Genomic DNA, 52,114 nt, shown 5'->3' on the forward strand with positions numbered 1-52,114 from the left:
GTCAACGGGCGCGACCGCGTCCACGTACACCGCCCCGGCGTCGCTGCTCGGCAAGAAGGTCACGGTCACCGTCACGGCCCGTCGCACCGGTCACGCCGACGGCTCCGCGACGACCGCCTCGGTGAAGATCGCCACAGGCAGCGCGCCCAAGGCCACCAAGCAGCCCACGATCTCCGGCACGGCGAAGGTGGGCCGCACGCTCAAGGCCGCCCACGGCACCTGGACGCCCGCCCCGACCTCGTACGCCTACCAGTGGTACGAGAACGGCAAGGCGATCAAGGGGGCGACCAAGTCCTCGCTGACGCTCAAGTCCGCCCAGCGCGGCAAGAAGATCACCGTGAAGGTGACCGCCCGCCGCACGGGCCACGCCAACGGTTCCGCCACCAGCAAGGCGACGAAGGCGGTCGCCCGCTGACATCGGCAGTGTGATCGAAAGGGCCGGGCCCCTCACTGGGAGTGAGGAGCCCGGCCCGCTGCTTGGTCACTTCACCGTGACGGCGTCGCCGGTGGAGACGACCTTCATGGTCGTGGTCGTACCGAGGAACGCCCAGCGCCAACTGCCCGAAGCGGTGGCCTTCACCGTCGTGCGGAGGTGGCCCTTGCTGTCGGTGGTCGCCGTCTTCACGGTGCTGTACGTGCCGCCGGGCTTCTTGTACTGCAGCTTCACCACCTGCTTGGTGTACGCGTGGTACTTGAGATCCGTCCAGTTGGCCCGCGACAGCTTTCCTGTGACGGTCAGCGTGCCCCCCTTCCTGACCGGCTCGGGCGTGGCGTCCGTGGTCAGGGTCGCGGCGCGCTTCACCTTGAACAGGGCGATGCGGTCGGAGATCCAGTAGTCGCGGTCATTGGCCTGGACCGTGGCGTTGACCTGCCAGGTCCCCGCGACCGAGTTGGCGTCCCAGCCCTCGTTGCCGCTTCCGTAGAAGTCGATCCACGTCGGGTCGATCTGCATCGTCGCGGTGCACACGGACGTCGTCGTGCTGACCTTCTTGCACGTCGTGCCGAGATGGTCGACCGGCCCATGGCCATTGGTCGCGTTGAACGCGGACACATCGGCGACCCCCTTCACCCCCGAGTTGTCCTTGATCGTCATGGTGATCAGGAAACGCTTGACGTTCTTGACCCCGACGATCACATTGCTGCCACCGTTCACGACGGTCTTGGTGACCCGGATGTCACCCCGCCCCTCCGCGTGAGCGGCCGGCGCCACCACGATCCCGGTGGCCACTGCCGCCACCACAGCAGCCGCGGCCATTCTTCTGCGCATGTCCCACCCCTGTTCTCCCCGCCTCGTGGCAGGGGGAGAACAGGGTAGCGACCACCCAGACCCGCCTTACGCGTAAAGGACGTGAGGCGGTCGGCCGTCAGATCTCCGACAAGAGCACCGGCAGCTTGCGCATGTCGTCGAAGACCACGGTGTCCGGGCCCTCCAGCCAGTGCACCGGGGTCAGCCCGCCCGCGTAGCCGAGTGACCGCATTCCGGCCGAACGGGCGGCCTGTACCCCGTACTTGCTGTCCTCGACGACGACGCAGGCCGAGGGATCCACGCCCATCCGCCGGGCCGCGTGGAGGAAGAGGTCGGGGGCGGGCTTGCCGTGCGCGACCTCACTGGCGCTGAAGATGCGGCCCTCGAAGTGGGAGTGGAGTCCGGTGTGGCCGAGGGTGTGGCGCATCTTGTCGTGGCTGCCGCTCGATGCCACACAGGTGGGGAGCGTGAGGGTGGCCAGCGCCTCGTGGATGCCGTCGACCGCGACGAGTTCGGAGTCCACGGCGGCACGGTGGAGGTCCTCGAAGCGCTGCTGCCAGACGGCGGACTTGCCGGGCAGGTGGGCTTCGATCAGCGCACCGATGGACTTGTTCGACCGGCCCACGAACTTCTCGATGACCTCGTCCGCCGTCAGCGACCACCCCAGTTCGGCGCCCACTTCGACCTGGATGCGCACGGCGATGCGTTCGCTGTCGACGAGTACGCCGTCGCAGTCGAATATGACGAGTTCAGGAGGAGTGCTCATCCGGCCAGGATAAGGAAACCTGTACTTCAACGGATGCGGGGGAACAGCCCGGCGGCCCGGACGTGGTGATCCGGAGGACAGGCGGCGAGCCGGGCCGGAGCGGACCCTAGTGGGGGACGAAGCGGTCGACCAGGAGCGCGAGGCGGTCGGGAACCCGGTCGGCGGGCAGGCGTCCGGCGCGGGTGAGGGTGACCAGTCCGTGCAGCGCGGCCCAGAACGTCTCGACGAACAACCCCGGTTCATCGGGGTGTGCGTGGTCGACAAGCGGGTCCACCAGGGCCTGGAACGCCTCGCGCAATGGAGCGGGCGTGGCGTCGTCGGCGAAGGGGAGGCCGTTGTCGAGGCTGAACATCGCGTCGTACAGGGCGGGATTGCGTGCGGCGAAGTCGGTGTAGGCGCGGGCCAGTGCGGCCATCGCCTCCCGGTCGGCGGGCCCGTCCGGCACCGCGGCGCGCAGCGCGGTCGTCAGCTCGGTGAACCCCTCCAGTGCGACCGCTGCCACGATCTCGTTCTTGCCCCGGAAGTGGCTGTAGAGCACGGGCTGGCTGTACTCGATCCGCTCGGCGAGCCGGCGTGTGGTGACGGCGTCCCAGCCGTGGGCCTCGGCCAGTTCGCGGGCCGTGGAGACGATCAGCCTGTGGCGGTTGGCCCGCTCGCGTTCCTTGCGTTCGTGTACTGACATGACTCGATGCTAGCACCGCTAGACAATAGAGCGATGGCATGCCTAGCATTGCATCAGAACCTAGCGCCGCTAGGGCAGCCTTTGGAGGGGTCATGCAGGACGTACTGGCCGTCGTCACGGTCGTTGTGGTCGGGCTGATGGTGGGCGTGGAGTTCGCGGTGGCGGTGTTCGTGAACCCGATCCTCGACCGGCTTCCGAACGACGGCGGGGTCGAAGCCCGCAGCGACGGGGCGCGCGTCCTGGGCCGGGTCATGCCGTTCTGGTACATCGGCTCGGTCGTCCTCGGCGCGGTGTGGTCCACGCTGACGTGGGGCGACGCGGGCGCGTCGCTCGTCGCCGCGGGCGCAGCGCTGCTCGTGGTGAGCGTGGTGATGTCGATCCTGCTGCTCGTGCCGATCAACTCACGCGTCGCGACCTGGTCACAGGAAGGCGTGCCCGCGGACTGGAAGCAGCAGGTGGGGCGTTGGGACCGGTTCCACTACGTCCGCGTGGGCGTCATCGTGCTCGCCTTCACGCTGTTCGCGGTGGCCCTCGTCTAGGGCCTGTCCGGCGGATCCCGCCGGACAGGCCCCTGGTCCCGAGGAGGGCTCAGCGCTTGAGCGTGAAGGTGAAGTCGCCGGAGAGCTTGCCGCTCAGCCGGACTGCCGAAACGAGTTTGCCCTCCGTGATCAGTCTCTCGGCCTCGGCCCGCGAAAGACCGCAACCTTCAGCGATCAGTCGCACCGGCCGGACGGGGATCCGCGCCGCAAAGCGGACCGAGACGTCGATCACCTCGCGGTCCAGGTGATCCGACCCGCCGGTGTCGAGGCGCCAGGCGTTGTCCCAGTCGAGGGCGATGCGATTACGGCGCCGCACGACCGGATCCTGGAGCAGTTCAGCTGTCAGGCCAGGGTCGTTGTCATGCAGCCGGTCCAGCAGCTCAGGTCGTATGGAGCGCACATTCATCCGCTCCAGGACCGTGAGCTTTACAGTTTCCCCGCAAGCGGTACAGAGCGCGAGGAGCCAGGCGTCGATGAGCTTGTGGTTTGCGTTGACGCGAAATTTACCGCTCGCCCGGAAGCGCTCGGACGCGCACGCGTGGCAACGGCGGAGAACGAGCGGCAGGCGGGTGGGCACGACCACCCAGTTTTTGAGCACAGAAGTACACCGGTTTCAGTGAGAAGTCCGCAGCAAAAAGGAGCGCGGCGCACATGTGCGACGCGCGACGATTCAGCGCTCGGGAGGTCTCACAGGGTGTACAACGGCGTGTCCTTGGTCAGACGACTTGGTTCGGCAGCACGGTAATGGCGCACAGCGGCGCTGTTCCACTGGATTTCGAGCGCATCACCGCCAGGTGCTGTCCGGCGGATCACGGACGAAGCCAGAGCCGGATCGCGGCGACGGTGTGGTCTGGTTGCGCGGCGGAAACGTGTTCATGTTGCGCCTTGCTCTCGCCCGCAGCGGCGCTGACGCGGCGCTGACCGCGCTGCTGCGACGGGAAGCGGTGGTCTATGCCGGATCCGGCGCCGGCGCGGGCGTGCTCGCGCCCACCTGCGCGGACTGGACTACTGCGACGACCCGCAGGTGGTCCCCGGCACCTATGGCGAGCCGGTGGCCTGGGAAGGCCTGGGCATCCTCGACCATGCCGTGGTGCCGCACGTCGACTCTCCCGGCCACCCCGAGACGGAGGCTCTCGGTGTCGTCGCCGTCAACTACCGTGCGGATGGCACCCCGCACCTCACCCTGCGCGATGGGCAGGCTCTCGTGATCGATGGCGAGGACACGCGCATCTACTGACCGGCACCTTGCCGACAACAGGCGACACCTTGCCGACGAACGCCCCGATCACGGTGCTTCCGATGGCCGCCATCAGCAGGTCTCCTTCGTGGCCTGGGCGTGGCCCTGTGGTGGCTGGTGTGGCGACTATAGCGTTCACTCTCAATTCATTGCAACACTTTACATGGTGAAGTGTTGCGTTATGCGCAAGGTCATTGCATCAACTTTGCTGCATCTACCTGCAATGATGGGATTTTGACGCAACGCATCTGTTGCCTGATCTATGAATGCAACGTAGCTTTTCCTCTAACGGAAAGAGCGGGCCGAAGGGGCGCGCGATACCGGAGAAGGAGAGCATGATGCAGAAGTTCGACACGCCCGCAGCCGTCCAGGCCGTCCTCGACATCCCCGCCGGACGCATCCAGTTCATCGCCGCCGACCGTACCGACACCACCGTCGAGGTCCTGCCCGCCGACGCCGCCAAGAGCCGCGACGTCAAGGCCGCCGAACAGACCGAAGTCGCCTACGCCGACGGCGTCCTGCGGATCCAGGCCCCGCAAGCGAAGAACCGGATCCTTGGCAACTCCGGATCCGTCGAGGTCACCGTCCAGTTGCCCGCCGGCTCCCGTGTCGAGGCGAAGGCGGCCGCCGCCGAGTTCCGCGGCGTGGGACGGCTCGGCGACGTCGCCTTCGACGGCGGCTACGGCTCGGTCAAGCTGGATGAGGCCACCAGCGCCCGCCTCACCGGACTCGACGCCCACATCACAGTCGGCCGCCTGAACGGTCCCGGCGAGATCAGCACCCAGCGGGGCAATGTGAACATCACCGAGGCCATGTGCGGGCAGCTCACGCTGAACACCCAGCAGGGCGACATCACCGTCGGCGCGGCTCGCGGCGTCTCCGCCTCCCTGGACGCCGGCACCGGCTACGGCCGGATCGACAACGCGCTGAAGAACAGCGACGGCACGCCCGGTCTGACCATCAAGGCGACCACCTCCCAGGGTGACATCGCCGCCCGCAGCCTCTGAATCCTGCAGCCTTTGAAGGAGCTCTCCTCATGACCGACTTGGCTATCGCAGCGCACGGGTTGCGCAAGTCCTACGGTGACAAGACCGTCCTCGACGGGATCGACCTGACCGTCCCGGAAGGCACGGTCTTCTCTCTGCTCGGCCCGAACGGCGCCGGCAAGACCACCGCCGTGAAGATCCTGTCCACCCTCGTCTCCGCCGACGCCGGCGACCTGCACGTCGGCGGTCACGACTTGGCCGCCGAACCGCAGGCCGTACGTGCCGCGATCGGTGTCACGGGGCAGTTCTCCGCCGTCGACGGCTTGATCACCGGCGAGGAGAACATGCTCCTCATGGCGGACCTGCACCACCTCTCCCGCAGCGAGGGCCGCCGAGTGGCCACCGAGTTGCTGGAGCGCTTCGACCTGGTCGAGGCGGCGAAGAAGCCGGCCTCCACCTACTCCGGCGGCATGAAACGCCGCCTCGACATCGCCATGACACTGGTGGGCAGCCCGCGGATCATCTTCCTGGACGAGCCGACGACCGGCCTCGACCCGCGCTCGCGGCACAACATGTGGGGCATCATCCGCGAACTGGTCACCGATGGTGTCACCGTCTTCCTCACCACCCAGTACCTGGAAGAGGCCGACGAACTCGCGGACCGGATCGCTGTGTTGAACGACGGGAAGATCGCCGCGGAGGGCACGGCCGAGGAGCTGAAGCGGCTCATCCCCGGCGGACACGTCCGCCTGCGCTTCATCGACCCCGCCGCCTACCAGAACGCAGCCGGCACCCTCAACAAGGCGACCCGCAACGACGAGGCGCTGTCGCTGCAGATCCCCAGCGACGGCAGCCAGCGCGAACTGCGTTCCATCCTCGACCGGCTGGACTCGGCCGGCATCGAGGCCGACGAGCTGACCGTGCACACCCCCGACCTCGACGACGTCTTCTTCGCCCTCACCGCCACCACCGTGCCCACCCAGCCCAAGGAGACTGTCCGATGAGCTCCCTCTCCCTCGCCGTGCGCGACTCGTCCACGATGCTGCGCCGCAACCTCCTGCACGCCCGCCGCTATCCCTCGCTCACCCTGAACCTGCTGCTGACCCCGGTCATGCTGCTACTGCTGTTCGTCTACATCTTCGGCGACACCATGAGCGGGGGCACGGGCCGCTCCGCCTACATCGCCTACATCGTCCCGGGCATCCTGCTGATGACCATCGGATCCACCACCATCGGCACCGCCGTCTCGGTCTCCACCGACATGAACGAAGGCATCATCGCCCGCTTCCGCACCATGGCCATCCACCGCAGCTCCATCCTCTTCGGCCACGTCGTCGGCAGCGTCCTGCAGACCATCATCAGCGTGATCCTCGTCGGCGCCATCGGTGTGGCCATGGGCTTCCGCTCCACCGATGCCACCGTCCTGGAATGGCTGGCAGCCTTCGGCCTGCTCGCCTTCTTCGCCCTGGCCTTCACCTGGATCGCGGTCGGCATGGGCTTGGGCAGCCCCAACGCGGAGGCGGCCAGCAACAACGCCATGCCGCTGATCCTGCTGCCCCTCATCTCCAGCGCCTTCGTCCCCCTGAACAGCATGCCGGGCTGGTTCCAGCCGATCGCCGAGTACCAGCCCTTCACCCCCGCCATCGAAACCCTGCGCGGACTTCTCCTCGGGACCGAGATCGGCAACAACTGGTGGATCGCCCTCGCCTGGTGCCTGGCCCTGACCATCCTCGGCTACCGCTGGTCCAAGGCACAGTTCAACCGCGACCCCAAGTAACCGCCATGACAGCGCGGGCCACCCCCGCCACCCGAACCACTCCAGGGCGGCGTACACCGACACCGCGTCGGTCGTGCGCCGCCCCTTTCATGTCCACGAACGACGTGGATGCACCCCTGGCCATTGACGCCTACCTGCGCAATCGCCGAAGCCGCCTTCGGTGAACACGGCCAAGGCCAACGAGAACAGCGGCTCCTGCCGTCGGACCGGGGTGGGATGTCCGAGGCCGAGCGCCGTTCCGGTCGTCTCTCACGCGCCCGGGTCGGATCCCCCTTGAACCTGGGCGTTCAGAACAGCTTTGCCTGTGAGCCGTCGCTCAGCCTGCCGTTGGACGACGGCCGACGAGTCCGAGCAGCCGCTCCAGGTCGGGAGAGCTCGCGGAGATCTCGACCGCCGGGGCGAACGCAGCCCTTGGCCGGTCGCCGGACGGTGCTCCGGTCGGGATCAGCGCCGCGACCTCGAGTGAGTAGTGGACGAGGTCGGCGCCCGGATCGAAGGCGACACCGATGGTCTGAGCGATGTCCCAGCCGTGGACTACGCAGTCGAGCACATGCATACCGAGCGCGACCCGGCCGGGAAAGAACCCGAACTCCCTGATCTGGAGCGAATGGTCCAGGACATCCTCGGCGAACGCCTTGGTCATGGTGTCTGCCGAGTCGAGGTAGGCCTGGTAAGGATCCCCGCCCAAGTCGCCCTGGTCCCAGACCAGGAGGTCACCGGTGACGCCTGCTGCGGCGGCTGCGAAGCCGAGGTTCTCGCTCACTTGGTGGCGGAGCAGGCCGTGCAGTGTCCAGTCGGCACACGGCGTTGGAAGACGAAGATGATCCGGGCCAATCTGCGCGATAACCGCTCCCAAGGTGGCGAGGGCACGGCGGTCCAGTTCTCTGATATCCACGGCCGCGATGTTAGCCGTGCCGCCGTCCGTCATCACGCGACCGTGGTGGTCGCAGCCATCAACGAATGGCTGTGGCCGGCGGGGCCACGGCAACCCCTGCTGGCCGGCTGCGGCTCATCGGAATATCAATCCAAGCCCGCCTTCCAGCGGCGTTGACGCTCGAGCCAGTGCACGTAGCGCGGTGAGGCCTCTCGGAGATCGATGCTGAGTGGGTACGGGTCGAACTCGTCAACGAGCAGCTTGCGGAGGAATTCGACCATGCCGCAGGGGAACAGGGTGAAGTCGTCTTGGGTGTGGCGGCCGCAAACCAGGACACGCCACCGGTCAGGGTCGGGATCGGTAGTCAGCCAGCAGAGGATGTCTGGTCCAGAGGTGACGCCCCAGGCGAGGATATGGTCCGGGTTGATGTCCAGGCCTTCCTGGCCGCCCAGCATCTCCCAGGTGTAGCGGGCGTTCTCCGTCTCCTCCTCGAACGTCCCGGGATCCCACTGGATGTACTCCTTCGGCAGGGGCATGAGGATGCAGACTTCCGCGAACGAGCCGGCACCGTACACGGACATGAAGGCCATGTAGTCCCGCGGGAGCCGCGTACCCCACCGCGCTTCCGCGGCCGACCAGTCGATCTCTTCGTCAGCGCCGAGATCTGGAGGAAGGATCTCGGCCAGTGCTGTGATGCCTGTGGGGTCTTCCATGGCAATCCCTTCAATCGGATCACCGAGAGCCTACGAAAATGCACTGACAACCAGCGCAGCGGATTCAGACGTTCTTGTCGGCCGCGACCAGCACTTTCGCAACAGGCCCTGGTCGAGCACGGCGGCGACGGCTTCGATCTCTACGAGCTGGTCGTCGTAGCCGAGCACGGTGACTCCGATCAGTGTGCTGGGGACATCGTGGTCACCGAACGCGTCCCGGGCCACCTCCCAGGCAGAGGATGGGGAGCTGCCGCGGGTCCTCGGCTGCGGTCGGGCATGCGCGGATGCGGCCGACGGGACAGACAGGACCTGCAACTCAGCGAAGGCGCGAGGAGGACAGGATCGAGGCCAGGTGAGCCACGACCATGACCCACGTGATGGCCGCGATCGCCAGCACTGTCACCTGGGTCGCCTCGATGCTGCCCATGAACAGGTCGACCACGGCGACCGCGAGCAGGACGAGGGACGCCTCGATGCCGTTGGTGATCCGGTGGATCTTGAAGGCCGAGGCCAGCCGTCGCGCCGAGGCGAGCCCCGCCGAACGCGGCCGGGTCGCCTCGTCGTCGGCGAGCGGCAGACCGCGGCGGTAGCGCGCGACATCCACCAGGTCCGTGGACGCCTTCAGCAGGACGACTCCGAGCGCCGCCGCGAGCCCCACCGACACCCAGAGGTCCGAAGCGCCGCGCGCCGCCCGGAAGCCGGCCCCGATCATGAGCGCCGCATCCGCCAAGTAGGCCCCGAGTCGGTCGACGTAGATGCCCGTCGCACTGTTCTGCCCCTTCCAGCGCGCCACTTCGCCGTCCACGCAGTCGAAGAGCAGGAACAGCTGGAAGAGCACCGCCGCGAGCACGGCCCCCGTCAGGCCGGGTATGAGGAGCGCGAAGCCGGAGGCCACCCCGCACACCACCATCGTCCAGGTGAGCTGATCGGGCGTCACTCGCGTACGCACCAGCTGCCGGGTGGTCCGCAGGGAGATCCGCCGCATGTACAGGCGGCCCGCCCAGTGCTCCCCGTTACGGCTCTGAAGCTTCGCGTTCGGCTGACAGACCTCACGCAGCTCTGCCAATGCCGGAGCACTCGTCATGACGTTCCTTCACCCACCTGTCCCGTGGCCCAGCAGTGATCACCACAGGGTAGAGACCCCACTTGTTCAGGCCGACAGGAGGTGCGGTTCGTCGGCTGTGCAGTCGTGGCAGTGGCCGGGGGTGAGGGAACGGAAGGCGCGGTCGCAGCGGTCGCAGTTCTGGAGCGGGGCGGCCTGGTAGGTGGGAGTGGCCGGGGGTGGGAGGAGGGCGATGAGGCGGTGCCTCAAGAATTTGGCCGGGAATCTGAGGGGCTGGGGGAGGTCGCTGGTGAGGGCCTGGCGGACGGCAGCGGGCGTGGTGCCGCGTTCGAACCAGGTGGCGACGGCGGGGGCGAGGTGGTGGATGTCGCGCTCGGTGAGGGTGATGTGGGGTGTGCGGCGGTGGAGGTCGGTGAGGAGCGCGGTGGCGGCCTGGAGGAGCTGGGGGAGGGGGTTGGCGGGTTGGGGGAGCGGCGGGGGCGGGGGCTTGGACGCGGTGGGGGCGGGGACGTAGGGGGATGCGGGGCGCGGTGGAGGTGTGGGGGTTACGGCTGTGGTGGCCGGCGGTGCGGGTGCCTCGGGTGCCTCGGGGGTCGGTGGTGCGGGAGTGGCGACCGGGGCCAGGGCGGGGGCCGGGGCAGCGACCGGGGCTGGGTGAATGGGTTTGGGGCGTCGTCCGGGGGCCGGGACGGGGTGGGCGTCGGTGGAGCCCGGTTGGTTGTACGAGCAGGTGCGGGTGACGACGCGGCCGTTGGGGAGGCGTTCGCGGGTGCGGCGCAGGTAGCCGTGGACTTCCAGTTCGCGCAGTGCGGCGGCGATGCGGGCCTCGCTGTCCGGGAAGCGTTCGGCGAGGGGCTTGATCCCGATCTTCGTCCCGGCGGGGAGTGACTGGATGTGGGTGGCGAGGCCGATCGCGAGGAGGGAGAGCACGCGGTGCTGGGCCAGGTGGTTGCCGACGACCGTGAAGTGGCTGCTGTGGCGGGAATTGATGTGTACGACACCGGATGACGGCGTGGCGTCCCCGGGAACGGGAGACGGGGCGCGCGAGGGCGCGCTAACCTGCTGGGTATCCATCGGGAAGCCTTTACTTCCTCGGTGGTCAGGCCCTCGATCGGGATTCGCTCTCCCGGCCGGGGGCCGACGCATGTTTGCGGTTGCCGCGGCGAGCATATGCCAGCCAACCGCTGTGAAATCCAGCTCAGTTGGCAAACCTCACCCGTGTGAGTGACGGGCCTCAGGTTGAGGCCGGGGGAGGGGTTGGGTTGGGAAGTTCCTTCTTCCCAAAGGCTTTAAAGCCTTTACGTCGGGGGCCGCCGCATCGCGGTCGACCGGGTCGTGGCGCACCGGGTCGCGGCTGTCGCGATCCGGTGCGGGACCAGGTGTGCCAGGCGGATCGGGCCGCGCTCAGCCCTGGCGCGCGTACGAGACGAAGGCGGACCAGGTGGCGGGGGTGACGTCGAGGTGGGGGCCCTGGACGTTCTTGGAGTCGCGGATGTGGATGGTGGTGGGGCAGGTGGCGACCTCGACGCATTCGCCGCCCTCTCCGCTGCTGTGACTGGACTTGCGCCAGTCGTAGGCGACCTCGACGCAGGTTCCACCTTCGCCGCCGCTGTAGCTGCTCTTGAACCAGTGCAGTTGCTCGGTGTTCATAGCTCTCCCAGCATCTTCTCGATCAGCGTCAGGGACTCCGCGGGGGTGAGAGCCCGCGAGCGGATGATCCCATAGCGCTCGCTGAACACCCGGACTTCCTCTGGGTCAGTGATCAGCCGCGCATGACCGTATGTCTCCGTGTACGCCGCTTCCTGGCGGCCCTTGGGCGTGAGGAGTGTGAACGAGGCATCCAGGCTGGGGTGTTCCTCCCGGTCGGTTGTCATGACCTGAAGTTCCACAGTTCGCATGCGGCCAGCACTCAAGAGCCTCTGCAACTGTTGTCTGTGCACGGCTTGCCCGCCGATCGGACGTTCCAGGATGGCTTCCTCCAGCACATAGCTGAATGTTGGCGCGGGCCAGCGGTCGAAGATCCGCTGGCGGTCCATTCGGTCCGCCACCCGCTTCTCGATCGTCTGCTCATCCAGTAGTGGCCGTCGCTGTGTAAAGACTGCACGTGCGTAGTCCTCGGTTTGGAGAAGGCCCGGCACGGCCTGCGTGCTGTAGATGTGCAACGCAACTGCATCCGCCTCCACACGCGCGTAGTCCCGGAACCAGTCCGGGTGCCGCGTCCGTGTCCGCGACAACGCCTCCCGTACCTCGTCGACCGCCGCTCGCAGCACGCCGCCCGCGTCCAGCACTTGGTCCGCGCGCCCCAGGAAGTCCGGCTGTGGCGTCCGCACGCCCCGCTCCATCGCGGAGATCAGGTCCTCCCCGCAATGCGCAGCGAGCCCCAGATCCTTCTGGCTCAGGCCCGCGCGTTCCCGCAGCACCTTGATCTGCTTGCCCAGCGCCCTGAACAGGTGCGCCGTCCCGTCCGACTCGGCCGGTCGCTCCGGTCGTTCCTCGCGTTCCGCGTTCGTCATCTACCCCGCACCGCTCTCTGTCTGCCCGGTCACGGCCGACGCCCCGTACAGCCGACCGGGCGCGCCCGTACAGCTCCTCGGAGTCGTGGTGTCACTCCTGGTCAGCGTACGAGCGACCGGACACGCTGAGTCACATGAACGCCGAAATCACCCTTGTGGGCGCCGAGTTCGTCCAGCGGTTCAGCGCCACCCGCCGAGGCGCGCGGCTCGCCCGTCGGCTCGCTGTGCATCAACTCGACGAGTGGGGTGTGCCGTACGGGAGCGAGCTCTCGGACGATGCCGCCGTGATCGTGTCCGAGCTGGCTGCCAACGCGGTGCTGCACGGGCTCGTAGCGGGGCGGGACTTCGAACTGAGGCTCGTCGTCCTCGCGGGCACGCTCCGGATCGAGGTGTCGGACGCGCGGGGAGAGCGGGGGCCGGAGCCTCAACCGAACCGGCCCGGCGCGGAGTCGGGGTACGGCCTGCATCTGGTCGAGGCGCTGGCGACGTCGTGGGGCGTGAAGGACCGGGGCGTGGGCAAGACGGTCTGGGCCGAGTTGGCCACGACCCCGTGACGGTCAGCCGATGCGGCCGAGGTGAATCACGATAATGGTGACCTGGGCTTCTGCGGTCTCGTACAGCACTCGGTAGCGTCCGACGTGCACGCGTCGCAGCGTGGGGGAGCCGTACGGCGCAGATCCTTGTGGCAGAGGGTTGTCGGCGAGCAGGTCGATGGCATCCGTCAACTGGCGCAAGCCGTCTGGATCGTCCTTGAGGAACCGGGCAGCCTGGTCGATGGCGTGCTCGTCCCACGTGATCAGAAACGTCAACGCTGCTCCAGGCCAAGTCGTGCACGGACCTGGTCATGCGGAACGGTTTCCACGGTGCCGGCGGCCTGGCGTGCCCGGTACTGGGCGAGGGCCAGGGCATCCTCCAGTTCGGCCAGTTCCTGAGGATTGATCAGTATGGCCGCCGGCTGACCGTGGTCGGTGATCGTGATGCGTTCTCGTGCATTCGAGGCTCTGCGGACGAGCGAGCCGAAGCGGGCGCGGGCTTCAGCGATCGGCAATGTGTCACTCATGCACAGAAGTGTGCACTTGGTGCATCTTGTGTCCAGTGTGGGCGGCGGTATCGGGCCCTCGGTGCCGGCGGGCGTACCGCCATCCGTATCAGGGCGGGGGTGTTGTTGTTCCCCGCGGTGCGGTTGGTGTTGAGCTTGCCGCAGGTCAGGCACCACCCGGTCCGCACAACGTGACACCACCCCCTTCACATGTCACGTTCGTTCTCGACCACGCCCGCGCCGCGCGGCTTGGACGCCGGGCCTGGCAGGTTGCCGCCGCCTGCACCGCCGCTACGCATGCAAGCCTGAGCGCTTCCTCGCCTTCGTCGGTATCCCGGCCGCCCTCATCTGTCACCGCCGTCTCGCCACAGCCTGATCGGCGAGAGCACCGTTAGCCTCGGCCGCGTGATCTCTCCTGGTTGTCCCCTGGATCGCCTGTACGCGTTGTGGCCGAGTGCTCGCGCGTGCGCACAATCAGGAGCCGTGGGGTGACCTGTCCTACCTTGCAAGGCACTATGTGCTGTTCGTTCCCGGGCGGAGCACGTCGACGGCACTGTTCGCTCCCGACTCGGCCCGGGGCGCCTTGACGGAGTTGCGCGTGTCCTGCGTCCGGACACAGGCGCCCGTTTCGGCAGCCGTACGACCGTCATCAGAAACGCTGTCCTGAGCGAGCGGCTTGACCCGACCCGGATGCGCGAGACGGCGCGTACCACCCTCGGCGCCCGGTCGCCGTCGTCATCACGGCGGTGACCGGGCGCCCCCTTGTCAGAGTGCGAGCAACGCTCGTACGGGGATGGCGGTGTCCGACAGCGGGCGTACCGCCATCCGCATCAGGGCGAGGGCGTTGTCGTCCCCCGCGATGCGGTTGGCGCTCAGCTCGCCGCAGGTCAGGCACTCGTGGATGATCGCCCACTCCCCGTCCTGCCGGACGGACAGACTGAGCGCCGTCATCCGCCCCCGGCAGTCGGCGGCCCGGTCTCCCGGTATCCGCAGATCGACGTGGAGGCTGGTCAGGCAGTGCGGGCAGTGGTTGCGATGCCCGGTGCCCGGTGCGTTCAGCGGTACGTCGAGTCGGCAGCCCACGCAGCGGAACGCGTCGCCGTGGGCGCCGCCCGGTCCGTGCAGGACGTCCTTGCGCCGCTGCGGTCGGTGGGCCGGTCGGCGGGGTCTACGTCGTGGCACGGTGGGACCTCCGTCCTGTCCTCGGTCGTCGTCGGTGGGTCACAGGGCACCGAACGCTTCGAGAGGGAACGGCGGTTGGGCCAGCGGCCGCACGGCCATCCGCATCAGGATCAGCTGGTTGTCGTCCCCGCAGACCGGGTTCGAGGCCAGCTCGTCGCAGCGGGTGCAGCGGTGGATGACCATCCAGTCGCCGGTGCGGAGCACCGCGATCGAGATCGGGGTCATGCGTGCCCCGCAGTCGGACGGACCGCCCTCCACGTGGTCGAGGCAGTGCTGCGAGTGCAGGCAGCTGGGGCAGTGGTTGCGGCGGCTGCCGTCGGGCGCGAGCGTGGCGACGGTCAGCCCGCACCGCAGACAGGTGAAGGTGTCGGTCCTCAGATAGGCGCTGGCGCCGTTGGCGGAGGACTTGGTCGGACGGTTGTGGGGGTTGTCGGTGGACACCCGGTTTTCTCCTTGCCGAAGAGGATGAGCAATGCAGCAGGGAAGTACCGAGCGGCCCTCGGGGGCATGGGCCGGAGAGGCGTGCGTCGTCAGCCGGAGATCACGTACTGACGGGGCGAAAACGCGTACCGGTCAGGGAACGCGGGTCAGCGCGATGCCGCGGGCGTGCGCATGCACGCAGCTCCGGTCGCCCCGGCGCGGTTGGAGGCGCGACGAGGGAGGCTCGGAACCACTGGCCGGGGCATACATCAACTTCTTTCCAGGGCAAGCGCCCATCGGTCACCGACGGTCGACACCGCGGTCGGGGTCCGAGCACGGTAACAACGCCCCGAGTCCGGGGCCAGCGATTAATCGACCGGCCGTGCGCCGACACGCGTACGGGCCGGGCGCCGCATCCGTGGTGGGGTGCCCGGCCCGTACGGGTACGGAACCGCCGCAGGCGCCGGGGCTACCGGCAGCGCCGGGTCAGCGCTTGATCTCCTTGATCTTGAGCATGCGCGTGATGACCTTGTCCAGCTCGTCGTCGTCGAAGACGTTCTTCCAGTCGTCGCGGACGATCGACTCGCGGCCGTAGTCCATCGCGATGAGGCACGCGTCGGAGAACGGGTTCGAGCCCTTGAGGGTGTTGGCCAGCGCCACCTGGGTGTGGCCCAGCAGCATCGCGCGGGCCGCCTTCTCCGGGACACCCACCGTGTGGACGGTCTCGTGCAGGGCTTCGGTCAGCAGGGCGCCGACCATGCAGGCGATCGTCTCGACGAGCGTCGGCTCCAGGACCGCGAGCTGCTTGACGGTCACCCAGTGGACCTCGACGACCGGGGCGTACATCGTGGAGATGACCGCCTCGGCCAGTTCCTGGGCCTTCGGGTCGGCGGCCTCGGCGGCGGGCTCGAAGGAGGCGACGACCTCCTGCGGGGCGGCGATGCCGCCGAAGGTGTCGGCCCACTCCTCCTTCGTCGTGCGCTCCAGGAACACCGACGGGTGGCAGGGGTGCGCCACCGCGTTGTGCACGTCCGCACGGCGGGTCAGTAGACCGGCGTACGCGGCGGCCGGGTCCAGGGTCAGCAGGATGGCGCCCGGCTTCATGACCGGGACGAGCTGCTCGGAGACCTTGCCGAGGACGACGTCCGGCACGGCGAGGATCACGACGTCGGCCTGTGCGGCGGCCTCGGCGCCGTCGGTCAGCTCGCGGCCGAGCTCGCGGATCAGCTCCTGGCCCTTCGGCGAGTTCTCGGCGAAGAGGGTGGTGAAGTCGCTCTTGACCAGGTTGTTGGAGACGCGCTGGCCCATCTTGCCGGCGGCCCCGATGACGGCAACGGTGGTGGATGCGGTCGTGGTTTCGGTGGCCATTACTTGCTCCTCATAAGGGTGTTGATGCTGTGCCGGGTCCACTGGTCCTCCAGGCGGGCGGTCTCGGTGAAATCGCCCTGCCAGGGGAGCCAGTGCTCCACGATCTGGTTGATGCCCTTCTCGGACGGCCGGACCTGGTCGATCATGTGGTCGTAGTCGAGGAGGCCCTCGCCGAGAAGACAGCCGGCGAAGGTGAAGCCGACCCAGCCGTCACGGCGGGAGAACGAGAAGTCCTTGACGTGGATGTTCACCACGTAGGGGGCGGTGGCGTCGATGACGTCCGCCGGACGTTCGAGCCGGGCGACGCTGTTGCCCGGGTCGAGGACGACGCCCAGGTGCGGGCTGCCGACGCCGCGTACGACGGCCAGCAGGTCGTCGGTGGAGACCTGTTCGTACGTCTCCAGGCCGAGGGTCACGCCCGCTGCCGCGTAGGCCGGAACGGCCTCGCGGAGCAGGGCGGTCGCCTCCGGTACGGACGGCTGGTGGCCGGCCGTGTTCAGCATCGAGCGGACCAGGGTGACACCCAGACGCCGCGCGATACGGAGGTAGTCGGTCAGATGCTCCGTGTGTACGCCACGGGTGCCCAGCTCCAGCGTGATGCCGTACTCGGCCGCCGTGGCGCGTACCGCGTCCAGCTGCGCGTCGTCGAATGTCTCGATCAGCGGGTAGTCGCAGATCTGGAAGACCTCGCCGCCCAAGTCCCGGGTCTGCGCGAGCATTTCGTGGACGGTGAGCGGCTGCGGGGCCTTTTCGGAAATCCGCCAGAAGAAGGCGTACGTGCTCAGTCCGTAGGCCATCAGACCGCCCCTTCCGGGGAGTTGGCGGGGGCGGTAGCGGGGGCGTGCAGGGTCATCGCCTCGTCGAGGATCTGCTCCACCGCCGCCGGGTCGTGGGCGAAGCGGCCCAGGAACAGTCCGCCGACGCCCTTGCCCAGCTCGGTCAGAAGGCCGGGGCCCGCGCTGCCGCCGTAGATCACCCGGCTGCCGGTGAGGGCGGGCTGCGTGGCCAGCCAGGCCGTCAGGGCCTCGCAGACCGTGCGGATGTGCTCGGGGGACGCCGGTTCGGGGGCGCCGATCGCCCACTGCGGTTCGTACGCGATGACGACCGGGGCCGGGGCACTGTCGTGGGACGCCGTGGCCAGGATGCGCTGCGCCTCGGCGACCGTACGGGCGGCGGCCTCGGCCGGGGCGACCGGGTCGAGCTCGCCGACACAGAGGACCGGCGTGAGGCCGTTGCGCAGGGCGGCTGCCGTCTTGGCGGCCACCACCGTGTCGCCCTCGCCGAAGAGGCGGCGGCGCTCGGCGTGCCCGACCTCGGCGTAGCTCGCACCGATCTCCTTCAGGTGGGCTCCGCTGACCTCCCCCGTGTACGGGCCGGTGTCCTCGGCCGCGAGGTCCTGTGCCCCGGTCCGTACGTCCGTTCCGGCGAGGATGCCGGCCACCGGGACGATCGCGGGGAACGCGGGCAGCACGAACAGCTCGGCGGTACCGCTCGTCACGGCGGGGTGGCGGGCGGCCGTGTCGGCGATCCGGCGCGCCCAGTTCAGGGTCTGATGGTGGCCGAAGTACATCTTCAGGCTCACCCCGATCGTGACCCGGGGGTGGTTCTTCGAAGCGGCGGACATCAGGCTGCGGCTTCCTGCTGGTTCTCGTAGTCGTTCATCAGGGCGACCTTGGCGGCCGACGCCGACGTCTCGTCGAAGCGGTACGTCAGCCACTCGGCGGCCAGTCGGCGGGCCAGCTCCAGGCCGACGACCCGCTGGCCGAAGGTGAGGACCTGGGCGTTGTTGGAGAGGACCGCGCGCTCGACGGAGAACGAGTCATGGGCGGTGACGGCCCGGATGCCCTTGACCTTGTTGGCGGCGATGGCAACGCCGAGACCGGTGCCGCAGACCAGCAGGGCGCGGTCCGCCTCGCCGCGCGCGACCATTTCCGCGGCGGCGATGGCGACCTTCGGATACGCGGTGTGCCCGTCGGCGTCGACACCCACATCGGTGACGGTGGCGACGAGGTCGCTGGCCTCCAGGTCCTTCTTGAGTGCTTCCTTGTAGGCGTGACCGGCGTCGTCGGAACCGACGACGATGCGGAGCCTGTCGGACAGCGGCTGGTCGGACATCAGTGCTTCTCCAGAGTCGTTGCGAGAACGGGGTGGACTGCGCGGACGATCAGGGCCAGGGAGTGGGCTCCGGCGTCCGGGGTGCCGAGGCTCTTCTCGGCGTGCGGGCGGGCCCGGCCCATCCGGGGGAGCAGACCGGCGGTGGCTGCCGCGGCGGCCACCGCGGTGCTCGCGGCCGTGTCCCATGCGGCAGGCAGGGACTGCCCCTCGCCGGTGGCGGTGGTCAGGGCGGCGGCGAACGGGACGAGGACGTCGACCATCGTCTTGTCGCCGACCTCGGCCCCGCCCAGCCGCATGACGCCCGCCGACGCCTGCGCGACCCCGGCGGCGACCACGGGGGCCGTGGGCCGGTCGGTGTCGCCGAGCGCCGTGCCGAGCGCCCGCAGGACGACGCCCCACAGGGCGCCGGAGGTGCCGCCGGCCCTGTCGGCCCAGGCGTCGGCGGCCCGGGAGAGGAGGGTGCCTGCACCCGCCCCCGACTCCGCGGCGTGGACCGCGGCCTCGTACGCGCCCCTGGAGCCCCGCTGCATGCCGATGCCGTGGTCGCCGTCGCCGGCGGCCGCGTCGATCCGGCCCAGCTCGTCGGCGTGCGTGTCGACGGTGTCCTTGAGGACGCGGAGGGCGGCGAGGACGGTACGGGCCGCCTCGCGGGATTCGTGCGTCGCGGCCGGGATGGTGTCGTCGGCGGCCTGCTCCTCGATGTCCCCGGTCGTGAGCTCGGTGGTCTCGACGGCGCCCTTGCGGTACGCGGGGGCGTCCGCCGGGGCCGTCCACAGAGGTTCGAGCTCGTCGGTCAGCCAGCACAGGGTGAGCGAGACGCCCGCCATGTCGAAGCTGGTCACCAGCTCGCCGACCTCGGGGTCGACGGTCTGGACCCCGGCTTCGTGAAGCAATTGGGCGACCCGGCGGTAGACGACGAACAGCTCCTCGTACTTCACCGAGCCGAGCCCGTTGAGGATGACGGCCGCGCGCTGTCCGCGCGGGCTGTCCACACCCTCGGGGAGCTCGCCGAGCACGGTCCTCACCAGCAGCTCGGCCGCCCCGTCGGCGGTCGGGACGGACTGTTCGCCCATGCCGGGCTCACCGTGGATGCCGAGGCCGACGGCCATCCGGCCGTCGGGGACGGTGAACAGAGGGTGGTCGGCGCCCGGCAGCGTGCAGCCGGAGAACGCGACACCGAACGAGCGGGTGCGGGCATTGGCCAGCTCGGCGATACGGGTCACCTCGGCCAGGTCGTGCCCGGCCTCGGCGGCGGCCGCGGCCGCCTTGAAGACGACCAGATCACCGGCGACCCCGCGGCGCTTGTGGGCCTCGGCGGGGGAGGCGCTGGAGATGTCGTCGGTGACGCCGAGAGTGCGGGTGGGTATGCCCTCGGCGGTCAGCTGCTCGGCGGCCTGCCCGAAGTGGAGGACGTCGCCCGCGTAGTTTCCGTACGCGAGGAGGACACCGCCACCGGTCTGCGCCGCCTTCGCGACCTGCCGCACCTGGTGGGCGGAGGGCGAGGCGAAGACGTTGCCGACCGCGGCGCCGTGCGCGAGGCCCTGGCCGACCAGGCCGGAGAAGGCCGGGTAGTGGCCGGAGCCGCCGCCGATGACGACCACGACCTGGCCCGGTGCGGTGCGGGTGGCGCGGACCACGCCGCCGGGGACCCGCCGGACCCGGCGCGGGTGCGCGGCGACGAAGCCTTCGAGCGCCTCGTCGGCGAAGGCGGCAGGATCGTTGAACAGGCGGGTCATCAGTGGGCCTCCACGAGGGACCGGCCCTGGCCCGCGGCCTGGCCCTTGGACCGGTTCGCGAGCCACAGCATCAGCGCGGCGGACATGAGCATGAAGGCGCCGACCAGGAACAGCGGCAGGTAGTAGTCGCCGCTGAAGTCCTTCAGCCAGCCGGTGACGTATCCGGCGGCGAAGCCGGCCACGTTGCCCGCGGTGTTGATCAGAGCGATACCGGCCGCTGCGGCGGCGCCGGTGAGGAACTGCGAGGGCACCGACCAGAAGACCGGCAGCGCGGCGAAGATCGCACACGCGGTGACCGTGATGACCGCGACGGTGGCGGCGGGCGAGCCCATGTAGAGGGCGATCGGGATCGAGACACCGCCGACGACGGCCGGGCCCGCGATGTGCCACTTGCCGACGCCGTGCCGGGTGGCGTGACGGGACCAGAAGTAGAGGACGATCGCGGCCGGAAGGTACGGGATGGCCGTGATCAGGGCCTTGTCCATGACGCTGAACGAGGTGTCGAACTGGTCCTGGAAGCCGTTGATGATCGTCGGCAGGAAGAACGCGAGGGCGTACAGGCCGTAGATGAAGCCGAAGTAGATCAGCGCCAGGGTCCAGACGCGGCTGTTGGTGAAGGCGGCCTTCAGAGCCTCGCGGCCGTGGTTCGTCTTCTCGTCCGCGCCCGTCTTCGTGGCGTTCTCGGCGGCCAGTTCGGCGGTCAGCCACTCCTTCTCGGGGGCCGTCAGCCACTTCGCGTCGGCCGGCCGGTCGATCAGATAGAACCAGGCGATGATCCCGAGCAGGATCGCCGGGATGGACACGCCGAGGAACATCACGCGCCAGCCCTCCAGGCCGAAGAGCCCGTGCTGGTTGATGAACCAGCCGGCCAGCGGGGCGCCGATCACGGTGGTCAGCGGCTGGGCGAGGTAGAAGAGGCCGAGGACCTTCGTACGGTGCCGGGAGGGCACCCACTGGCTCAGGAAGAGGATCGCGCCGGGGAAGAAACCGGCCTCCGCGACACCGAGCAGGAACCGCAGCGTGTAGAGCTGCCCGCTGTTCTGCACCCAGGTGAACAGCAGCGCGACGATGCCCCAGGACACCATGATCCGGGCCAGCCAGCGGCGGGCGCCGAACTTGTGCAGTGCCATGTTGCTGGGCACTTCGAGAATGATGTAGCCGATGAAGAAGATGCCCGAGGCAAAGCCGAACTGTGCCGCGGAGAGCGCCAGGTCCTGGCCCATCCCGTTCGGCTCGGCGAAGGACACGGCCGTCCGGTCCAGATAGTTCACGAAGAACATCAGGGCCACGAACGGGACGAGCCGGATCGAGACCTTCTTGATCGTCGATCTCTCGATGGCCGATCTCTCGACTGAATGCGCAGTGGCGCCCATGGAGACTCCTCGATTCCCGGACCGCTTTGTCCGGCTCTATGTCACATGTCGGCAAAAGTGGGGAACGCCGGGAACGCCCATGTCCGACCCGCTGACAGTGCTCACGCTAGCCCTGAAATGAAAATTGGTCACCAATTAACCAAAGTGACGTACGTCGCTAGGACGAGCGGGTTGATCTGGCCGATGAGCGGCGCTACCGTGCTCCCGGCCCAGCTGGATGCGGCGCCGTCTGATGTACTTGGCGACGTGTCCATGCAGCCCGAAGAGCCCGATCTGACGTCACTTCTGCGCCCTGTCGTGCGGGAGTCCTCGGTCAGCGAGGTGGCCAAGCGGCTCCTCGACCACCTCTCCGAGGGCAACCTGAAGCCGGGTACGCGGCTGCCCGCCGAGCGGCAGCTCGCCGACGCGCTCGGGGTCGCGCGCTCCAGCGTGCGCGGGGCGCTCTCCGCGCTGGACGTGCTGGGCATCATCGAGATCCGGCCGGGGTCGGGTTCCTATGTGCGCGAGGGGACTTCGGAGTTCCTGCCGCGGGCGATCAACTGGGGACTGATGCTCGGTCAGCGGCGTACGCGGGACCTGGTGGAGGTCCGTACGTTCATGGAGGGCATGTCGGCGCGGCTCGCCGCGGACCGGGCCTCCGCGGAGGACGTCGAACGGCTCGCCGGCCACCTGGAACGGATGCGGGAGGCGGGAACGGACGTCAAGGCGTTCATCGACGCCGACATCGCCTTCCATCTGGAGACGGCGAACATCGCCCGCAACAGCGTGCTGAGCGACATCCTGCACTCGATCCGGGCGCTGCTCCAGGTATGGATGGAGCGGGCCGGGGACATCGAGGGCACGGTGAGCGGAACGCTTCACGAGCACGGGGCGGTGCTCGACGCGATCCGGGCCGGTGACCCGGAAGCGGCGGATGCGGCCATGGCGGAGCACATGCGGCTGGCGAGCGAGCGGTTGAACCTGTCGCTGGAGGGCCTTTCCGGTCCGTCCGGCGACTGAGGACACGGCGCGGCCGGTGGCCGCGTCACGAAGGGTGTCCGGTCACGCGTGCGACGGTTTTGTCCTCAAACGCCGCACGGGCCGGCTTCGCGGGCCTCGCCGGCCAGTGCCGGGAGCTCCGTCAGCGCGTCGACGCGCCAGTCCGCCGTCTCCACCACGTCCGGATGGTCCGCCCACCAGTGCCCGTACGCACCGCGGCGGACATGTGCCGCGCGCAGGCCGGAGGACTTGGCCGGGAACAGGTCGTCGGCCGGGTGGTCGCCCACGTACAGGGTGCGCTCCGGGGCGGCCCCCGACACCTCCAGTACACGTGCGAAGAACGCCGGGTCCGGTTTGGTCACGCCCCACTCGTCCGAGGTGACGACCAGGTCCGCGGGCAGGTCCAGGGCCCGCAGCAGCTCCCCGGCCCGTACCGTCCCGTTGCCCGCCACCACCACCCGCACCCCCAGTGCGCGCAGCTCCGCCAGGGCGGGGCGGACATCGGGGTAGAGGTCCGTCTCGTCGAGATGCTCGCCGCGTCCGGCCGCCGCACGCGCAAGGGACGCCTCCCTGACATCCATGCCGGGGCGCAGGATGCGCAGCGCGTCGGCGCTGTCGCGGCCCTGGGTGACCGCCGCGCCGACCAACGCGCTCAGCGTGTGCGGCGGAACGCCGAGCCAGTTCGCCCAGGACGCCCAGTAGCGGTCGTCGCGTACGAGTGTTTCGCCGATGTCGAAGACGATCGTTTCCATCACCGTCCCGACCCTACGGCCCCCGACCGCTCCGGCGGCCCAGGCGCCAGGGCCGAGCCTTCGCCCTTCCGTCCCACGGAGTCCCTGGTCCGGGGCGCGCGCCTCGCTCGTATGCTCGCTCCATGACCGATCCTCAGTGCGGACGTCCGACCACCAACTCCATGCGGCGTGCCCTCAAGCGGGCCCGCGACGGTGTCGCTCTCGATGTGACCGAGGCCGCGGTGCTGCTCCAGGCGCGAGGCGACGATCTGACGGATCTCGCGGCCTCGGCCGCCCGGGTGCGTGACGCCGGCCTCGAAGCCGCCGGCCGGCCCGGTGTCATCACGTACTCCCGCAAGGTCTTCATCCCGCTGACCCGGCTCTGCCGCGACAAGTGCCACTACTGCACCTTCGTCACCGTCCCCGGCAAGCTCCGGCGCGCGGGCCACGGGATGTTCCTGTCGCCCGACGAGGTGCTGGACATCGCCCGCAAGGGCGCGGCCATGGGCTGCAAGGAAGCGCTGTTCACGCTCGGCGACCGGCCCGAGGACCGCTGGCCCGAGGCGCGGGAGTGGCTGGAGGCCGAGGGGTACGACGACACCCTCGCGTACGTACGCGCCATGGCGATCCGCGTCCTGGAGGAGACCGGCCTCCTCCCGCACCTCAACCCGGGCGTGCTGACCTGGACCGACCTCCAGCGGCTCAAGCCCGTCGCCCCCTCCATGGGCATGATGCTGGAGACGACGGCCACCCGCCTGTGGTCCGAACCGGGCGGCCCGCACCACGGCTCCCCGGACAAGGAACCGGCCGTCCGCCTCCGCGTCCTCGAAGACGCGGGCCGCTCCAACGTCCCGTTCACGACCGGCATCCTGATCGGGATCGGCGAATCGTACGAGGAGCGCGCCGATTCCCTCTTCGAACTGCGCAAGACCGCCCGCGCCTACCACGGCATCCAGGAAGTCATCGTCCAGAACTTCCGCGCCAAGCCGGACACGGCGATGCGCGGGATGCCGGACGCCGAACTGGAGGAGCTGGCCGCGGCCATCGCCGTCGCCCGGCACATCCTGGGCCCGTCCGCCCGCATCCAGGCCCCGCCGAACCTCGCCGACGCCGAGTACGCGCTGCTCATCGGGGCGGGCATCGACGACTGGGGCGGTGTCTCCCCGCTCACCCCCGACCATGTGAACCCCGAACGCCCCTGGCCCCACATCGACGAACTGGCCGCCAGGACAGCCGAGTCGGGCTTTACGCTCCGCGAACGCCTCACCATCTACCCGGAGTTCATCCAGCGCGGCGAGCCCTGGCTCGACCCCCGCCTGCTCCCGCACGTCCGCGCGCTCGCCGACCCGGAGACGGGCCTCGCGAAGGAGGGCGCGATCCCCGCCGGCCTGCCCTGGCAGGAGCCCGACGAGGAGTTCGGCGCCACAGGCCGCACCGATCTGCACCGCACCATCGACACGGAGGGCCGCACCGGCGACCGCCGTGAGGACTTCGACGAGGTGTACGGGGACTGGGAGGCGCTGCGCGAAGCCGCCGCCCCCGGCATGGTCCCGTCCAGGATCGACACGGACGTCAAGGCCGCGCTCGGCCAGGCCGCCGACGACCCGACGAAGCTCACCGACGACCAGGCGCTCGCCCTCCTCCACGCGGACGGCCCGGCGCTCGACGAACTGTGCCGGATCGCGGACACCCTGCGCCGTGACGTGGTCGGTGACGACGTCACCTACATCGTCACCAGGAACATCAACTTCACCAACGTCTGCTACACCGGCTGCCGTTTCTGCGCCTTCGCCCAGCGGCGCACCGACGCCGACGCGTACACCCTCTCCCTGGACCAGGTCGCCGACCGGGCCGCGCAGGCGTGGGACGTCGGCGCGGTCGAGGTCTGCATGCAGGGCGGCATCCACCCGGATCTGCCCGGCACCGCGTACTTCGACATCGCACGGGCGGTGAAGGAACGCGTACCCGGCATGCATGTGCACGCCTTCTCCCCGATGGAGGTCGTCAACGGGGCGACCCGCACCGGCATGTCCATCCGTGACTGGCTGATCGCCGCGAAGGAGTCCGGGCTCGGTTCGATCCCCGGTACGGCGGCCGAGATCCTGGACGACGAGGTCCGCTGGGTCCTCACCAAGGGCAAGCTGCCCACGGCGACCTGGCTGGAGGTCATCAGGACCGCCCACGAGGTGGGCCTGCGCTCGTCGTCGACGATGATGTACGGCCACGTCGACCAGCCCCGCCACTGGCTCGGCCACCTGAGGACCCTGGCAAACCTCCAGCAGGAGACCGGCGGCTTCACGGAGTTCGTCACCCTCCCCTTCATCCACACCAACGCCCCGGTCTACCTGGCAGGCATCGCACGCCCCGGCCCGACCGACCGCGACAACCGTGCCGTCACCGCCATGGCCCGGCTCCTTCTCCACCCGCACATCACCAACATCCAGACCAGTTGGGTGAAGCTCGGCACGGAAGGCGCGGCCGAGATGCTGCGCTCGGGCGCCAACGACCTGGGCGGCACGCTGATGGAGGAGACCATCTCCCGGATGGCGGGGTCGAGTTACGGCTCGTACCGGTCCATTCAGGACCTGGTCGCGATCGCGGAACTGGCCGGGCGCCCGGCGAAGCCGCGTACGACGCTGTACGGGGAGGTGCCCGAGGAGCGGGTGGCGGCGGCCGCCGCGTCCGACGGACACCTTCCGGAGCTGCTTCCCGTGCTGTCGGACTGAACGTGTGCCGACGCCGGTCGGACCGTGCCGTCCCCACGGCGGCGGGGGAGGGGCCGCGGCAGCCGGAGCGGGCCCGGTCCGTGCCGCCTGCGCTGTTTCCTCCGCCCGGCGCCGGGGTGCTCAGGCGGGTTCGGTGACGCCGGCGAGGAAGCCGCGCATCAGGTCGGCCACGGCGTGCAGCCGGCTCTCCAGCAGGAAGTGGCCGCCGGACAGGAGGTGCACCCGGGCCGTCGGCAGGTCGCGGCGGAAGGCCTCCGCGCCGGCCGGGCCGAAGATCTCGTCGTTGCGCCCCCAGACGGCGAGCAGGGGTACCTGGCTGGTGCGGAAGTACTCCTGCACCGCCGGGTACTGACGTGCGTTGGAGGGGTAGTCGGCGTAGAGCCTGAGCTGGATCTCGGGGTTGCCCGGCCGGTTCACCATCGCGTGGTCGTGGTGCCAGGTGTCGGGACTGACCGTCTCGGGGTCCGCCACCCCGTGGACGTACTGCCAGCGGATCATGTCGAGGTCCAGGCTGCGGCGCAGCGGCCCGGCCAGCGACTCGTCGTCAGGGTTCCGTGCGTACGCCCACAGCGGATCCCAGAAGGAGGGGACGAAGCCCTCCTCGTAGGCGTTTCCGTTCTGGCTGACGATCGCGGTGATCCGGTCGGGGTCGCGCAGGGCGAGCCGCCAGCCCATGGGGGCTCCGTAGTCCTGGACGTACAGGGAGAACGTCCTGATGCCCAGCTCGTCGAGGAGCCGGTGCTCCATCTCGGCCAGGGAGTCGAAGGTGTAGTCGAAGGCGTCGGGAGCCGGTGCCGACGAGAACCCGAAGCCGATCATGTCGGGAGCCACGACGTGATAGCGGTCCGACAGGAGCGGGATCAGGTCGCGGAACATGAAGGAGCTGGTGGGCATGCCGTGGAGCAGGACGACGGTCGGTGCCGCCGGGTCGCCCGCCTCCCGGTAGAAGACGTCGAGTCCGTCGATCTGCGCCGTGCGGTGGTGGACGGTGGCCGGAGCACAGGAATTCACGGGGTCTCCAAGGCTGGGAGGCGTTCTGTCGGCGCGGCGCGGCGGGACGGGGGCGGAGCGCCGCGGTGGCGCGAAGGGAGATCCGACCACCCCGGCGGCCGGGCGACCCAGCGACCGGGCAGGCCCTTTCTGGTCACCGTAGGTGCGGGACCCCCGGCCCGCACCTCGGCGCCCGCACCGGGGCGACCGGCCTCCCCCGGGAGGGGCGGGCGCATGGGCCCGCCGGGGCCGCGAGGCGTACCGGCCCGACGGGAGGGACGGGCCGGTGGCGGCGCGTCTCGGAGTCGCCGTCGGCGGCTTCACCGTCCCGGCGCCGGCGGCCGCGCGGAGCGATCAGCGTCCGCACATCGTCGCGATCATCCTGATCTGTGCGGCGGGTTACGTGGGCCTGCTGACCGCGCCCGCGTCCGCGCCCGCCGTCTGGGCACTGGTGCTCGGGACCGGTCTCGGCGGCGGCCAGGCACTGGCCGGAGTCCTCTACGTGAAGCCCCCGCACCGGCCTCTGTAGAACCCATGCGGCGCGTCACATCACAACAGGGCAATCGTTGCCCGACACGGCACTACGAGTTGGTAGCTTTCGGATCCCGGCCACCGGGGAGCACAGGATCCACACCACGCTCAGCACCGCCCCGGCCGTGCCCACCCACAGTGCTGTCCGCAGCCCGGCCGCCTCCCCCAGCGCCCCGCCCGCCAGGGCTCCGAGGGGCCGGAAGCCATGGTTCAGGGTTCGGTAGGCGCCCGTCACGCGAGAGCGCAGTGCGTCGGGTATGAGCGCCATCTGGAGCGAACCGGCCGCGATGTCGACGAACATCACGCCGACGCAGGAGACGAACTCGGCGACGAGGAGCGTCCCGAGCACCACCGGCAATGCCCCGCCCGTGAGCGGCACCAGCATCAGCGGCACGGTGAAGAGGGCGAACCCCGCGACGATGGACGGCCCGACGCCGATCCTCCGGACGACCGCCCCACTGACCGCCGCCCCGATCAGCCCACCCACCGCCGCGACACTGAGCACGGCTCCGAACATGCCTGCGCTGAGGCCCAGTTGACGTGTCGCGTAAAGCACGAAGAGGGTGTGGAAGATGTAGTTGAAGAACTGCACATTGCCCGACGCCATGAACATCGCCCGCATCGAGGGCTCCCGGAACACCCAGCGCATCCCCGCCGTGAAATGTCCCTTGGCCCGCTCGACGGGCGGCGGCTCCACGGACCGGATGCGCGCGAGCTGCCCGGCCGAGACGACGTACGTGAGTGCGTCAGCGAGCAGCGCCACGGGCGCGGTCAGGATCTGCACAAGCACGCCGCCCGCACCGGGACCCGCGAGCCAGGCCATCGAGCGGCTGCCGTTGACCAGGGAATTACCCTCCACGAACTGCTCGGTCGACACCAGCGACACGAACAGTGTCGCGTTGCACACCTCGAACAGCACCGTCAGCGCACCGATCCCGAAGGCCACGCCGTACAGCTGCCAGAGCGTGAGGGCGTCCAGCGCGTACGCCACCGGGAGCGAGACCAGCAGCACGGCTCGTGCCAGATCGGTGGCGATCATGACGTCCCTGCGCCGCCCGCACCGGTCGGCCCAGGCCCCCGCCGGAAGGTTCAACAGCAGTGCGGGCAGCAGCTCGACGGCCTTCAGCCAGCCCATCTCCGCCGCGTCCGCCCCCAGGACGAGCACGGCGGCGAGCGGGATGGCGATCAGCGATATCTGGTCCCCCGCCAGTGAAATTGCCTGTCCCGTCCAGTACCGCCGGAACGCCCGGTCCCGCAGCAGCGCGGGTATCAGCGCCTGAGGCCGCTTCACGGCGCGTCCTCGGGAGCCACGTGGGCGATTCGCAGGAACTCCACGATGCGCGCGCCCTCGGGCCGCAGCGCCGGATCGTCGTTGCGCCCGTCGTACGCCCTCAGTAGTTCGCTGATCTGCTCGCGCAGCTCGACCAGTTCGCCGGCGGTCAGATACAGCTGGTGGTCGCCGAACTCCTCCGCCTCCCGCCACTCGCGCGGCAGCCGATGACGCTGTTCCATGGCACGCGTCAGGCGTTCGAAGTACAGCTCGGCCACCGTTGTGCTCAGCGCCACCGCCGCCTCGTCCACGGCCGTGTCGTCGGAGTGCGCCGGCCACGACGTGTACTTGGCGACGGCTCGCCACGGTTTCTCCCGGCCCTGCCCGCCGCCGGCCTGCTCGACCAGCCCGTACTTGGCGAGCATGCGCAGGTGGTAGGAGCAGCTGGCGACGGACTCGCCGATCAGCTCGGCGGCCCTGGTGGCCGTGGAGGGCCCCTCCCGGCGCAGCATTCCGACGAGCCGCATCCGCGTGGGGTGCGCATACGCGCGCAATGCGCGGGGGTCGCTGAGTACGGTCTCCCGCACCGGCGTATCCGGCACGCCGGTGCGCTGCTCGTGGGCCTCACGGGCTTTACATGCTTCACGTGCCTGATCGGCTCGGTCTCCAGTCACCATCTATAGGTATCTTTAGAAAGATTTCTTTGTCAAGGTTTCTTTATCAAGGCCTGCGGAAGGCGATCGCGCGCTGGACCGGGCCTCTGCGCGTCGCTCTGTCCGGCTTCGGCGGGCAGGGTGAGGATCGTCAGACGCTGACCGACGGCACCCGGCTCGGCCGGGCAGACCGGTGCGCGCGCCCTCCACGGACGACGGGGATGGCGCTGACCGCGCACACCGGCCTCCCCTGCCCGCATCGTCCAGTTGACGCTCGACGGCGTGTTCAGCGACGGAGAAGCAACGCTCCCTGCTGTCCGGAGAACGGCGAAGCCCGCGGTCGACGGGCTGACCACGGGCGGAGCGTTGAACGCCGAGCTCAGTGACCGGCGACAAACCCCACGAAGGCGGCCCAGGCGGGGGCGGTGATGACGAGTGCGGGGCCGGTGGGGGTCTTGCTGTCGCGTACGGGGACGAGGCCGGGGAAGTTGCGGGCTACCTCGACGCAGTTGTTGTCGCGCCGTCGGGCGTGCATTTTCTCGGCTGCCATCGCATACACGTTGGCCAGGACGTCCGGCCCCTGATCGAACTCCTCATCGGTCAGGGTGCAGCCCATGCGGTCACGCAGCACTTTGCGGGTAGTGGCGACACGCTCGGAGATCTGGGCCGCGGTGGGCTGTTGGGCGGCCGGCTGACCGACGAGCCGGCCCAGACTCAGCCCGCGTTCCTCGGCCAACTGGGCGAGGTGGTCGCGCGTTTCCTCAGGCACCTGAATGGTCGTAGTGGCCATGGATTCACCATAGAGCCACTACGGCTCACGGGTGGCTGCCGCTCCAGGACCCGGAAATCACCGGAGAATGCCGTTCAAAAGTGATCGCAGGATCTACTCCGTACATACGGTTCAGCCCCACAGCTCACCGTTCCCATTCGATTACAGTGCTGCGCAGTCGCACCGGGCGGGCCGACGGGGAAAGGGGCACGGTGACCACGGTGACCACGCGAACCACAGCTGTCTGGGGCCGTGCCGAGCAGCAGGACTTCCGCAGCCGGGTGCGCGGCGCGCTGCTGGGCGGGGCCATCGGGGACGCGCTCGGCGCGGGCGCCGACGGGCTCACGCTCGAAGAGATCCGGGCGGCACACGGCGCCGATGGCATCACCGACTTCGTGCCCGCGCACGGCGGGCGCGGCCGCGTCACCGCCGTCACGCAGCTCACCCTGTTCACCGTCGACGGGCTGATCCGCGCCCAGGTCCGCCGCGACACCGGCGCCTGGCATCCGCCCACCGATGTGCACCGCGCCCATCTGCGCTGGGCCGCCACCCAGCGGGACTGGGGGCCCGACGAACGCCGTAAGGACAACGGCTGGCTCGCTCTGCAGGAGTGGCTCTACGCCCGCCGCGCCCCCACCCGGGAATGCCTCACCGGCCTCGGCGACACCACCATGGGCACGCTCGACACGCCCAAGAACCCCACCGCACGGGACTCGGCGGCCCTCACCCGGTCCGCCCCGTTCGGGCTGCTCGTCGGCTGGGAGCCCCAGCTCGTCCTCCAACTGGCCGTCGAATGTGCCGCCCAGACCCACGGCCACCCCACCGCCCTGCTCTCCGCGGGCGCCCTCGCCGTCATGGTGCACGGGCTGGCCCGCGGCGAGACCCTGGACGGCTCCGTCCAGCACGCCCTGGCCCTGCTCGTCGAGCGCCCGGGGCACGAACCGGTCACCGAGGCGCTGAAACAGGCACTCGGCACCGTACGCCAGGGCATTCCGGGACCGGCCCTGATCGAGTCGCTGGGCGCCACGGACGCCGCTGAGGAAGTCCTCGCCGTCGCCGTGTACTGCGCCCTGGTCGGCGAGGACGTGCGGCACGGGCTGCGGCTGGCCGTCAACCACGGTGGACCTTCCGCGGCCACCGGAGCCCTGTGCGGGGCGCTGCTCGGCGCGCTGCACGGCGAGACCGCGCTGCCGCCGGCCTGGCTCGCCGAACTGGAGGGCCGGGCCACCCTCCTGGAACTCGCCGACGACTTCGCGATGGAAATGACGCAGGGCCCCGCCCTGCACAGCCCGGCGGCCGCCGCACCGGGCTGGCTGACCCGCTATCCGCGCGGCTGAGCCCCGAAAACAGGAGCAGGAGGGGCGAGGTACGGACACCGCCGCAACAGGAGCAGGAGGGGCGGGGTAAGGACACCGCCGCGTCCGTGCCCCGCCCCTCGTCCCTTTCCGTACAGCCGTGAGCGTCAGTCCTTCACGCCCTCCGCGACGGCGGCGTCCCCGGAACCGGCTTGTGCCTGCGCCGGAACCGTCGCTCCGGCGCCCGCGCCGCCACCGTCGCCGTCCGAGTTGATCTGTTCGATGATCGCGTCGCGCTCCGGGGTGTCCTCCGGCTTGATGAAGCCGATCAGGATGTAGAGGACCAGCGAGATCGCCAGCGGCAGCGCCACCTGGTACTGCAGCGCGACATCCGTCTTCACCGAACCGTCGAAGTTGTAGTTGGTGAAGTAGAACGCCAGCAGCCCCGCCGCCCAGCTGGTGAGCGCCGCCGTCGGACCCGACTTGCGGAACCTGCGCAGCAGACCCAGCATGAACGGAATCGCGATCGGGCCCATCAGACCGGCGACCCACTTGATCACGACGGAGATGATGTCCTTGAACGTCGGCGAGTTGATCTGGGTGGCCAGCGCCATCGACAGACCGAGGAAGCCGAGCGTGGACACCCGGGCCGCCAGCAGACCCGTGCGGCTGCTCCAGGTGCGGGCCGCCTTCGAGAGGACCGGGGCGATGTCCCGGGTGAAGACGGCTGCGATGGCGTTGGCGTCCGAGGAGCACATGGCCATCGTGTGCGAGAAGAAGCCGACGACGACCAGGCCCAGCAGGCCGTGCGGCAGCAGCTGTTCGGTCATCAGGGCGTAGCTGTCGGAGGCGTCCGGCTTCTGCGCGTGGACCAGCAGTGGGGCGCACCACATCGGGAAGAACAGGACCGTGGGCCAGACCAGCCACAGCACGGCGGAGAGCCGGGCCGAGCGCTTGGCCGAGGCGGCGGAGTCCGTGGCCATGTAGCGCTGGGCCTGGTTCCACATACCGCCGTTGTACTCGAACGTCTTGATGAAGAGGTACGCCAGCAGGAAGGTCACGGTGTACGGGCCGGCCGTCGGGTCGGTGTGGCCCTCGGGCAGCTTGTCCCAGACCGTCCACAGGGTGCTGACACCGTCGAGCTCGGCCATGGCGGTGACGAGCATCGCGACGCCGGCGAAGAGCTGGATGACGAACTGCCCCAGTTCTGTGAGCGCGTCGGCCCACAGGCCGCCCACCGTGCAGTAGACGGCGGTGATGCAGCCGGTGATGAAGATGCCCTGCGTGATCGAGATGCCCGTGAAGACGGAGAGAAGGGTGGCGATGGCCGCCCACTTGGCGCCGACGTCCACGATCTTCAGCAGCAGACCGGACCAGGCGAGCGCCTGCTGGGTCTGGATGTTGTAGCGGTTCTTCAGGTATTCGAGCGGGGACGCGACATGCAGCCGTGAGCGCAGCCGGTTGAGCCGGGGTGCGAAGAGCTGGGCCCCGATGCCGATGCCGATGGCGATCGGCAGCGACCAGGTCACGAACGACGTGACGCCGAACTGGTACGCGATACCGGCGTATCCGGTGAACATCACCGCGCTGTAGCCGGACATGTGGTGCGAGATGCCGGACAGCCACCACGGCATCTTGCCGCCGGCCGTGAAGAAGTCGCTGACGTTGTCCACACGCTTGTGGGACCAGAGTCCGATCGCGATCATCACGCCGAAGTAGCCGATGAGCACGACCCAGTCGAGACTGTTCATGTGCCCCCTCCTGGGGTCCGCCTTGTGAACGAGTTCGCACTTCGTCAGTACGGCCGCTCAGCGGGGCCCCGTGCGGGAGCGGGGACTTCGGGGATTGAACCGCCTGCCCGGTCCCCGGTCAAGGTTTTTCGCGATCAGGGATGTGAACACGGATCAGCAAGTCGAACGATTTTGCTTGTTCTTGACTCACGTGAGCGTTGTCGCGAACATGACGGCGGCCACACGATGAGCGGGCACTTCGTCAGGCTGTGCAGAGCGTCAGGAGTACCGAGGAGCGCAGAAAGACCGCACGGGATGCGGGTCCCGTGCGGCCGAGAAGGAGGAGAACTGGCCCTGTGGACCGGCCCTGTGAACCGGCCTTACGAACCGGTCTTGTGAACCGGTCCTTTGAGCTGGTCCGTTGGACCGGCCCTACCGCATCAGCTCGCCGGCATTGACCAGCAGGGACTGCCCTGTGATCGCCCGCGCCCGGTCCGAGGCCAGGAATGCGGCGGCCTCGGCCACATCGCCGTCCGTGGCAAGGTCCGGAAGCGCCATGCGCTCGGTGAGCCTGCCCAGTACCTCGGCCTCGGGTACCCCCTCGGTGTGCGCCGTGAACCGTACGTACGCCTGCACCGGCGGTCCCCACATCCAGCCGGGCAGCACCGTGTTCACCCGGATCCGGTGCGGGCCGAACTCCCGTGCCATGGAGTACATCGCCGAGGTGAGCGCCCCCTTCGAGGCCGCGTACGCCGCCTGCTGCACCTGGGACGGTGCGGCCACCGAGGACTGTGTGCCGATGACGACCACCGAGCCGCCCCGCTCCTTGAGGCCGGGCAGGCAGGCGCGGGTCATCCGTAGCGTGCCGAGCAGATTGACGTCGATGACCGACTGCCAGGTGGCGAAGTCGGCGTCCTCGATTCCGCCGAAGCAGCTGTCCCAGGCGGCGACATGGACCACCGCGTCGATCCGTCCGAACCGCTCCAGCGCCAGTGCGGCGAGCGCCTCGCACTGCGCCTCGTCCGTGATGTCGGTGGCCAGATGGGCGGTGCGCCGGCCTTCCGGGTCGATCTCCGCGGCCGACTTGGCGAGATTCGCGGCGGTACGCGCCCCGAGTACCGCGCTGCCCCCGTCCCGTACGACCGTCGCCGCGACCTGGTGCCCGAGCCCGGCGCCCACCCCGGACACGATGACGGTCTTCCCCGCGAGCAACATCGGTGGCCTCCCGGCTCTGGCAGTTCTTCTGACGGGGCGTCAGAGTAGGACGCCGCTGCGGAGTACGGAAGGGGAACGGCATGAGCGACGAGACACGGAGTGACACCTACGCCGAACTGGCCGCGCTGGGACCGTACGGAGTCCATCCCGGCCACGCGCTGATCACCATGGTCGAACCGCACCCGGGCCATGAGTACGCGTACAACCGCTGGTACGAAGACGATCACTACTACGCAGGCGCGATGGCGATGCCCTGGATGTTCGCCGGGCGGCGCTGGGTGGCCACCCGGGAGCTCCAGGAGTTGCGCTACCCGGAGAAGTCCGCGGTCGCGCAGCCGGTCGGCGCCGGCTGCTATCTGTCGACGTACTGGGTGACGGACGGGCGCTACGACGACCACATGAAGTGGACCGTCGGGATCAACAAGCGGCTGAACCGGGACGGCCGGGTCTACCAGGACCGCACCCATGTGTTCACCGCGTTCCAGGACCACGAGGCGACGGTCTACCGGGACGGCGCCGCAGGGCCCCGGGACTTCCACGCACTCGACCACCCCTATCGCGGGCTGGTCCTTCAGGTGATCGACGCCGAAGGGGAGCAGCAGCGGGCCGAGTTGCTGGAATGGCTGCGCTCACGGCATCTGCCGAAGCGGCTGGGCGGCTCCCCTGCGGCGATGGTGACCGTCTTTCGCCCCACGCCGCTACCGGGCGACCGGATGACCTATGTGAAGCAGGTCGAGGGTGTCGATACCCGGCTGACCCTGCTGTGGTTCCTCCAGGAGGACCCGCGGGACTGCTGGGCGAAGCATTTCACCGGGCTCGACGCGGCGGTCGCGGAATCCGGCCTGGGGCGGGTCGAGCTGGTGGCGCCGTTCATTCCTACCGTGCCCGGCACCGATCTCCATGTCGACCAGTTGCGCTGAGAGCCCCGGATCTCCGGGGCGGGCATTTTCCGGCCGGGTATTTCCCGGTCAAACAAACATTCTCCGGGTCAATCATTCTCCGCGTCGGGCATTCTCCGGGCCGGGCATTCTCCGGGCCGGGCATCGAGCCCTCTCGGCCAGGACGGCGGACCAGTCGAGAGGGCTACCGGCAGCACCGGAATCGATGCTGCGATGCGAACGGTGGAAGGCGCCGGTCAGGCGTCGACGGCACCCGTGCCGACGTCACGTACGAAGGCGTTCCATGCGGCGGGGACGAACGTGATCGAAGGGCCCTCGGGGGCCTTCGAGTCGCGTACGGCAATAGCTTGCGCGAGAGGGGACTTGACTTCGACGCAGGCGCCGTTGCCCCCGGAATACGAGGACTTCGTCCACTTGTCCGTAGCACCCTGACGAATGGCCATGTTCACTCCGGTTCAGAGAGTCGTGTGAAAGACACCAACAGCGTTCCGGTTGGCGTGATCGACGCTACTCGCCAAGTCTCGTGAGTGAAGGGGGCGTTCACTCGACCGGATGGTATGAATCAGCAAAGTCTTCCATTACTGGCGGGCGGCGGTGTACCTTACCGCCACCCCTCCCGTAACATCGCTTCATTTCCCGCAAACCGGACTTTGTGGGCTGTCCGGTTTTACGCGCCCGAGCGCCCGGCGTACTCCTTCACGATGTCGCTGATGAAGTGCCGGGTCTGCTCCACATTCAACGCCTGTGCCCGCAAGTGCTCGTACATGACGCTGTACCGCTGCACATCATTGGCTTTCTCCAGATACAGGTCGCTGGTGACGCCCTCGATATAGACGACACTCGAGTCCGCGGCGTCCGGGAATTCCAGAATGGCGTACTGCCCGTTGATGCCGGGGTGCGCGCCCATCTCGAACGGCAGTACCTGCACGGTCACATGCGGCAGGTGCGACAGCTCGACCAGCTGCTCCAACTGTTCGATCATCACCTGCTTGCCGCCGACCAGCCGGTGCAGCGCGGACTCGTCGATCACCGCCCACAGTCGCAGCGGATTTTCCGGGGAGGTGATCCGGTCCTGGCGGCGGGCCCGGACGCTGACGCGCTTGTCGATGTCGGCGGGCGGGGCCTCCGGCAACGCGCCGCGGATCAGCGACTCGGCGTAACTTCGGGTCTGCAACAGGCCGGGGATCACCTGGGGTTCGTACACCCGCAGCGACTCGGCATCGGTCTCCAGACCGATGTAGACGCTGTACGGGATGTCCCCGAAGGCGTGCCACCAGCCTTGCTGACGCGAGTCCTTGGCCATCTCCATGAGCGAGTCGACGATCCGGCGATCCTCGACCTCGTACACCCCGCAGAGATCGCGTACATCGCGCTGGCTGATGGAGCGGCGGCCGTTCTCCAGGCGGCTGATCTTCGACTGCGAGACCAGCAGCCGCTCCGCCACCTCCTCGGCCGTCATGCCCTTGAGTTCGCGCAGTCGGCGCAATTCCTGGCCCAACCGGCGTCGCCTGACGGTGGGATTGACGTTGGACGGCACGGAAACGGCACCTCCGGCTGTGTAGCTGTGCGTATCTACTGCTGAGCAGATTGCCACCCATGCCCCCGGCCGCGCTGGGAAATGGCGACACGCAGGCGCGCGGGGCAGCCGTGATTCCGGCTGCCCCGCGCTTGGTGCGGCTCCCGAACCGGGTCTTGGGGACGACGGCGCGGCGGTATTCGGTTGGTGCTGCGGTACGTGTGGTGCGTGTGGCGACGGGTGCGGTCCTAGTGGGCCGCGGTGTGCGCCATGCTGCCGCGGCGCGACTGCGACTGCACTTGCGGTTGCAACGGCACTCCGGCCGCCTGGTTACGGCGCGGCTGTGCGACCGCCCCGTTCTGGACGTCCATCACGGCATGCGCCACGAGTCCGCCCATCGGGTCGTGTCTGATCAGGTCCCGCAGCCGGGAGCGCGATGAACGCCCCTCGTTCCCGGGATACAGGTGCTTGCCGAGTCCGACCGCGTGGGCCAGTGCGGCGAGCGCCGCGGTCCGCGGGTCCGGCGGTACGCCGGTGCGGATCGCACTGTCCAGCCTGGATCTGATGTCCCGGCTGATTGCCGTGTCCGTCGCCTGGTAGCGAGTCGTCGGCAGCACTCCGCACATCTGGCCCGCCACGGCATGCACCATGCCGCATCGCTCCAGATGAGCGAGGTAGATCTGACGCAGCCCCAGCCGGGGCCCGCCAATCCAGTGGACCGCCCGAACCGGGCTGCCGCGTCGGCGCAGCAGTTCCAGTGCGGAGTCCAGAGTCGGATCTCCTGTCGGCCGTGGCATCACCACGGCGATACGATCCCCGTCAGGGGCTATCCGTCCTGCCAGAGCCAGCTCCACTAGCTGAGCTCCGGCGAGGCCGAGGTCGAGCGACTGCGGCTGCGCTGTGGTACCCGTGGCCGGGTCCAGAGCGAGCAGCAGAAGCTCCTCCGGAATTGTTCTGCGGCTCCTGCCCATCCATGCCTCCCCGCGTGGATGAATGACAGGGTGACCCCTCTCACATTGGTCTGTCGAGGGCGCCTGGGGGCTTTGTGCGGGAACCAGTAGGTATGTCGTTCTCGTCTAGCAGCCGGGCCGGTGGTTCACACGGGACACTGGTAGATGGTTCGGACAGCGCGGGGATGTCCCCGCGCCGCATGGAGGAGGCATCGGTGGCGGGCGAGTCCCCCGACAGGTCGAAGCAGCAGAAGTCGTCGGGGACGGCCCGGGGTGAGAGTGATCCGCGGCTTTCCGTCTTCCGCGAACCGTCCGCCGGGGCCGAAGCCGGCGGCGGGACGGACACGGCGACGGCCGTTTTCCGCACGGGGCCGGTCCCGTCGAGCGACGGCGAGAGCGTCAAGGCGGATTCGGCGACGGCCGTCTTCCGCACGCGGCCGTCCGAGAACGGCGAGGGCGGCGAGGACGCTGAGGACGGCCGGGGCCCGGAGCAGCCGGAGGCCTCTGGGGCTGCGGAAGGCTCCTCGGGCGCTGAGGGCGCAGAGGACGCCAAGGGGGCAGGAGAGGCCGCTGAGGGCCCGGAGGGGGCCTCTGAGTCCTCCGACGAGTCCTCCGAGGCTGCTGAGCCCTCGAGGAACGTGGAGAGCGCGGGGAGCGCGGAGAGCGCGGACGTCGCCGAGTCCTCGGAGGGCGCGGACGTCGAGCACGTCACCGAGCCCGCTGATGCCGCTGCGCCCGAGGAGGGCGACACACGGCTGCGTGCGGCGGTCACTGCGTGGGTGACGAAGGGCGACGACCAGAGCGACGAGGGCCCGAAGGGTGACGACGACGCGAAGGTCGCCACGTCCGAGGACGAGACTGCGCCCGACGCGGACGCGGACGCGGACGCGGACACCGACGCCGTGGCGGAGGGCGATGCGTCTGAGCCGGTCGCTCCGGCCGGCGGAGCCTCGGGCAAGGCGACTGCGTCGAATGCTGCCGAAGCCGATGCCAGTGCTGGTGGCGCAGACGAGCCGTCCGACGACGCATCCGAGGACGCGGAGGACTCCGAAGACGCCGCAGCGTCAGAAGCCGACGCTGCGAACACTGCTGACGCGGACAGCAAGGCAGGCAAGGCGGGTAAGCCGGGCAAGCCGGACACCGCTGAGGACAAGCGCGGTATCGATCAGCCGACCGCTGTCTTCAGGGCGCCCGCCGCGGCCGAGGTCGACCAGCCGACGACCGCACTGAAGATCATCCCGCCCACCTCGAAGCCGGATTCGGGCGCGGAGTCGAAGCCCGAGTCCGCCGCCGAGCGGACCAGCAAGTTCGTACCGCTGCGCGGGGACGACATACGACCGGCACCGGCACCCGCGCCCCGCAAGCCCGAGGCACCGGTAGCCGCCTCCGCCTCGACGCCCGGCCCGCCGCCCGCCGCCGCCTCCCTCTCCGGAGCCGAGCGGACCACGCAGCAGCCGATGCCGCCCAAGCCGCCGCTCGACCTGCTGGCCGAGCTGACGAACACGCCTCCGCCGCCTCAGACGCCGGTCCGCACCGCTGTCCGCCGGGTCAAGATCTGGACCCCGCTGGTCCTGTTGCTGCTGATCATCTTTGCGGTCGCGCAGATGGTGCGCCCGCTTCCGGAGCCCGCGCTCCAGATGTCGGCGAAGCCGACGTACACCTTCAAGGGCAGCAAGCCGTCCCTGCCGTGGCCCGGCGAGGGCCAGGGTTACATGGCGGCGACCGGCCTGGGCACGGTGGACTCGTTCGGCGAGCAGAAGCCCGTACCGATCGGCAGCGTGGCCAAGGCGATGACCGCGTACATCGTGCTCAAGGACCACCCGTTGAAGAGGGGCGAGAAGGGCCCTTCCATCAAGATCGACGCCAAGGCGGAGTCGGACGGCAAGCTGGACTCGGAGGGTGAGTCGACGCTCAACACCGTGAAGGCCGGGGACAAGCTCACGGAGGAGGAGGCGCTCTCCGCGATAATGATCCCCTCCGCGAACAACATCGCGAGGCTGCTGGCGCGCTGGGACGCGGGTTCCGAGAAGGCGTTCGTCGAGAAGATGAACGACACCGCCAAGTCGCTCGGCATGACAAACACCACCTACACCGATCCGTCCGGCCTCAACGCGACCACGGTGAGCTCGGCCGAGGACCAGGTGAAGCTCGGCCAGAAGCTGGTGGAGATCCCGGCGCTGATGGACATCACCAAGCGGCCGTCGTGGACCGACCCGTCGGGCAAGAACTGGCGGAACTACAACACTCTCGTTCCGTACAACGGCGCGCTCGGCATCAAGACCGGCTCCACCACCAAGGCCGGTGGCAACCTGCTCTTCGCCGCGCACAAGATGGTCGGCGACACCGACCAGCTGATCGTCGGCGCCGTGCTGGGCCAGCACAAGCCCGCCATCATCGACACCGTCAACGCGGTGAGCAAGGAAGCCATGGTCGCCACCCAGGATCTGCTGACGAGCGCCAAGGTCGTGAAGAAGGGCGATGTCGTCGGCACCGTCTCCGACGGCTTGGGCGGCAGCACCCCGGTGGTCGCGACCAAGGACGTGTCGGCGGTCGGCTGGCCCGGTCTCACGGTCAGGATCGAACTGACCGACGACGGAAAGACCATCCCGCACTCGGCGGCAGCAGGCACCCACGTCGGAACGCTCACCGTGGGTGAGGGCACCAGCCAGGTGAAGGTGGCCGTCGCGCTGCAGAGCGATCTGGCGGAGCCGACGTTCGGGTCCAAGCTGACCCGGATCAGCTGACCGGCCGGATGGCCGAAACCGCCCGGTAACGGGAAGAGGGTGCCGATCCCGGCACCCTCTTCCCGACTGCGTACGTGTTAGCGTCCCGGAGCAACTCAAGGATGCCCGGAAGGCGTCCTCACAGGCGTACGGGATACGGGGCCGGCGGAGACGGGGAGAGCCGTAGTGACCACCGCGAAGCCGAGACCCGGCCAGGAGGCGGCCGACAGCACAGGCCTGAGGGGCAGCAGCGGCAACACGCGGACAGCCGCGCCCGCCCCGGACGCCCCCGAGCCACGCACCGCCCCGTCCCGGCGGGCCCGCGCCGAGCGACTGCTTCGGCACCCGGTGACGATCGCGACGGCGGCCGCCGCGGTCACCCACGTGCTCTGGTTCTTCTTCTTCGCGAACAGCGGCGGCGACCTCGCGGCCCAGGACGCCTGGGCCGAATTCGTCGGCCGGCACCCCGGCACGGCGTACAACCTCGCCTGGTACGGGGGCATGCACCCCGTCTCGTACAGCGTCGTGTCGCCGTATTTGATGTCGGTGCTCGGCGTGCGTACGACGATGATGGTCGCCGGGACCGTGTCGGCGGCGCTGACCGCGCTGATCCTGGTCCGGGTGCGGGCCGTCCGCAATCCGCTCGCCTGCTCGCTCGCCGGGGTGTTCGCGTATCTGTGCAACGCCCTGTCCGGGCGGGTGACGTTCGGGCTCGGCATGATGTTCGCGGTGGGTGCGGTGGCCGCGGTGTTCTGCTGGCCGTACCGCTGGCGGTACAAGCGGTGGGCGAAGGCGGCCGTCGCCGCCCCGCTCGCCGGGCTCGCGACGGCGAGCAGCCCCGTGGCCGGACTGTTCCTGGGGGTGGTCGCCGCCGCGCTCTTCCTGAACAAGCGGCGCCCCGGTGCGTACGCGCTGGGCCTGGCCCCGGTCGCGGTCGTGGCCCTGTGCGCGTGGCTGTTCCCCTTCTCCGGTACGCAGCCGATGTCGATCGCGACCCTGTCGCTGCCGTTCCTCTTCGCCGTCCTCGTCTTCGTCCTCGTACCGCGCGACTGGAAGACGGTCCGTACCGCGGCCGGCGTGTACGGCGTCGGGACGCTGCTGACCTATGTGGTCGACTCGCAGATCGGCTCGAACGTGACGCGGATGGCGATGCTGTTCGCCGGTGTGGTGCTGCTCGCCGCGCTGCCGTACACGGAGCCGCGCTCCCAGCGCTGGTACGCGCTGGTTCTCGCGTTCGTCGGGCTGAACTTCTGGATCGGCTTCAAGGGCGTCGACGACATCGTCCGGACCGCCCCCGCAGCCTCCTGGACGCGTGAGCTGGCACCGCTGGTCAACGAGCTGCAAGAAGTAGGCGCGGAGCGCGGCAGGGTCGAGGTCGTGCCCGCGAGCAGCCACCGGGAGGCGTCCGCGCTCGCGCCGTACGTCAATCTGGCCCGTGGCTGGAACCGCCAGGCGGACATGGAGCGCAACCCGCTCTTCTACGACGGCACCCTGAACAGCGCCGGCTACCGCGAGTGGCTCGACCGCTGGGCGGTGCACTACGTGGTGCTGCCCAAGGGGACACCGGACTCCACCGGCGCGGTGCAGGAGGCGGAGCTGGTCGACCGGGGGCTGCCGTATCTGAAGCCGGTCTGGTCGGACGCCAACTGGCGGCTCTTCGAGGTCGACAGTCCGGTGCCGCTGGCCGATCCGCCGGCCACGGTGGACCGGGCAGAGGCGGGTGAGCTGACCATCCATGTGAAGACGCCCGGCCGGATCCTGATCCGTATCCCGTACTCGCGCTGGCTCGCCCTGGTCGACGACAAGGGCAAGAGCCTGGAGCGGCCGCAGGAGACCGAGGAGTCCAAGCAGCGCGAGGACGAGAGCAGCCCGCGGACCTTCGTCAACACCAACGGCTGTCTGAACAAGGTCGAGGAGAACGAGTACGGCGACGAGTGGACGGAACTGCTCGCGCCGCGGCCGGGCGTGTACCGGCTGGCCGCGCCCTACCAGCTGTCACCCGGCACGCCGTGCCCGGAGGAACTGCGCTGAATCCGGCCGCCGCCGCGGCCCGGCTCGTGCGAGCCGATCGGGCAGTTCGTGCGACGGCGGATTCAGTGCCGTACCCATGTCCGGCAGCCCGGACGAGGACCGGGGCAACACCTGCACCCGGCACCTGGGCGACGGCTACCGGAAGTGCGCCCTGACCGTCTTCGTGCCGAGCGGCGCCCGCGCATCACGTGGCGGCGCAGTCGAAGGTTCCCTGCCGCTGATCCGGTTCGGGGGTTCGGGGTGTTCGGGGCTTCGGCGGCTCGATGGCTCGATGGCCGGGAAACGCCCCGTGGGGCCGACCCCGCCTTCATAGTTGTCGTATGAGCCTGACCACAGACGGAGAGCCGCCCGGCCCTGTGCGGTTCTACCTCGCGTGCGATCGCAGCGGTTGCCGGGCACGGGCCGTGTTCGACCTGGTCATCGCGGAGCCGCCGCCGGACATCGAGACCGACCTGTTCGGCCATGTGCTGCACAGTGCGACCGTTGCCTCCCCGTACATCGAGGAGCTCGGATGGATTTTCATCCAGCAGGAGGGCTACTGGTGCCCGAACTGCGCCTCGCCGGGCCGCCGTCCGAGATCGAAGGACGTCACGTCGTCCTGAACCAGGGAAGCGTCCGGAACGGTTCGGCCGGGACCGAAGCTTCCCGGATCTAGCGTCGGACCATGACGGAAACGAAGCAGACACCGGACGTACTCGACGCACCCGGCGCCCCCGATATCCATGACGCCCCCGACATCCTCGAAGACGCCCCGGCGACGGACGACCGCGACCCCGCGCAGATCCTGACGGCCATGGTCGACCACGTCCTGGCCCTCGCCGCGACCTGGACCGCCTGGGACGGCCGCCCCGTCCCCGCCGACGACCGGATCTACACCCCGCACAAGGCGATCCGCCGCGTCGCCGACCACATGGTCGACCATCTCGCGGAGATGGAGGCCAGACTCGTGGGGGAGGAGACACAGCCCGACCACTGGCACGCCTCGGCGACCACCACCGAGGCGGACCTCGCCCCGTTCACCGAGGCCGACCTCGACGAGGCGCGCAGCAGGCTCACCCGGCTGGCCAGGATCTGGGCGAACCGTCTGGACGCCCTGACGCCCGACCAGCTCGACGAGTCGCCCGGAACGGGGTGGACCTTCCGCCAACTCGCCTTCCATCTGGAGGGGTCGGCGTACTACGCGGACTCCGTGGGGAACCTGGCGGCGGACCGGGCATCGGCCTCCCGGCCGGCCCGGCCCGACCGGACCCCGAAGCCATGACGCCCGTCCCCGCGGCAACCGCCCCGGCTGCCGCCTTCGCCGCCCTGCACCGCGCGGCTTCGTTGTCTCGGCACGCTTCCCGGACGACGCAACCTCTCATCCATGGCTATCCAACCTTGAACGTTCGTTGTGGATGTGAACGTATTACACTCGAACGAGCAAGCTGAGGCGACGGCCCCCGGGCGAGGAGGAGCGATGACGAACCATGGGAACAGCCCCATGGGGCACGGCAGGCCGGTGGTGCGCCGACGGATTCCCGAAGGCGCCGAGGTGCGCGTCGCGGAGCTCTACTGGGATGCCTTCGGCCGCAAGCTCGGCCCGGCCCTCAACCCACCCGAAACCGCAAGGGAGTTCATCGCGGCGCACCTCCACCACGACCGCGGCGTCGCCGCGCTCATCGACGGCGAAGTGGTCGGCGTGGCCGGATACCAGCTCGGTGGGCGCGCGCTCACCGGGGGCGGTGCCCGGGACGTGCTTTCCACGTACGGGACACTTCGCGGGCTGCCGCGACTGATGCTCCTCGCCCTGCTCTCGCGCACCCCGGCGGCACACGAGCTCGTGATGGACGGCATCGCCGTGAGCCCGGTGCACCGCGGACGCGGAATCGGGAGCCTGCTGCTGACGGAAGTGGCCGCACTTGCCGCCGGCCACGGCTGCCGGCGCATCCGGCTGGATGTCATCGACGTCAACCCGCGGGCCCGCGCCCTCTACGAACGGCACGGCTTCGCCGCGGCGCGCACCGAGCGCACGCCTTACCTGCGCGACCTGATGGGATTCTCGGCGGTGACGACCATGTACCGTCCCATCACGGTGGCGGACAGCCGGGAGGAACGATGAACGCCGGAAGAGGCAGGGCGGAGGTCCCGACCCGCCTGCTGGTGCACGCCCTCGTGCGAGAGGACGGCACGGTGGACGCGGGGGAGCTCTACGCGGTCGCCGGCATCCTCGGCATGACCGACCAGCAGGTCAGGCTGTGCATCAAACGCCTTGTTGCCGAGGGTCGGTTCACCCACGAGGGCCGTGGACGCAAAGCGGTGCTGCGGGCCGCCCGGGACGCCACGGGCTCCATCGCCCCGGACGCCGCCCATGTACGTCATGCCTACCGCCAGGACCATGGACTCGCTCCGTGGGACGGCACCTGGCACCTGTTCGCCTTCGCCGTCCCCGAGGCCAGACGAGCCGCCCGGGACGCCCTGCGCGACAGCCTCCTCCGTCTCGGTACCGCACCCGTCCAGGGCGGCTTCTACGCAGGCGCCAACCCCATCGAGCACCTCGTCGAGGCCGAGGCGCGACACCTGGACGTCCTGGACGCCGTCACCTTCCTCACCAGCAACGACCTGCGCATGGGCACCGTCGACGAGCCGGCCGACCTGGCGGCGGCTCTGTGGCCGCTGACGGAGATCGCGGACCGGTACGACCGGCTCGCCGGCCTCGCCGAGTCCTGCCTCGCCGAGATCGAGAGCGGCAAGGCGCTCTCGGATGCCGAGCGACTGACCATGGCTGTCGAGCTCGCGGCCGAGTTCACCCGTGCGATGGAGCCCGATCCGCTGCTGCCGCCCGAGTTGCTTCCCCGGCCCTGGCCCGGCAGCCGGGCCCGAGAACTCACCGCCACTTGCTGGACCCGCCTTCTGCAGGCACGGCCCGAAGGGGGCGACTCCACGTCCATGCCGCGCCTGTTCCGCCTGTACGGGGACGTGCTGCGGACACCGGCCGTCGGCTGACGCCCCGCTCGCGACTGCTCGACCCTGCCCGGTCCGAAGGTGGTCGGGATGGGAGCCCACGACGCTCGCCATGTTCCGGCCGGCCTCCGGGTGATCAGTGATGCTGGACGCCCGGCTACTCGTTGACCAGGACGGGGACGGAGACGACGGCGGCCGCCGCGGTGCCGGTGAGCTTGGTGGCGGGCGCCTTGAAGTCGATGCCCTCGCCCGCCGCGCGCGGTCCGTCGTGGTGATGGCCGCCTTCTGCGTCCTGCCCCTCTTCCTGGTACTGGAAGCTGCCGGTGCCGATGAAACGACCCTTGGAATCGTAATAGGCGGCGCTCAGCTCCAGCGCGAGCACATCGCTGACGTCGGAGGTAATGGCCAGATGCCCGCTGACGGCGGACCCGCCGGTGAGCGTGAGCCGCGTGAGCCGGACGCGGTCGGTGAACGGCCCTTCCTCGACACGTACCTCGCCCTGCTCGGGCGGCGCCGGGAGCGTCGCGGCCGGGGGCGGCGCGGAACGGGGAGGGGGCAGGGGCAGGGCGGTGACCGAGGTGGTGGCCGCGAGCGGGTCGCCCTTGCCCGGGTCGGTCCCCGCGGAGGTGCCGCAGCCCGTGAGAGCGGTCAGCGCGACAGCGCCCAGCGCGGCGGCCGTCGTGATGCGGATCGGGTGTCTCATCGGACATCCTCCTGGGATACGAACGACCCGGGGCCGGGAGGGGCGTCCCCTCCCGGCCCCGGTCGCGTGGCTGAGTGAGGGTCAGTGGCCGTGCGGTGCGGTGCCGAACAGCGAGCGGTACATCTTGCTGTAGAGCTCGGTGTTGTCCTGGCTGGCGGCGAAGGCGCTGTTACCCGGTCCGTACGCGTAGATCGGCACATCGGCGCCGGTGTGGTTACCGGACAGGTAGGTCAGCCAGAGGCTGGCGTCCTCGCTGCCGTCCTTCACACCCGCCGGGTCGTCGGGGGTACGGAAGGTGGCCGGGCCGAAGTTCTTGGCATCGCCGGCACCCGAGCCGTTGACGATGCCGGAGGAGCGGGCCGGGTCCTTGACGTTGGCCGAGGACGAGCGCGCGGGCACCGAGTTGTTGGCTGTGTTGCCCGAGTCGTTGTTGGCCGGCGGGGCCGCCGCCTCGGCGTTGGTGAAGGTGCCCTTCTCGATGATGTTGAAGCCGGCGCACTCGTGGTCCGCCGTCACGACGACGAGGGTGTGGCCGTCCTTCTTCGCGAAGTCCGTGGCGGCCTTGACCGCGTCGTCGAACGCCTTGATCTCGCCCAGGGTCTGCGACGCGTCGTTGGCGTGCGAGCGCTTGTCGATCAGCGCGCCTTCGACCTGGAGCAGGAAGCCCTTCTTGGACCGGCCGTCGAGCAGCGAGATCGACTTCTTGGTCAGCTCGGCGAGCGTCGGCTCCTTCTTCTCCGGTGCGCCGGCGGGCAGTTCGGCCTTGGACTTCTCGACCGTCAGGTTCCCGCGGTTGAACAGTCCGACGACCTTGCCGCCCTTGACCTTGTCGAGATCGGCCTTGGTCGCGACCTTCTGGCTCTCAGCGGTCTGGGCGGGCAGCGCAGGGTCGCCGAAGCTGCCGAGCACCTGGTAGCCCTGCGACCCCAGCGCCTTCTGGTCGTCCGGCGCGAAGCGTGCGAGGCCGCCGCCGAAGATCACGTCGGCGGTGCCGTTACGGGCGATCTGCTGGGCGATCGGCGTGATCAGGGTCTTGTCGGCGGGCTTGTTCTCGTACGACCCGTCGTCCTTCTTCGGCAGGCACGCCGCGTCGGAGTACACCGGGCCCTGGCAGCCGCGCAGCAGAGCGTGGCTCATCTGGGCGGCCGGGGTGGCGTCGGTGATCTCGGCGGTGGACACGTTGCCGGTCGCGAAGCCCGACTTCTTGGCCTGCTCCATCAGCGTGGGCAGCTTCTTCTCGTACGAGTCGACGCCGATGGCCGCGTTGTACGTCTTCACACCGGAGGACCACGCGGTGGCCGCGCTGGCGGAGTCGGTGACCAGCGCCGGCCGGTCACTGCCCTTCTCGACGGCGGACGTCGCCACCGCGCCATAGCTCGGCAGCCGCTCCATGTTCAGCTTGCCCTCGGCGCCGTAGTAGCGCTCGCGCCCGGCGGTGACATGGGTACGGCCCATGCCGTCGCCGAGCAGGTAGATGACGTTACGGATCTCCGGCTTCTTGCCGTTGCCGCCCTGCTGGGGCGCGGAGTTGGCGGTCGCCGCGGTGCTGGCGGCAAGTGCACCGGTCACGGCGAGAACCGCCAGGATTTTGGTTGGTCTGCTGCGCATGTGCGGACTGCTCTCCTCGGACGTTGGGCGATGCACCGGGACAGGCCGGGCCAGGCAAAGGTAGGAGCAGGACATGAACGCGGCACCAATACCGGGCGCCGTACCGATGTTGAACCCAATCCAATACTTTGAACATTGCGCAACTGGGTAACCTTTTGATGTGCGGCCCCGTGCCGGTGCACCACACGGAACCACTTTCGTGGGCACGCCTGAGCCGCTCTGATCGCCTCGGGCCAGAGGCCAAACGCGACTACGAGCCCCAGGCTGTACGCGAGGCGGGGAGGATCCCCGCGACGTAGAGCGCGGCCGGGCCTGTCGCACGTGGGCGCGCGTCGGCGGTGGCAGCGCCGAGCGGGCCGAAGGCAGGGGCGCGGGCGCAGCCGGAGCCGGGTGCCTCGAACCCGTGGAGAAGGTTGTAACTCGCCGACGGAGAGCCTTGTCCGGTCCCGGGAGACGCTTGACATTCCGGTGCCGGCCGATGGTTGTCAGTGGCCCCGCTCGCCTGACCGAAGAGGCACCGGATCCCGGGCAACCGAATCCGCCGAGACTGTGGTCTGGAGGGCGAGGGAGGGTGCTTGATGCAGGCCAAACAAGAGGCCGAGTTCCAAGAATTCGTCAGAGCGCGGTGGTCCCATCTCGTACGGACCGCGTATCTGCTCACGGGCGACGTGCACTACGCCGAAGGCCTGACTCAGACGGCGCTGGCCAAGGCGTACCGCTCATGGCGGCGCGTCTCGCGCAGCGACAGACCGGATGCGTACGTCCGGCGGATACTGGTCAACTGCAACAGCGACCGGTTCCGCAAGCGGCGGGTTACGGAGGCTCTGACCGCGGTGCCGCCGGAGGTGGCCGGGCGCGACGAGGCCGTCTCGTGGGCCGACGAGCGCAGCGCCCTGCTCACGGCGCTGGCCGGACTGCCGCCGAAGCAGCGGGCGGTGATCGTCATGCGCTACTGGGAGGACCTGTCCGAGGCCGAGGTCGCCGAGGTGCTCGGCTGCTCGCCCGGCACGGTCAAGAGCCAGGCGTCCAAGGCGCTGGCGAAGTTGCGTACGTATCCGGGGCTCGCGCAGGTCGTGGACGAACCTGTCCGCAGCCGAGTGTCGTCCGGGCGGGAAGGCAGCAGGTGAACGAGGAACAGAAGCAGCAGGAGACTGGAACCGGCGGGGACTTCGAGGAGCGGCTGCGCGAGCTGCTCGCCGAGGACGCGAACACAATCCGGCCCGCGCCGGTGCCGTATCCGGTGATCCACCGCCGGGGCGCGATCGAGCGGCGACGCCGGGTCGCGGCGACCGGGGCGGTCCTGGTGACGCTGGCGGCGATGCCCGTGGGGGCGTACGCGCTGGCCGACGGGGATGCAGGTGGGAACACGGTGGCATCGACACCGTCGGTCAGCGCCACACCGCGGACATCAGCGACGCCGACACCGACGCCGTCCGCGTCGCCGGCGCGGCCGGCCACGGAGGGCCAGCTCCTCGACGGGATCACCTTCGGGCAGGCCGTCGACGGGCTGAAGAAGTGCCTCGCGTACGACCAGTCGCACACACGCGGCCCGTCCGGCTTCCGCACGGACTTGGGTGCGGCCGAGGAGTACCGGATCATCCTGGCGATGAACAGCATCGGCGACTCCAACGCGCCCGGCGATGGCATGTACGTCGTCGCGGTGAAGGAGCAACCGAAGCAGACCCGACTGATCTGCAAGGTGAAGGACGGCGAGGCGAACGGCCTCAACACCGACGTGGGCTCCGACGATGTGCCGGGCGCCGGCCCCGTGATGGCCGATATCAACGGCGGCAAGCTCTACCAGCAGTCGATCCTCGACCGTGGCAACTGGAAGCTACCGTTCCGGTGGGGTGTCATCGGCACCGTCGAGCCGTCAGTGGCCCGGGTGACCGTCTCCTACGGCGGCGCCACCACCCAGGCCGCCCTGGATCACGGCTGGTTCGTCGCCGCTGATGTCCTGAACCAGCAGGTCACCATGGCCCCGCGCATCAAGGGCTATGACGCCGACAGCAAGCTGGTCTACGACTCCGACGAGGACAAGAACTACGAGAAGCGGCTGCCCTAGCGTCACCCGGCCAGAGCGCCAGACACGGGGCGGCGCCCCCGGATTTCGGTCAGCGGTGCGGCACGAGGGCCTTTCTGGTCGTAGGTGCGGATGTGGCAATCCACATCGAGCCAGAAGGCCCTCACCCACCTTGAGATCCCTGAGCCAAGAGCCCCGTCACCCACCTCTGTGGACAGAACATCCAGACGACTGCGCTCCGCTCGGCCAAGTCCCGCAGCGCATCGGGGAAGTCCAACCCGCTCAACCCCCAAGAGGTACAGGGTCTGCGCGGTCTGCGGCCTGCGGGCCCGCCGCCACAGCCTCGTGTGAAGTCGGTCCGTGACCGTGCACGTGGCGGAGTCGAAGTTCACCATCGGCCTTCGCCGTCACCGACTCCATCGCGCCGCGCTACCGGCTGCTCGTGCTCCACACCGGCCTCCGCGGCCGGGGCCCGTACGCGTGAGCTGATGACGCGGATGGGGCACAGCAGCTCGCGGGCCGCGCTGATCCATCAGCACATGGCCAGTGACCTTGGCCGAGTCATCGCCGACCGGCTCGGGGCCGTGACCCGGGGCGGTGGGGGAGCGGCTTCGGGCTCCTCCGAAGAGGGCGCCGAGCGGACGTAGGGGCACGCGTGTGGCACGGCGCCTGGACCAGCGAAGGGCCGGCCCAGGAGGAAACCCCTCCTGAGCCGGCCCTTCTGTCTGTGCCCCCGGCAGGATTCGAACCTGCGGCACCGCTTTAGGAGCGAGGTGGGACGAGTTGGGCGCTGACCTGTGGCTCGCCGACTCTGGCCGAGGCTGGTCGCATCCCCTGTCAGCTGTCGTAGTTCCCACTGAATCCCCGCCAGATCTGACGTGGTTGTGGCACGGTCCACCGGACGGACCTGCGCATGGGAGGCCGGCCGCACGCACTCACGCGCGTAGCCTGACGAAGAAATTGAACATGTTCATTAGTGCTGGCAGGATGACGGGCATGTGCTCGACGGCTGGTCGAACCGCAGTCATTCGTGGTGCCGCGACGGGGGGCGGATTGTGAAGACCAAGTCACCTGGCCTGGCAAGGTGCCGGACGGTGAGTCTTGTTGCCTGTCTGCTCGCATCGGTGGGATGCAATCCACACATGTACGACGAGGTACCCGCACTGCGTGACGCGAAGCGGGCGGACATTGCGGGTTCGTGGCTCTGCGTGGACCACACGGAGGTCACTCTCCGGCCTGATGGAAAGGCCGTCATCCACCTCCTGGACGGACAGGAATTCGACTTCGACGACAGGTGGCGACTGTCGGGCACGGGGACGTGGGAGTTGACCGACGAGCGCATGGGATGGAATGACGGTCAGCATGTCCGCGTGGCTCTCACCTCGCGCACGGCATCGGCCACTCGCGCGCCGGGTCCGGCTGAGCCGCGCGACGAGCTGACCGAACGTGCCCCGGCCCCTGATGCCTACACGTGGACGTTCGAGTTGCGGCGCGACAATAGGGAAGAGTTGGAGCTCTACTTCTTCTTCGGCGACCCCGACTCCCGCAGTACATACGTCCTGCGGAGAAAGCAGCCATAGCCCGCCGCCCCTGGAAGGGGGAGCGGGCACCTGGCTGGCCGCAGGACTTGAACCTGTGGCCTCATCCTTATCAGGTCGGTCTATCGGTACTTCCGGCACTGGCAACTCCGGCTCTCGTCCCGGAATCCCTGCGAACTTGATTCGCGGTCGACCGTCGTAGATCGCTGCTACTGGTGTCAGCGGCTGATGTCACGCTCGCGCTCGGGCTTGACTGTCGGCGTGCTTTGAACCGTGACCCCCTATCGGTCGATGAAAAGTGACCCCTTCCGTGATCAAGTGATCAGTCTGGCTCCATGGGAGTCAGGTGGAAGAGGTGATCGGTGTGGAGGACTGGGCTGAGATCCGGCGGCTCCACCGTGCGGAGGGAATGTCGATCAAGGGGATCGCGCAGCATCTGGGGATCGCCCGGAACACTGTGCGGCGTGCCGTGGCCAGCGACGATCCGCCGAGGTACCGGCGGGTGCCGAAGGGCTCGATCGTGGACGCGGTGGAGCCGGCGATCCGCGAGTTGCCGGCGGAGTACCCGCGGATGCCCCCGAGTACGCCGATGCCTGGCTGCGGGACCGCAAGCTGGCCGACCGGAGCAGGGAGCGGAACGAGGCAGTGGTCCGGCTGCACACCAGG

General features: G+C 69.3%; 53 protein-coding genes and 4 pseudogenes. 24 read left to right on the top strand and 33 right to left on the bottom strand.

Annotated elements, in window-relative coordinates; all coding sequences use genetic code 11:
- Positions 1 to 415: pseudogene (locus GA0115254_RS45640) on the top strand (hypothetical protein); the annotation flags it as partial.
- Between the two features lie 66 nt (positions 416 to 481).
- Here the strand turns inward: GA0115254_RS45640 and GA0115254_RS05730 are convergent.
- The 3 genes from GA0115254_RS05730 to GA0115254_RS05740 form a co-directional block, all read right to left on the bottom strand.
- Entirely contained in the window at positions 482 to 1,267 is a 786-nt protein-coding gene (locus tag GA0115254_RS05730; protein ID WP_093894190.1) for a hypothetical protein, read from the bottom strand.
- Positions 1,268 to 1,364: 97 nt separating this feature from the next.
- The gene (locus GA0115254_RS05735) at positions 1,365 to 2,012 is read right to left on the bottom strand and encodes an HAD family hydrolase (RefSeq protein ID WP_093894191.1); all 648 of its coding nucleotides are present in this window, start codon (positions 2,010 to 2,012) and stop codon (positions 1,365 to 1,367) included.
- Between the two features lie 106 nt (positions 2,013 to 2,118).
- On the bottom strand, positions 2,119 to 2,694 hold the full coding sequence (locus GA0115254_RS05740) for a TetR/AcrR family transcriptional regulator (RefSeq protein WP_093894192.1): 576 nt from the start codon (positions 2,692 to 2,694) through the stop codon (positions 2,119 to 2,121).
- A gap of 92 nt (positions 2,695 to 2,786) precedes the next feature.
- On the opposite strand from GA0115254_RS05740, the gene GA0115254_RS05745 reads away from it, so the two are divergent.
- Positions 2,787 to 3,233 (top strand): anthrone oxygenase family protein, encoded by a 447-nt coding sequence (locus GA0115254_RS05745; protein ID WP_093894193.1) that lies wholly within the window; start codon positions 2,787 to 2,789, stop codon positions 3,231 to 3,233.
- Positions 3,234 to 3,282: 49 nt separating this feature from the next.
- Here the strand turns inward: GA0115254_RS05745 and GA0115254_RS05750 are convergent, their stop codons facing one another.
- Positions 3,283 to 3,831 (bottom strand): DUF1062 domain-containing protein, encoded by a 549-nt coding sequence (locus GA0115254_RS05750; protein ID WP_093894194.1) that lies wholly within the window; start codon positions 3,829 to 3,831, stop codon positions 3,283 to 3,285.
- Positions 3,832 to 4,284: 453 nt separating this feature from the next.
- On the opposite strand from GA0115254_RS05750, the gene GA0115254_RS05755 reads away from it, so the two are divergent.
- The 4 genes from GA0115254_RS05755 to GA0115254_RS05770 all read left to right on the top strand — a co-directional run bounded on the left by GA0115254_RS05755 (position 4,285) and on the right by GA0115254_RS05770 (position 7,233).
- Entirely contained in the window at positions 4,285 to 4,470 is a 186-nt protein-coding gene (locus GA0115254_RS05755; protein WP_141720767.1) for a type 1 glutamine amidotransferase family protein, read from the top strand.
- A gap of 338 nt (positions 4,471 to 4,808) precedes the next feature.
- Positions 4,809 to 5,477, top strand: coding sequence for a DUF4097 family beta strand repeat-containing protein (locus GA0115254_RS05760; RefSeq protein ID WP_093894233.1), 669 nt, complete (start codon positions 4,809 to 4,811; stop codon positions 5,475 to 5,477).
- Between the two features lie 29 nt (positions 5,478 to 5,506).
- A complete protein-coding gene (locus GA0115254_RS05765) occupies positions 5,507 to 6,460 on the top strand; it encodes an ATP-binding cassette domain-containing protein (RefSeq protein ID WP_093894196.1) in 954 nt (317 codons plus the stop codon).
- Entirely contained in the window at positions 6,457 to 7,233 is a 777-nt protein-coding gene (locus GA0115254_RS05770; RefSeq protein ID WP_093894197.1) for an ABC transporter permease, read from the top strand. Before GA0115254_RS05765 ends, GA0115254_RS05770 begins: the two co-directional genes overlap by 4 nt.
- 316 nt (positions 7,234 to 7,549) lie before the next feature.
- Here GA0115254_RS05770 and GA0115254_RS05775 read toward each other — a convergent pair whose 3' ends face one another.
- Entirely contained in the window at positions 7,550 to 8,161 is a 612-nt protein-coding gene (locus GA0115254_RS05775; protein ID WP_256102410.1) for a TIGR03086 family metal-binding protein, read from the bottom strand.
- Here GA0115254_RS05775 and GA0115254_RS43735 point away from each other — a divergent pair.
- Complete coding sequence (locus tag GA0115254_RS43735) at positions 8,054 to 8,284, top strand: hypothetical protein (protein ID WP_141720768.1); 231 nt, start codon at positions 8,054 to 8,056, stop codon at positions 8,282 to 8,284. The genes GA0115254_RS05775 and GA0115254_RS43735 overlap by 108 nt on opposite strands.
- Here GA0115254_RS43735 and GA0115254_RS05780 read toward each other — a convergent pair.
- The 6 genes and pseudogenes from GA0115254_RS05780 to GA0115254_RS05805 all read right to left on the bottom strand — a co-directional run bounded on the left by GA0115254_RS05780 (position 8,254) and on the right by GA0115254_RS05805 (position 12,396).
- Complete coding sequence (locus tag GA0115254_RS05780; RefSeq protein ID WP_093894198.1) at positions 8,254 to 8,820, bottom strand: SMI1/KNR4 family protein; 567 nt, start codon at positions 8,818 to 8,820, stop codon at positions 8,254 to 8,256. The two genes, GA0115254_RS43735 and GA0115254_RS05780, sit on opposite strands and share 31 nt — an antisense overlap.
- A gap of 30 nt (positions 8,821 to 8,850) precedes the next feature.
- Positions 8,851 to 9,057 (bottom strand): annotated as a pseudogene (locus tag GA0115254_RS45645) (hypothetical protein); the annotation flags it as partial.
- A 79-nt stretch (positions 9,058 to 9,136) separates the two neighbouring features.
- Complete coding sequence (locus GA0115254_RS05790; protein ID WP_093894199.1) at positions 9,137 to 9,904, bottom strand: CDP-alcohol phosphatidyltransferase family protein; 768 nt, start codon at positions 9,902 to 9,904, stop codon at positions 9,137 to 9,139.
- A gap of 66 nt (positions 9,905 to 9,970) precedes the next feature.
- Positions 9,971 to 10,957: a DNA-binding protein gene (locus tag GA0115254_RS05795; RefSeq protein WP_093894200.1), complete on the bottom strand. Its 987-nt coding sequence runs from the start codon at positions 10,955 to 10,957 to the stop codon at positions 9,971 to 9,973.
- A 330-nt stretch (positions 10,958 to 11,287) separates the two neighbouring features.
- Positions 11,288 to 11,533, bottom strand: a complete 246-nt coding sequence (locus GA0115254_RS05800) for a DUF397 domain-containing protein (protein WP_093894201.1) — start codon at positions 11,531 to 11,533, stop codon at positions 11,288 to 11,290.
- Positions 11,530 to 12,396: a helix-turn-helix domain-containing protein gene (locus tag GA0115254_RS05805; RefSeq protein ID WP_093894202.1), complete on the bottom strand. Its 867-nt coding sequence runs from the start codon at positions 12,394 to 12,396 to the stop codon at positions 11,530 to 11,532. The genes GA0115254_RS05800 and GA0115254_RS05805 overlap by 4 nt, the downstream gene beginning before the upstream one ends.
- Before the next feature lie 134 nt (positions 12,397 to 12,530).
- Here GA0115254_RS05805 and GA0115254_RS05810 point away from each other — a divergent pair, with 134 nt between their 5' ends.
- A complete protein-coding gene (locus GA0115254_RS05810) occupies positions 12,531 to 12,950 on the top strand; it encodes an ATP-binding protein (RefSeq protein ID WP_093894203.1) in 420 nt (139 codons plus the stop codon).
- A gap of 3 nt (positions 12,951 to 12,953) precedes the next feature.
- Here GA0115254_RS05810 and GA0115254_RS05815 read toward each other — a convergent pair whose 3' ends face one another.
- On the bottom strand, positions 12,954 to 13,205 hold the full coding sequence (locus GA0115254_RS05815; protein ID WP_093894204.1) for a type II toxin-antitoxin system RelE family toxin: 252 nt from the start codon (positions 13,203 to 13,205) through the stop codon (positions 12,954 to 12,956).
- Entirely contained in the window at positions 13,202 to 13,456 is a 255-nt protein-coding gene (locus tag GA0115254_RS05820) for a type II toxin-antitoxin system Phd/YefM family antitoxin (protein ID WP_093894205.1), read from the bottom strand. Before GA0115254_RS05820 ends, GA0115254_RS05815 begins: the two co-directional genes overlap by 4 nt.
- Before the next feature lie 241 nt (positions 13,457 to 13,697).
- Between GA0115254_RS05820 and GA0115254_RS42925 the strand changes: the two are divergent.
- Positions 13,698 to 13,811: pseudogene (locus GA0115254_RS42925) on the top strand (IS5/IS1182 family transposase); the annotation flags it as partial.
- Positions 13,812 to 14,200: 389 nt separating this feature from the next.
- Here GA0115254_RS42925 and GA0115254_RS05825 read toward each other — a convergent pair.
- From GA0115254_RS05825 to GA0115254_RS05860, 8 genes are all read right to left on the bottom strand, one after another.
- Positions 14,201 to 14,617, bottom strand: a complete 417-nt coding sequence (locus GA0115254_RS05825) for an RNHCP domain-containing protein (protein ID WP_093894206.1) — start codon at positions 14,615 to 14,617, stop codon at positions 14,201 to 14,203.
- A gap of 39 nt (positions 14,618 to 14,656) precedes the next feature.
- A complete protein-coding gene (locus tag GA0115254_RS05830) occupies positions 14,657 to 15,058 on the bottom strand; it encodes an RNHCP domain-containing protein (protein WP_370740833.1) in 402 nt (133 codons plus the stop codon).
- 465 nt (positions 15,059 to 15,523) lie between these two features.
- The gene (locus GA0115254_RS05835; RefSeq protein WP_093894207.1) at positions 15,524 to 16,405 is read right to left on the bottom strand and encodes a phosphogluconate dehydrogenase C-terminal domain-containing protein; all 882 of its coding nucleotides are present in this window, start codon (positions 16,403 to 16,405) and stop codon (positions 15,524 to 15,526) included.
- Positions 16,405 to 17,202: a sugar phosphate isomerase/epimerase family protein gene (locus tag GA0115254_RS05840; protein WP_093894208.1), complete on the bottom strand. Its 798-nt coding sequence runs from the start codon at positions 17,200 to 17,202 to the stop codon at positions 16,405 to 16,407. The genes GA0115254_RS05835 and GA0115254_RS05840 overlap by 1 nt, the downstream gene beginning before the upstream one ends.
- The gene (locus GA0115254_RS05845; RefSeq protein WP_093894209.1) at positions 17,202 to 18,029 is read right to left on the bottom strand and encodes a triose-phosphate isomerase family protein; all 828 of its coding nucleotides are present in this window, start codon (positions 18,027 to 18,029) and stop codon (positions 17,202 to 17,204) included. The genes GA0115254_RS05840 and GA0115254_RS05845 overlap by 1 nt, the downstream gene beginning before the upstream one ends.
- A complete protein-coding gene (locus GA0115254_RS05850) occupies positions 18,029 to 18,505 on the bottom strand; it encodes a ribose-5-phosphate isomerase (protein ID WP_093894236.1) in 477 nt (158 codons plus the stop codon). Before GA0115254_RS05850 ends, GA0115254_RS05845 begins: the two co-directional genes overlap by 1 nt.
- Positions 18,506 to 18,519: 14 nt before the next feature.
- On the bottom strand, positions 18,520 to 20,256 hold the full coding sequence (locus GA0115254_RS05855; protein WP_093894210.1) for a dihydroxyacetone kinase family protein: 1,737 nt from the start codon (positions 20,254 to 20,256) through the stop codon (positions 18,520 to 18,522).
- Entirely contained in the window at positions 20,256 to 21,629 is a 1,374-nt protein-coding gene (locus GA0115254_RS05860; protein ID WP_093894211.1) for an MFS transporter, read from the bottom strand. Before GA0115254_RS05860 ends, GA0115254_RS05855 begins: the two co-directional genes overlap by 1 nt.
- A 252-nt stretch (positions 21,630 to 21,881) precedes the next feature.
- On the opposite strand from GA0115254_RS05860, the gene GA0115254_RS05865 reads away from it, so the two are divergent.
- Complete coding sequence (locus GA0115254_RS05865; RefSeq protein WP_093894237.1) at positions 21,882 to 22,628, top strand: FadR/GntR family transcriptional regulator; 747 nt, start codon at positions 21,882 to 21,884, stop codon at positions 22,626 to 22,628.
- A 65-nt stretch (positions 22,629 to 22,693) separates the two neighbouring features.
- Here GA0115254_RS05865 and GA0115254_RS05870 read toward each other — a convergent pair whose 3' ends face one another.
- Positions 22,694 to 23,359, bottom strand: coding sequence for an HAD family hydrolase (locus tag GA0115254_RS05870; RefSeq protein ID WP_093894212.1), 666 nt, complete (start codon positions 23,357 to 23,359; stop codon positions 22,694 to 22,696).
- A gap of 122 nt (positions 23,360 to 23,481) precedes the next feature.
- On the opposite strand from GA0115254_RS05870, the gene GA0115254_RS05875 reads away from it, so the two are divergent.
- Positions 23,482 to 26,064: a bifunctional FO biosynthesis protein CofGH gene (locus GA0115254_RS05875; RefSeq protein ID WP_093894213.1), complete on the top strand. Its 2,583-nt coding sequence runs from the start codon at positions 23,482 to 23,484 to the stop codon at positions 26,062 to 26,064.
- A 120-nt stretch (positions 26,065 to 26,184) separates the two neighbouring features.
- Here the strand turns inward: GA0115254_RS05875 and GA0115254_RS05880 are convergent, their stop codons facing one another.
- A complete protein-coding gene (locus tag GA0115254_RS05880) occupies positions 26,185 to 27,075 on the bottom strand; it encodes an alpha/beta fold hydrolase (protein WP_093894214.1) in 891 nt (296 codons plus the stop codon).
- Positions 27,076 to 27,340: 265 nt separating this feature from the next.
- Here GA0115254_RS05880 and GA0115254_RS05885 point away from each other — a divergent pair, with 265 nt between their 5' ends.
- A complete protein-coding gene (locus GA0115254_RS05885) occupies positions 27,341 to 27,583 on the top strand; it encodes a hypothetical protein (RefSeq protein WP_093894215.1) in 243 nt (80 codons plus the stop codon).
- 15 nt (positions 27,584 to 27,598) lie between these two features.
- On the opposite strand, the gene GA0115254_RS05890 is transcribed toward GA0115254_RS05885, so the two are convergent.
- From GA0115254_RS05890 to GA0115254_RS44235, 3 genes are all read right to left on the bottom strand, one after another.
- Positions 27,599 to 28,876, bottom strand: a complete 1,278-nt coding sequence (locus tag GA0115254_RS05890) for an MFS transporter (RefSeq protein ID WP_093894216.1) — start codon at positions 28,874 to 28,876, stop codon at positions 27,599 to 27,601.
- Complete coding sequence (locus GA0115254_RS05895; RefSeq protein WP_256102411.1) at positions 28,873 to 29,442, bottom strand: helix-turn-helix domain-containing protein; 570 nt, start codon at positions 29,440 to 29,442, stop codon at positions 28,873 to 28,875. Before GA0115254_RS05895 ends, GA0115254_RS05890 begins: the two co-directional genes overlap by 4 nt.
- 445 nt (positions 29,443 to 29,887) lie before the next feature.
- Complete coding sequence (locus tag GA0115254_RS44235) at positions 29,888 to 30,058, bottom strand: DUF397 domain-containing protein (RefSeq protein ID WP_176739996.1); 171 nt, start codon at positions 30,056 to 30,058, stop codon at positions 29,888 to 29,890.
- Positions 30,059 to 30,498: 440 nt separating this feature from the next.
- Between GA0115254_RS44235 and GA0115254_RS05905 the strand changes: the two genes are divergently transcribed.
- Positions 30,499 to 31,614, top strand: coding sequence for an ADP-ribosylglycohydrolase family protein (locus tag GA0115254_RS05905; RefSeq protein WP_093894238.1), 1,116 nt, complete (start codon positions 30,499 to 30,501; stop codon positions 31,612 to 31,614).
- A 125-nt stretch (positions 31,615 to 31,739) separates the two neighbouring features.
- On the opposite strand, the gene GA0115254_RS05910 is transcribed toward GA0115254_RS05905, so the two are convergent.
- Entirely contained in the window at positions 31,740 to 33,323 is a 1,584-nt protein-coding gene (locus GA0115254_RS05910; protein ID WP_093894218.1) for a sodium:solute symporter family protein, read from the bottom strand.
- 411 nt (positions 33,324 to 33,734) lie between these two features.
- Positions 33,735 to 34,517: an SDR family oxidoreductase gene (locus GA0115254_RS05915; RefSeq protein ID WP_093894219.1), complete on the bottom strand. Its 783-nt coding sequence runs from the start codon at positions 34,515 to 34,517 to the stop codon at positions 33,735 to 33,737.
- Positions 34,518 to 34,597: 80 nt separating this feature from the next.
- On the opposite strand from GA0115254_RS05915, the gene GA0115254_RS05920 reads away from it, so the two are divergent.
- Entirely contained in the window at positions 34,598 to 35,437 is an 840-nt protein-coding gene (locus GA0115254_RS05920; RefSeq protein WP_093894220.1) for a hypothetical protein, read from the top strand.
- Positions 35,438 to 35,652: 215 nt separating this feature from the next.
- Here GA0115254_RS05920 and GA0115254_RS05925 read toward each other — a convergent pair whose 3' ends face one another.
- The 3 genes from GA0115254_RS05925 to GA0115254_RS05935 form a co-directional block, all read right to left on the bottom strand.
- A complete protein-coding gene (locus tag GA0115254_RS05925) occupies positions 35,653 to 35,859 on the bottom strand; it encodes a DUF397 domain-containing protein (RefSeq protein ID WP_093894221.1) in 207 nt (68 codons plus the stop codon).
- Positions 35,860 to 36,083: 224 nt separating this feature from the next.
- Positions 36,084 to 36,953 (bottom strand): helix-turn-helix domain-containing protein, encoded by an 870-nt coding sequence (locus GA0115254_RS05930; RefSeq protein ID WP_093894222.1) that lies wholly within the window; start codon positions 36,951 to 36,953, stop codon positions 36,084 to 36,086.
- 227 nt (positions 36,954 to 37,180) lie between these two features.
- Positions 37,181 to 37,903 carry a GOLPH3/VPS74 family protein gene (locus GA0115254_RS05935; protein WP_093894223.1) on the bottom strand — a complete coding sequence of 241 codons (723 nt, stop codon included), beginning with the start codon at positions 37,901 to 37,903 and terminating at the stop codon, positions 37,181 to 37,183.
- A gap of 164 nt (positions 37,904 to 38,067) precedes the next feature.
- Between GA0115254_RS05935 and GA0115254_RS05940 the strand changes: the two genes are divergently transcribed.
- The 6 genes from GA0115254_RS05940 to GA0115254_RS05970 all read left to right on the top strand — a co-directional run bounded on the left by GA0115254_RS05940 (position 38,068) and on the right by GA0115254_RS05970 (position 45,618).
- Positions 38,068 to 40,626, top strand: coding sequence for a D-alanyl-D-alanine carboxypeptidase (locus GA0115254_RS05940; RefSeq protein ID WP_256102412.1), 2,559 nt, complete (start codon positions 38,068 to 38,070; stop codon positions 40,624 to 40,626).
- A 165-nt stretch (positions 40,627 to 40,791) separates the two neighbouring features.
- Positions 40,792 to 42,636: a hypothetical protein gene (locus GA0115254_RS05945; protein ID WP_093894224.1), complete on the top strand. Its 1,845-nt coding sequence runs from the start codon at positions 40,792 to 40,794 to the stop codon at positions 42,634 to 42,636.
- A gap of 320 nt (positions 42,637 to 42,956) precedes the next feature.
- Entirely contained in the window at positions 42,957 to 43,238 is a 282-nt protein-coding gene (locus GA0115254_RS05955) for a hypothetical protein (protein ID WP_093894226.1), read from the top strand.
- Between the two features lie 191 nt (positions 43,239 to 43,429).
- On the top strand, positions 43,430 to 43,897 hold the full coding sequence (locus GA0115254_RS05960) for a hypothetical protein (protein WP_256102414.1): 468 nt from the start codon (positions 43,430 to 43,432) through the stop codon (positions 43,895 to 43,897).
- Between the two features lie 195 nt (positions 43,898 to 44,092).
- Positions 44,093 to 44,734, top strand: coding sequence for a GNAT family N-acetyltransferase (locus GA0115254_RS05965; protein WP_093894227.1), 642 nt, complete (start codon positions 44,093 to 44,095; stop codon positions 44,732 to 44,734).
- Entirely contained in the window at positions 44,731 to 45,618 is an 888-nt protein-coding gene (locus GA0115254_RS05970) for a PaaX family transcriptional regulator C-terminal domain-containing protein (protein ID WP_093894228.1), read from the top strand. The genes GA0115254_RS05965 and GA0115254_RS05970 overlap by 4 nt, the downstream gene beginning before the upstream one ends.
- 115 nt (positions 45,619 to 45,733) lie before the next feature.
- Here GA0115254_RS05970 and GA0115254_RS05975 read toward each other — a convergent pair whose 3' ends face one another.
- Together GA0115254_RS05975 and GA0115254_RS05980 are read right to left on the bottom strand one after the other, a co-directional pair.
- Entirely contained in the window at positions 45,734 to 46,279 is a 546-nt protein-coding gene (locus GA0115254_RS05975; protein ID WP_093894229.1) for a hypothetical protein, read from the bottom strand.
- Positions 46,280 to 46,360: 81 nt separating this feature from the next.
- The gene (locus tag GA0115254_RS05980) at positions 46,361 to 47,887 is read right to left on the bottom strand and encodes an alkaline phosphatase (RefSeq protein ID WP_093894230.1); all 1,527 of its coding nucleotides are present in this window, start codon (positions 47,885 to 47,887) and stop codon (positions 46,361 to 46,363) included.
- Between the two features lie 578 nt (positions 47,888 to 48,465).
- Between GA0115254_RS05980 and GA0115254_RS05985 the strand changes: the two genes are divergently transcribed.
- The 4 genes and pseudogenes from GA0115254_RS05985 to GA0115254_RS06005 all read left to right on the top strand — a co-directional run.
- Complete coding sequence (locus GA0115254_RS05985) at positions 48,466 to 49,014, top strand: SigE family RNA polymerase sigma factor (RefSeq protein ID WP_093894231.1); 549 nt, start codon at positions 48,466 to 48,468, stop codon at positions 49,012 to 49,014.
- Positions 49,011 to 49,952, top strand: a complete 942-nt coding sequence (locus GA0115254_RS05990; RefSeq protein WP_093894232.1) for a hypothetical protein — start codon at positions 49,011 to 49,013, stop codon at positions 49,950 to 49,952. Before GA0115254_RS05985 ends, GA0115254_RS05990 begins: the two co-directional genes overlap by 4 nt.
- 1,100 nt (positions 49,953 to 51,052) lie before the next feature.
- Positions 51,053 to 51,490 (top strand): hypothetical protein, encoded by a 438-nt coding sequence (locus GA0115254_RS06000; protein WP_256102413.1) that lies wholly within the window; start codon positions 51,053 to 51,055, stop codon positions 51,488 to 51,490.
- A gap of 313 nt (positions 51,491 to 51,803) precedes the next feature.
- A pseudogene (locus GA0115254_RS06005) lies at positions 51,804 to 52,025 on the top strand (helix-turn-helix domain-containing protein); the annotation flags it as partial.
- Between the last annotated feature and the right edge of the window lie 89 nt (positions 52,026 to 52,114).

This window comes from Streptomyces sp. Ncost-T10-10d, assembly GCF_900091955.1.
In the GTDB taxonomy this organism is placed as follows: domain Bacteria; phylum Actinomycetota; class Actinomycetes; order Streptomycetales; family Streptomycetaceae; genus Streptomyces.

Coding starts and splice junctions, on each gene's coding strand:
- GA0115254_RS05730 (WP_093894190.1), bottom strand. CDS start 1,267: ATGCGCAGAAGAATGGCCGCGGCTGCTGTGGTGGCGGCAGTGGCCACC.
- GA0115254_RS05735 (WP_093894191.1), bottom strand. CDS start 2,012: ATGAGCACTCCTCCTGAACTCGTCATATTCGACTGCGACGGCGTACTC.
- GA0115254_RS05740 (WP_093894192.1), bottom strand. CDS start 2,694: ATGTCAGTACACGAACGCAAGGAACGCGAGCGGGCCAACCGCCACAGG.
- GA0115254_RS05745 (WP_093894193.1), top strand. CDS start 2,787: ATGCAGGACGTACTGGCCGTCGTCACGGTCGTTGTGGTCGGGCTGATG.
- GA0115254_RS05760 (WP_093894233.1), top strand. CDS start 4,809: ATGCAGAAGTTCGACACGCCCGCAGCCGTCCAGGCCGTCCTCGACATC.
- GA0115254_RS05765 (WP_093894196.1), top strand. CDS start 5,507: ATGACCGACTTGGCTATCGCAGCGCACGGGTTGCGCAAGTCCTACGGT.
- GA0115254_RS05770 (WP_093894197.1), top strand. CDS start 6,457: ATGAGCTCCCTCTCCCTCGCCGTGCGCGACTCGTCCACGATGCTGCGC.
- GA0115254_RS43735 (WP_141720768.1), top strand. CDS start 8,054: ATGATCCGGGCCAATCTGCGCGATAACCGCTCCCAAGGTGGCGAGGGC.
- GA0115254_RS05775 (WP_256102410.1), bottom strand. CDS start 8,161: ATGACGGACGGCGGCACGGCTAACATCGCGGCCGTGGATATCAGAGAA.
- GA0115254_RS05780 (WP_093894198.1), bottom strand. CDS start 8,820: ATGGAAGACCCCACAGGCATCACAGCACTGGCCGAGATCCTTCCTCCA.
- GA0115254_RS05790 (WP_093894199.1), bottom strand. CDS start 9,904: ATGACGAGTGCTCCGGCATTGGCAGAGCTGCGTGAGGTCTGTCAGCCG.
- GA0115254_RS05795 (WP_093894200.1), bottom strand. CDS start 10,957: ATGGATACCCAGCAGGTTAGCGCGCCCTCGCGCGCCCCGTCTCCCGTT.
- GA0115254_RS05800 (WP_093894201.1), bottom strand. CDS start 11,533: ATGAACACCGAGCAACTGCACTGGTTCAAGAGCAGCTACAGCGGCGGC.
- GA0115254_RS05805 (WP_093894202.1), bottom strand. CDS start 12,396: ATGACGAACGCGGAACGCGAGGAACGACCGGAGCGACCGGCCGAGTCG.
- GA0115254_RS05810 (WP_093894203.1), top strand. CDS start 12,531: ATGAACGCCGAAATCACCCTTGTGGGCGCCGAGTTCGTCCAGCGGTTC.
- GA0115254_RS05820 (WP_093894205.1), bottom strand. CDS start 13,456: ATGAGTGACACATTGCCGATCGCTGAAGCCCGCGCCCGCTTCGGCTCG.
- GA0115254_RS05835 (WP_093894207.1), bottom strand. CDS start 16,405: ATGGCCACCGAAACCACGACCGCATCCACCACCGTTGCCGTCATCGGG.
- GA0115254_RS05840 (WP_093894208.1), bottom strand. CDS start 17,202: ATGGCCTACGGACTGAGCACGTACGCCTTCTTCTGGCGGATTTCCGAA.
- GA0115254_RS05845 (WP_093894209.1), bottom strand. CDS start 18,029: ATGTCCGCCGCTTCGAAGAACCACCCCCGGGTCACGATCGGGGTGAGC.
- GA0115254_RS05855 (WP_093894210.1), bottom strand. CDS start 20,256: ATGACCCGCCTGTTCAACGATCCTGCCGCCTTCGCCGACGAGGCGCTC.
- GA0115254_RS05860 (WP_093894211.1), bottom strand. CDS start 21,629: ATGGGCGCCACTGCGCATTCAGTCGAGAGATCGGCCATCGAGAGATCG.
- GA0115254_RS05865 (WP_093894237.1), top strand. CDS start 21,882: ATGCAGCCCGAAGAGCCCGATCTGACGTCACTTCTGCGCCCTGTCGTG.
- GA0115254_RS05870 (WP_093894212.1), bottom strand. CDS start 23,359: ATGGAAACGATCGTCTTCGACATCGGCGAAACACTCGTACGCGACGAC.
- GA0115254_RS05875 (WP_093894213.1), top strand. CDS start 23,482: ATGACCGATCCTCAGTGCGGACGTCCGACCACCAACTCCATGCGGCGT.
- GA0115254_RS44235 (WP_176739996.1), bottom strand. CDS start 30,058: ATGGCAGCCGAGAAAATGCACGCCCGACGGCGCGACAACAACTGCGTC.
- GA0115254_RS05910 (WP_093894218.1), bottom strand. CDS start 33,323: ATGAACAGTCTCGACTGGGTCGTGCTCATCGGCTACTTCGGCGTGATG.
- GA0115254_RS05915 (WP_093894219.1), bottom strand. CDS start 34,517: ATGTTGCTCGCGGGGAAGACCGTCATCGTGTCCGGGGTGGGCGCCGGG.
- GA0115254_RS05920 (WP_093894220.1), top strand. CDS start 34,598: ATGAGCGACGAGACACGGAGTGACACCTACGCCGAACTGGCCGCGCTG.
- GA0115254_RS05925 (WP_093894221.1), bottom strand. CDS start 35,859: ATGGCCATTCGTCAGGGTGCTACGGACAAGTGGACGAAGTCCTCGTAT.
- GA0115254_RS05935 (WP_093894223.1), bottom strand. CDS start 37,903: ATGGGCAGGAGCCGCAGAACAATTCCGGAGGAGCTTCTGCTGCTCGCT.
- GA0115254_RS05940 (WP_256102412.1), top strand. CDS start 38,068: ATGTCCCCGCGCCGCATGGAGGAGGCATCGGTGGCGGGCGAGTCCCCC.
- GA0115254_RS05955 (WP_093894226.1), top strand. CDS start 42,957: ATGAGCCTGACCACAGACGGAGAGCCGCCCGGCCCTGTGCGGTTCTAC.
- GA0115254_RS05960 (WP_256102414.1), top strand. CDS start 43,430: ATGGTCGACCACGTCCTGGCCCTCGCCGCGACCTGGACCGCCTGGGAC.
- GA0115254_RS05965 (WP_093894227.1), top strand. CDS start 44,093: ATGACGAACCATGGGAACAGCCCCATGGGGCACGGCAGGCCGGTGGTG.
- GA0115254_RS05970 (WP_093894228.1), top strand. CDS start 44,731: ATGAACGCCGGAAGAGGCAGGGCGGAGGTCCCGACCCGCCTGCTGGTG.
- GA0115254_RS05975 (WP_093894229.1), bottom strand. CDS start 46,279: ATGAGACACCCGATCCGCATCACGACGGCCGCCGCGCTGGGCGCTGTC.
- GA0115254_RS05980 (WP_093894230.1), bottom strand. CDS start 47,887: ATGCGCAGCAGACCAACCAAAATCCTGGCGGTTCTCGCCGTGACCGGT.
- GA0115254_RS05985 (WP_093894231.1), top strand. CDS start 48,466: ATGCAGGCCAAACAAGAGGCCGAGTTCCAAGAATTCGTCAGAGCGCGG.
- GA0115254_RS06000 (WP_256102413.1), top strand. CDS start 51,053: ATGTACGACGAGGTACCCGCACTGCGTGACGCGAAGCGGGCGGACATT.